The 56,231-nt window shown below is 72.4% G+C and carries 55 protein-coding genes and 1 pseudogene (1 of these 56 running past the window's edge); 39 read left to right on the top strand and 17 right to left on the bottom strand.

Going from position 1 to position 56,231, the window contains the following annotated elements; all coding sequences use genetic code 11:
• Positions 1-224, top strand: a pseudogene (locus E5083_RS14245) (ATP-binding protein); it begins 2,456 nt to the left of the window's first position.
• Positions 225-231: 7 nt separating this feature from the next.
• On the opposite strand, the gene E5083_RS14240 reads toward E5083_RS14245, so the two are convergent.
• Entirely contained in the window at positions 232-1,308 is a 1,077-nt protein-coding gene (locus E5083_RS14240) for an ATP-dependent DNA ligase (RefSeq protein WP_135786053.1), read from the bottom strand.
• A gap of 73 nt (positions 1,309-1,381) precedes the next feature.
• Here E5083_RS14240 and ligD point away from each other — a divergent pair, with 73 nt between their 5' ends.
• Together ligD and E5083_RS14230 are read left to right on the top strand one after the other, a co-directional pair.
• Entirely contained in the window at positions 1,382-2,404 is a 1,023-nt protein-coding gene (ligD, locus tag E5083_RS14235; protein ID WP_135786052.1) for a non-homologous end-joining DNA ligase, read from the top strand.
• Between the two features lie 61 nt (positions 2,405-2,465).
• Positions 2,466-3,473, top strand: coding sequence for a LacI family DNA-binding transcriptional regulator (locus E5083_RS14230; RefSeq protein WP_135786051.1), 1,008 nt, complete (start codon positions 2,466-2,468; stop codon positions 3,471-3,473).
• Here the strand turns inward: E5083_RS14230 and E5083_RS14225 are convergent.
• Complete coding sequence (locus E5083_RS14225; protein WP_135786050.1) at positions 3,470-4,258, bottom strand: VOC family protein; 789 nt, start codon at positions 4,256-4,258, stop codon at positions 3,470-3,472. The genes E5083_RS14230 and E5083_RS14225 overlap by 4 nt on opposite strands.
• A 184-nt stretch (positions 4,259-4,442) precedes the next feature.
• Between E5083_RS14225 and E5083_RS14220 the strand changes: the two genes are divergently transcribed.
• A complete protein-coding gene (locus tag E5083_RS14220) occupies positions 4,443-4,688 on the top strand; it encodes a WhiB family transcriptional regulator (protein WP_031183589.1) in 246 nt (81 codons plus the stop codon).
• 24 nt (positions 4,689-4,712) lie between these two features.
• Here E5083_RS14220 and E5083_RS14215 read toward each other — a convergent pair whose 3' ends face one another.
• The 3 genes from E5083_RS14215 to ssgD all read right to left on the bottom strand — a co-directional run bounded on the left by E5083_RS14215 (position 4,713) and on the right by ssgD (position 8,183).
• Positions 4,713-5,687, bottom strand: coding sequence for an acyl-ACP desaturase (locus E5083_RS14215; RefSeq protein ID WP_135786049.1), 975 nt, complete (start codon positions 5,685-5,687; stop codon positions 4,713-4,715).
• 147 nt (positions 5,688-5,834) lie between these two features.
• Positions 5,835-7,460 carry an ABC-F family ATP-binding cassette domain-containing protein gene (locus tag E5083_RS14210; protein ID WP_135786048.1) on the bottom strand — a complete coding sequence of 542 codons (1,626 nt, stop codon included), beginning with the start codon at positions 7,458-7,460 and terminating at the stop codon, positions 5,835-5,837.
• Between the two features lie 306 nt (positions 7,461-7,766).
• On the bottom strand, positions 7,767-8,183 hold the full coding sequence (gene ssgD / locus E5083_RS14205) for a spore wall synthesis regulator SsgD (protein ID WP_130329034.1): 417 nt from the start codon (positions 8,181-8,183) through the stop codon (positions 7,767-7,769).
• 207 nt (positions 8,184-8,390) lie between these two features.
• Between ssgD and E5083_RS14200 the strand changes: the two genes are divergently transcribed.
• Entirely contained in the window at positions 8,391-8,717 is a 327-nt protein-coding gene (locus E5083_RS14200; protein WP_135786047.1) for a plasmid stabilization protein, read from the top strand.
• A gap of 9 nt (positions 8,718-8,726) precedes the next feature.
• On the opposite strand, the gene E5083_RS14195 is transcribed toward E5083_RS14200, so the two are convergent.
• Positions 8,727-9,023 carry a YciI family protein gene (locus E5083_RS14195; RefSeq protein WP_135786046.1) on the bottom strand — a complete coding sequence of 99 codons (297 nt, stop codon included), beginning with the start codon at positions 9,021-9,023 and terminating at the stop codon, positions 8,727-8,729.
• 33 nt (positions 9,024-9,056) lie between these two features.
• On the opposite strand from E5083_RS14195, the gene E5083_RS14190 reads away from it, so the two are divergent.
• The gene (locus tag E5083_RS14190; protein WP_135786045.1) at positions 9,057-9,755 is read left to right on the top strand and encodes an endonuclease V; all 699 of its coding nucleotides are present in this window, start codon (positions 9,057-9,059) and stop codon (positions 9,753-9,755) included.
• Here the strand turns inward: E5083_RS14190 and E5083_RS14185 are convergent.
• Both E5083_RS14185 and E5083_RS14180 read right to left on the bottom strand, forming a co-directional pair.
• On the bottom strand, positions 9,739-10,686 hold the full coding sequence (locus tag E5083_RS14185; protein WP_135786044.1) for a GNAT family N-acetyltransferase: 948 nt from the start codon (positions 10,684-10,686) through the stop codon (positions 9,739-9,741). The genes E5083_RS14190 and E5083_RS14185 overlap by 17 nt on opposite strands.
• A 49-nt stretch (positions 10,687-10,735) precedes the next feature.
• Positions 10,736-11,938 carry a saccharopine dehydrogenase family protein gene (locus E5083_RS14180; protein WP_135786043.1) on the bottom strand — a complete coding sequence of 401 codons (1,203 nt, stop codon included), beginning with the start codon at positions 11,936-11,938 and terminating at the stop codon, positions 10,736-10,738.
• Positions 11,939-12,160: 222 nt separating this feature from the next.
• Here E5083_RS14180 and E5083_RS14175 point away from each other — a divergent pair, with 222 nt between their 5' ends.
• From E5083_RS14175 to E5083_RS14165, 3 genes are read left to right on the top strand one after another with little or no spacing between them, the layout of a single operon-like run.
• Positions 12,161-13,288, top strand: a complete 1,128-nt coding sequence (locus tag E5083_RS14175; protein ID WP_135786042.1) for a CaiB/BaiF CoA transferase family protein — start codon at positions 12,161-12,163, stop codon at positions 13,286-13,288.
• A 22-nt stretch (positions 13,289-13,310) separates the two neighbouring features.
• Positions 13,311-14,525, top strand: coding sequence for an acetyl-CoA C-acetyltransferase (locus E5083_RS14170; protein ID WP_135786041.1), 1,215 nt, complete (start codon positions 13,311-13,313; stop codon positions 14,523-14,525).
• A gap of 41 nt (positions 14,526-14,566) precedes the next feature.
• Positions 14,567-16,741, top strand: a complete 2,175-nt coding sequence (locus E5083_RS14165; protein WP_135786040.1) for a 3-hydroxyacyl-CoA dehydrogenase NAD-binding domain-containing protein — start codon at positions 14,567-14,569, stop codon at positions 16,739-16,741.
• A 59-nt stretch (positions 16,742-16,800) separates the two neighbouring features.
• Here E5083_RS14165 and E5083_RS14160 read toward each other — a convergent pair whose 3' ends face one another.
• Positions 16,801-17,739 (bottom strand): GlxA family transcriptional regulator, encoded by a 939-nt coding sequence (locus E5083_RS14160; protein WP_135786039.1) that lies wholly within the window; start codon positions 17,737-17,739, stop codon positions 16,801-16,803.
• 192 nt (positions 17,740-17,931) lie between these two features.
• On the opposite strand from E5083_RS14160, the gene E5083_RS14155 reads away from it, so the two are divergent.
• The 3 genes from E5083_RS14155 to E5083_RS14145 are packed head-to-tail and all read left to right on the top strand — an operon-like array spanning position 17,932 to position 19,426.
• Positions 17,932-18,621, top strand: a complete 690-nt coding sequence (locus E5083_RS14155) for a DJ-1/PfpI family protein (RefSeq protein ID WP_135786038.1) — start codon at positions 17,932-17,934, stop codon at positions 18,619-18,621.
• 44 nt (positions 18,622-18,665) lie between these two features.
• Positions 18,666-18,983, top strand: a complete 318-nt coding sequence (locus E5083_RS14150) for a hypothetical protein (RefSeq protein ID WP_135786037.1) — start codon at positions 18,666-18,668, stop codon at positions 18,981-18,983.
• On the top strand, positions 18,980-19,426 hold the full coding sequence (locus E5083_RS14145) for a hypothetical protein (protein WP_135786036.1): 447 nt from the start codon (positions 18,980-18,982) through the stop codon (positions 19,424-19,426). The genes E5083_RS14150 and E5083_RS14145 overlap by 4 nt, the downstream gene beginning before the upstream one ends.
• A 13-nt stretch (positions 19,427-19,439) precedes the next feature.
• Here E5083_RS14145 and E5083_RS14140 read toward each other — a convergent pair whose 3' ends face one another.
• Positions 19,440-20,156, bottom strand: a complete 717-nt coding sequence (locus E5083_RS14140; RefSeq protein ID WP_167513543.1) for a MerR family transcriptional regulator — start codon at positions 20,154-20,156, stop codon at positions 19,440-19,442.
• Positions 20,157-20,363: 207 nt separating this feature from the next.
• Here E5083_RS14140 and E5083_RS14135 point away from each other — a divergent pair, with 207 nt between their 5' ends.
• From E5083_RS14135 to E5083_RS14125, 3 genes are read left to right on the top strand one after another with little or no spacing between them, the layout of a single operon-like run.
• A complete protein-coding gene (locus E5083_RS14135; RefSeq protein ID WP_135786035.1) occupies positions 20,364-21,830 on the top strand; it encodes an amino acid permease in 1,467 nt (488 codons plus the stop codon).
• 42 nt (positions 21,831-21,872) lie between these two features.
• Positions 21,873-22,220, top strand: a complete 348-nt coding sequence (locus tag E5083_RS14130) for a macro domain-containing protein (protein ID WP_135786034.1) — start codon at positions 21,873-21,875, stop codon at positions 22,218-22,220.
• The gene (locus E5083_RS14125; RefSeq protein ID WP_135786033.1) at positions 22,217-23,113 is read left to right on the top strand and encodes a PfkB family carbohydrate kinase; all 897 of its coding nucleotides are present in this window, start codon (positions 22,217-22,219) and stop codon (positions 23,111-23,113) included. Before E5083_RS14130 ends, E5083_RS14125 begins: the two co-directional genes overlap by 4 nt.
• Positions 23,114-23,127: 14 nt before the next feature.
• Here E5083_RS14125 and E5083_RS14120 read toward each other — a convergent pair whose 3' ends face one another.
• Positions 23,128-24,621 carry a M1 family metallopeptidase gene (locus E5083_RS14120; protein ID WP_135786032.1) on the bottom strand — a complete coding sequence of 498 codons (1,494 nt, stop codon included), beginning with the start codon at positions 24,619-24,621 and terminating at the stop codon, positions 23,128-23,130.
• 173 nt (positions 24,622-24,794) lie between these two features.
• Between E5083_RS14120 and E5083_RS14115 the strand changes: the two genes are divergently transcribed.
• The 4 genes from E5083_RS14115 (at position 24,795) to E5083_RS14100 (ending at position 30,438) form a co-directional block, all read left to right on the top strand.
• Positions 24,795-26,738, top strand: coding sequence for a Xaa-Pro dipeptidyl-peptidase (locus E5083_RS14115; protein ID WP_135786031.1), 1,944 nt, complete (start codon positions 24,795-24,797; stop codon positions 26,736-26,738).
• A gap of 66 nt (positions 26,739-26,804) precedes the next feature.
• Entirely contained in the window at positions 26,805-27,632 is an 828-nt protein-coding gene (locus E5083_RS14110; protein WP_135786030.1) for an MOSC domain-containing protein, read from the top strand.
• Positions 27,633-27,764: 132 nt separating this feature from the next.
• The gene (locus E5083_RS14105; protein ID WP_135786029.1) at positions 27,765-28,784 is read left to right on the top strand and encodes an oxidoreductase; all 1,020 of its coding nucleotides are present in this window, start codon (positions 27,765-27,767) and stop codon (positions 28,782-28,784) included.
• A 13-nt stretch (positions 28,785-28,797) separates the two neighbouring features.
• Positions 28,798-30,438 carry an ABC-F family ATP-binding cassette domain-containing protein gene (locus E5083_RS14100; RefSeq protein ID WP_135786028.1) on the top strand — a complete coding sequence of 547 codons (1,641 nt, stop codon included), beginning with the start codon at positions 28,798-28,800 and terminating at the stop codon, positions 30,436-30,438.
• A gap of 49 nt (positions 30,439-30,487) precedes the next feature.
• On the opposite strand, the gene E5083_RS14095 is transcribed toward E5083_RS14100, so the two are convergent.
• Together E5083_RS14095 and E5083_RS32010 are read right to left on the bottom strand one after the other, a co-directional pair.
• Positions 30,488-32,908, bottom strand: a complete 2,421-nt coding sequence (locus E5083_RS14095) for a Tex family protein (RefSeq protein WP_135786027.1) — start codon at positions 32,906-32,908, stop codon at positions 30,488-30,490.
• Between the two features lie 93 nt (positions 32,909-33,001).
• On the bottom strand, positions 33,002-33,121 hold the full coding sequence (locus E5083_RS32010; protein WP_254641675.1) for an LPFR motif small protein: 120 nt from the start codon (positions 33,119-33,121) through the stop codon (positions 33,002-33,004).
• A gap of 165 nt (positions 33,122-33,286) precedes the next feature.
• Here E5083_RS32010 and E5083_RS14090 point away from each other — a divergent pair, with 165 nt between their 5' ends.
• Together E5083_RS14090 and E5083_RS14085 are read left to right on the top strand one after the other, a co-directional pair.
• Entirely contained in the window at positions 33,287-34,252 is a 966-nt protein-coding gene (locus E5083_RS14090) for a GlxA family transcriptional regulator (protein WP_135786026.1), read from the top strand.
• Between the two features lie 28 nt (positions 34,253-34,280).
• Positions 34,281-34,916, top strand: a complete 636-nt coding sequence (locus tag E5083_RS14085; protein WP_135786025.1) for a DJ-1/PfpI family protein — start codon at positions 34,281-34,283, stop codon at positions 34,914-34,916.
• Here the strand turns inward: E5083_RS14085 and E5083_RS14080 are convergent.
• Positions 34,903-35,658, bottom strand: a complete 756-nt coding sequence (locus tag E5083_RS14080; protein ID WP_135786024.1) for an enoyl-CoA hydratase/isomerase family protein — start codon at positions 35,656-35,658, stop codon at positions 34,903-34,905. The two genes, E5083_RS14085 and E5083_RS14080, sit on opposite strands and share 14 nt — an antisense overlap.
• 110 nt (positions 35,659-35,768) lie before the next feature.
• On the opposite strand from E5083_RS14080, the gene E5083_RS14075 reads away from it, so the two are divergent.
• Both E5083_RS14075 and E5083_RS14070 read left to right on the top strand, forming a co-directional pair.
• Positions 35,769-36,353, top strand: a complete 585-nt coding sequence (locus E5083_RS14075; RefSeq protein ID WP_135786023.1) for an HdeD family acid-resistance protein — start codon at positions 35,769-35,771, stop codon at positions 36,351-36,353.
• Positions 36,354-36,575: 222 nt separating this feature from the next.
• Positions 36,576-37,070: an ATP-binding protein gene (locus E5083_RS14070; protein ID WP_135786514.1), complete on the top strand. Its 495-nt coding sequence runs from the start codon at positions 36,576-36,578 to the stop codon at positions 37,068-37,070.
• A gap of 13 nt (positions 37,071-37,083) precedes the next feature.
• On the opposite strand, the gene idi is transcribed toward E5083_RS14070, so the two are convergent.
• The 3 genes from idi to galE form a co-directional block, all read right to left on the bottom strand.
• Positions 37,084-37,677 (bottom strand): isopentenyl-diphosphate Delta-isomerase, encoded by a 594-nt coding sequence (gene idi / locus E5083_RS14065; RefSeq protein WP_135786022.1) that lies wholly within the window; start codon positions 37,675-37,677, stop codon positions 37,084-37,086.
• Between the two features lie 103 nt (positions 37,678-37,780).
• Positions 37,781-38,722, bottom strand: a complete 942-nt coding sequence (locus E5083_RS14060; protein WP_135786021.1) for a cation diffusion facilitator family transporter — start codon at positions 38,720-38,722, stop codon at positions 37,781-37,783.
• Between the two features lie 160 nt (positions 38,723-38,882).
• A complete protein-coding gene (gene galE, locus E5083_RS14055) occupies positions 38,883-39,854 on the bottom strand; it encodes a UDP-glucose 4-epimerase GalE (RefSeq protein WP_135786020.1) in 972 nt (323 codons plus the stop codon).
• A gap of 281 nt (positions 39,855-40,135) precedes the next feature.
• On the opposite strand from galE, the gene E5083_RS14050 reads away from it, so the two are divergent.
• The 16 genes from E5083_RS14050 to E5083_RS13980 all read left to right on the top strand — a co-directional run.
• A complete protein-coding gene (locus tag E5083_RS14050) occupies positions 40,136-41,947 on the top strand; it encodes a DUF5941 domain-containing protein (RefSeq protein WP_135786019.1) in 1,812 nt (603 codons plus the stop codon).
• Positions 41,944-42,696 (top strand): phosphocholine cytidylyltransferase family protein, encoded by a 753-nt coding sequence (locus tag E5083_RS14045; protein WP_135786018.1) that lies wholly within the window; start codon positions 41,944-41,946, stop codon positions 42,694-42,696. The genes E5083_RS14050 and E5083_RS14045 overlap by 4 nt, the downstream gene beginning before the upstream one ends.
• Complete coding sequence (locus E5083_RS14040; protein ID WP_135786017.1) at positions 42,684-43,745, top strand: iron-containing alcohol dehydrogenase family protein; 1,062 nt, start codon at positions 42,684-42,686, stop codon at positions 43,743-43,745. The genes E5083_RS14045 and E5083_RS14040 overlap by 13 nt, the downstream gene beginning before the upstream one ends.
• Positions 43,723-44,502 carry a CDP-alcohol phosphatidyltransferase family protein gene (locus E5083_RS14035; protein WP_135786016.1) on the top strand — a complete coding sequence of 260 codons (780 nt, stop codon included), beginning with the start codon at positions 43,723-43,725 and terminating at the stop codon, positions 44,500-44,502. Before E5083_RS14040 ends, E5083_RS14035 begins: the two co-directional genes overlap by 23 nt.
• A gap of 5 nt (positions 44,503-44,507) precedes the next feature.
• Positions 44,508-45,380, top strand: coding sequence for a glycosyltransferase family 2 protein (locus E5083_RS14030; RefSeq protein WP_135786015.1), 873 nt, complete (start codon positions 44,508-44,510; stop codon positions 45,378-45,380).
• A 76-nt stretch (positions 45,381-45,456) separates the two neighbouring features.
• Positions 45,457-46,386: an ABC transporter permease gene (locus E5083_RS14025; protein WP_135786014.1), complete on the top strand. Its 930-nt coding sequence runs from the start codon at positions 45,457-45,459 to the stop codon at positions 46,384-46,386.
• Positions 46,379-47,158 (top strand): ABC transporter ATP-binding protein, encoded by a 780-nt coding sequence (locus E5083_RS14020; RefSeq protein WP_135786013.1) that lies wholly within the window; start codon positions 46,379-46,381, stop codon positions 47,156-47,158. Before E5083_RS14025 ends, E5083_RS14020 begins: the two co-directional genes overlap by 8 nt.
• A 360-nt stretch (positions 47,159-47,518) precedes the next feature.
• Entirely contained in the window at positions 47,519-48,415 is an 897-nt protein-coding gene (gene hpnC, locus E5083_RS14015) for a squalene synthase HpnC (protein ID WP_135786012.1), read from the top strand.
• A complete protein-coding gene (gene hpnD, locus E5083_RS14010; RefSeq protein WP_167513541.1) occupies positions 48,412-49,362 on the top strand; it encodes a presqualene diphosphate synthase HpnD in 951 nt (316 codons plus the stop codon). Before hpnC ends, hpnD begins: the two co-directional genes overlap by 4 nt.
• Positions 49,362-49,505, top strand: a complete 144-nt coding sequence (locus E5083_RS32250) for a DUF6380 family protein (RefSeq protein WP_425276724.1) — start codon at positions 49,362-49,364, stop codon at positions 49,503-49,505. Before hpnD ends, E5083_RS32250 begins: the two co-directional genes overlap by 1 nt.
• Complete coding sequence (hpnE, locus tag E5083_RS14005; protein ID WP_135786010.1) at positions 49,502-50,920, top strand: hydroxysqualene dehydroxylase HpnE; 1,419 nt, start codon at positions 49,502-49,504, stop codon at positions 50,918-50,920. The genes E5083_RS32250 and hpnE overlap by 4 nt, the downstream gene beginning before the upstream one ends.
• Entirely contained in the window at positions 50,920-52,053 is a 1,134-nt protein-coding gene (locus E5083_RS14000; protein WP_135786009.1) for a polyprenyl synthetase family protein, read from the top strand. The genes hpnE and E5083_RS14000 overlap by 1 nt, the downstream gene beginning before the upstream one ends.
• Positions 52,054-52,171: 118 nt before the next feature.
• Positions 52,172-54,211 (top strand): squalene--hopene cyclase, encoded by a 2,040-nt coding sequence (gene shc / locus E5083_RS13995; protein ID WP_135786008.1) that lies wholly within the window; start codon positions 52,172-52,174, stop codon positions 54,209-54,211.
• Positions 54,212-54,853: a phosphorylase family protein gene (locus E5083_RS13990; protein ID WP_135786007.1), complete on the top strand. Its 642-nt coding sequence runs from the start codon at positions 54,212-54,214 to the stop codon at positions 54,851-54,853.
• 5 nt (positions 54,854-54,858) lie between these two features.
• Complete coding sequence (gene hpnH / locus E5083_RS13985; RefSeq protein ID WP_130329116.1) at positions 54,859-55,881, top strand: adenosyl-hopene transferase HpnH; 1,023 nt, start codon at positions 54,859-54,861, stop codon at positions 55,879-55,881.
• A gap of 4 nt (positions 55,882-55,885) precedes the next feature.
• Positions 55,886-56,231 (top strand): flavodoxin-dependent (E)-4-hydroxy-3-methylbut-2-enyl-diphosphate synthase (locus tag E5083_RS13980; RefSeq protein WP_167513540.1); only part of this gene is annotated, 346 nt, incomplete at its 3' end.

The raw sequence follows: 56,231 nt of genomic DNA, 5'->3' as shown, positions 1-56,231 counted from the left end.
CCGCCCTGGAGACCGGCCCGCGCGCCGAACGCCTCGCCGCCAAGGCCGTCGCCTACCTGGAGGCGTCACCCTGCCAGTACGAGCACGCCGCCGCCCGCGTCGAGCACGGCATCCTCGCCCGCTCCCGCGCCGAACTCACCCGCGGCCTCGACCTGGCCCAGGCGTGCGGCGCCGACGGACTCGTGGCCCGCGCGAGCGGAGCGCTGGAGCACCTCGGCGGCTGAAACCCACTCACGCCCCGGGCGCACCGCCCAGGATCTCCGCCAGGTCGTAGCGCACCGGCTCCTCCAACTGGGCGAACGTACAGCTCTCCGGGGTGCGGTCCGGGCGCCAGCGGCGGAAGCGGGCGGTGTGCCGGAAGCGGCGGCCGTTCTCCATGTGGTCGTACGCCACCTCCGCGACCCGATCCGGACGCAGCGGCACCCAGGACAGGTCCTTCTTGCCCGACCAGCGGCTCGGCGCCCCCGGCAGCCGTGCCGTCTCGTGCGCCGCCTCCTCCGCCCAGCGCGCCCACGGATGCCCGCTCACGTCGTCCATCCTGAGCGGCGCCAGCTCCTCCACCAGCTCCGCGCGCCGCTTCATCGTGAACGCGGCGGCCACGCCCACGTGCTGGAGCGCGCCCTCGTCGTCGTACAGCCCGAGCAGCAGCGAGCCCACCACCGGGCCGCTCTTGTGCAGGCGGTACCCGGCGGCCACCACGTCCGCCGTCCGCTCGTGCTTGACCTTGAACATGGCCCGCTCGTCCTGGAGGTAGGGCACCGTCAGCGGCTTGGCCACCACCCCGTCAAGACCGGCGCCCTCGTACTGCTCGAACCAGCGGCGCGCCTCCGCCACGTCCGTCGTCGCGGGCGCCAGGTGCACCGGTGGGGTCACCCCGGCCAGCGCCCGGTCCAGCAGTGCCCGCCGGTCGGTCAGGGGGACGTCCAGCAGGGCGTGGTCGTCCAGCGCCAGCAGGTCGAAGGCGACGAAGGACGCCGGGGTGCGCTCGGCCAGCGTCCGCACCCGCGAGTCCGCCGGATGGATGCGCTCGGTCAGCGCGTCGAAGTCCAGATGCCCCTCCCGCGCGATCACGATCTCCCCGTCCACCACGCAGCGCGCCGGCAGCCGCTCCTTCAGCGCCGCCACCAGCTCGGGAAAGTACCTGGTCAGCGGCTTGCCGGTCCGGCTGCCCAGCTCGACCTCGTCGCCGTCGCGGAACACGATCGCCCGGAAGCCGTCCCACTTCGCCTCGTAGTGCATGCCGGGCGGGATCTTCGCCACCGCCTTGGCGAGCATCGGCTTCACGGGCGGCATCACCGGCAGGTCCATACGCCGATTCTGCGCGCCCCCACCCGCCACCGCCCGGTGTGCGGGCCGCGCGGGGTACGCCTACGGTGGCCGCATGGGCGATGCGGTGGAACTTCAGGTGGGCGGCCGGACCGTACGGCTGACCCACCCGGAGCGGGTGTTCTTCCCCGCGCACGGCTACACCAAGCTCGACATCGCCCAGTACTACGCGGCGGTCGGCCCCGGCGTGCTGCGCGCCCTGCGGGACCGCCCCACCACCCTCCAGCGCTACCCGGAGGGCCTGGAGGGGGAGTGGTTCTACCAGAAGCGCGCGCCGAAGAACATGCCGTCCTGGATTCCCACCGCCCACATCACCTTCCCCAGCGGGCGCAGCGCCGACGAGATGTGCCCCACCGAGGAGGCGGCCGCGGTGTGGGCCGCCCAGTACGGCACGCTCACCTTCCATCCCTGGCCGGTGCGCCGCGACGACGTCGACCACCCCGACGAACTCCGCCTCGACCTCGACCCGCAGCCCGGCACCGGCTACGAGGACGCGGTCCGCGCCGCCTTCGAACTCCGGGCGATTCTGGAGGAGTTCGGCGGCCTGCGGGGCTGGCCCAAGACCTCCGGCGGGCGTGGCCTGCACGTCTTCGTGCCCATCGAGCCGCGCTGGACCTTCACCCAGGTGCGGCGCGCGGCCATCGCCGTCGGCCGGGAGCTGGCCCGCCGGATGCCGGAGCACGTGACGGTGAAGTGGTGGAAGGAGGAGCGGGGCGAGCGCATCTTCCTGGACTACAACCAGACCGCGCGCGACCGCACCATCGCCTCCGCCTACTCCGTCCGCCCGCTGCCCGACGCCACCGTCTCCGCGCCGCTGCGCTGGGACGAGGTCGCCGACGCCCGGCCGCGCGACTTCGACATCGTCACCATGCCACGCCGCTTCGCCGAACTGGGCGATGTGCACGCCGACATGGACGACCACCGCTACTCCCTCGAAGCCCTGCTGGACCTGGCCCGCCGCGACGAGGCCGAGCACGGGCTCGGTGACCTGCCGTACCCGCCGGAGTACCCGAAGATGCCCGGCGAGCCCAAGCGGGTGCAGCCGAGCCGGGCGCGCAAGGACCAGGCGCCCTCCTGAGCCCGGAACGGCGCCGGGCCCCGCGGCTATCCTGATCACAGCCGCCGATGAGGAGCACCGAGTGACCGAGGCAGTGTCGCGTCCCACGCTGGAGGCAGTGGCCGCGCGGGCCGGGGTGTCCCGCGCCACCGTCTCGCGGGTCGTCAACGGCGGCGACGGCGTACGCGACTCGCTCGTCACCCGCGTCCGCCAGGCGGTCGACGAACTCGGCTACGTCCCCAACCAGGCCGCCCGCAGCCTGGTCACCAAACGGCACGACGCCGTCGCGGTCGTCATCGCCGAACCCGGCACCCGCGTCTTCGCGGACCCCTTCTTCGCCGCCCAGTTGCGCGGCATCAGCAAGGAACTCACCGCCCACGACAACCAGTTGGTCCTGCTGCTCACCGAGGGCCGCGACGACCACGCCCGCGTCGCCCGCTACCTCGCCGGCGGCCATGTCGACGGCGCCCTGGTCTTCTCCCTCCACCTGGACGACCCGCTGCCCGGCCTGATCCGCGACGCGGGCGTCCGCACGGTCTTCGGCGGCCGCCCCGACTGGGACGACGGGGACACCGGCGGCGCGGTGTACGTCGACAGCGACAACCGGGGCGGCGCCCGCGACGCGGTACGGCACCTCGTCGGCCTCGGCCGGACCCGGATCGCGCACATCACCGGCGCCCTGGACCAGACCTCCGCCGTGGACCGGCTGGACGGCTACCGGGACGTGATGGGCGACGCCGACCCCGGGCTGATCGTGGAGAGCGACTTCACCCCGGGCGGCGGCGAACACGCGATGCGCGAACTCCTCGCCCGGCGCCCCGACGTCGACGCCGTCTTCGCCGCCAACGACCTCACCGCCCTCGGCGCGCTCCGCGTCCTGCGCGCACACGGGCGCCGGGTCCCCGAGGACGTCGCGGTGATCGGCTTCGACGACATGGCCCCGGTGGCCGAACAGACCGACCCCCCGCTCACCACGGTCCGCCAGGACATAGAGGAGATGGGCCGCATCATGGCCCGCCTCCTCCTGGGCGGCGGACAGGCCGGGGGCGTCATCCTGCCGACCACGATCGTCCGCCGGGCGTCCGCCTAGGCGGTTTGCGCCGGGTCGCCCTTGATCACCGCGAACTCGTACCCGTGCGGGTCGGCGAGGCGGGCCAGGCGGCCCACGCCGGGGACGCTGGTGGCGGGGAGGCGTACCGAGCCGCCGAGTTCCGCCGCGCGGGCCACCGTGGCGTCGGTGTCGTCCGTGCCGAAGTACGGGAGCCAGGCGGGGGCAGTGCCGGCGGGGTCCTCGAAGGTGGGGACGATGCCGCCGAACATGGCGTCCTCGTCGGCGCCGCCGGGGTACAGCGAGGTGTAGACCCCGCCGGGGAACTCGACGCCGGAGGTCTCCACGCCGAGCACCCGGTGGTAGAAGGCCGCGGCCGCCGCCACGTCCGGGGTGTGCAGCTCGACCCAGCAGAGGGCGCCCGGCTCGGTCGCCGCGTCCAGGCCCTCCACCGGGTCCGGCTGCCAGACGCGGAACGCGGCCCCGGCCCGGTCCTTCAGGCCCGCCACCCGGCCGAGTCCCAGCAGCTCCGTCGGCCAGAACACCACCGCGCCGTGCGCCACCCCGGCGGCCTCGGCGGTGCCGAGCGCGTCCGCGCAGCGGAAGTACACCGTCCAGCCCGCCCGGCCGCGCTCCGGGTCCAGAGCCATCGCGCCGGCGGCCGTCCTGCCGCCGAGCTGGAGAAGGACATAGCCGCCCGTCTCCGGGCCGGCGGGCGCGGGCTGCCAGCCGAAGAGGCCGCCGTAGAAGGCGAGGCTCGACTCGAGATCGGGGGAGCCGAGGTCGATCCAGTTCGGAGCGCCGTCGGGGAAACGGGTGGTGAGCATGCGCGCCCTCCTCGGGGACCGGACCGTCCTTGGCACCGACGAGTCTGGCACCGGCCGGGGAGGATCGCCCCGCGCGCCGCCGTGCGCGGGCGTGTCCGCCCGGAGGATCATCGGGACGGCCCACTCAGCGCTTGTTGACACGGCGTTGATCAAACGTTTTTCGGCGCCCGGCACGATCCTGGCCATGCACATCGAGACGATCACACCGGCCGACCCCGCCTGGCAGGGCCAGGCCCTGTGCGCGCAGACCGGGGCGGACTTCTTCTTCCCCGAGCCCGGCAGTTCGGTGCGCGAGGCCAAACGGATCTGCGCCCTGTGCGAGATCCGCCCCGCCTGCCTCGACTACGCCCTGGCCCACGACGAACGCTTCGGCGTCTGGGGCGGCCTCTCCGAACGCGAACGGCTCGCCCTGCGCCGTACGGCCCGCTGAAGCACGGGCCCGTACGGCCTGACCTCAGCCGGCCGCCCGCGCCGCCATGCGCGCCTTGCGGGCCGCGAGGCGCTCGTCGAACTTGGCCGCCTCCGAGTCCAGTCCGCCCATGTACACGCCCAGCTCCTCCTGGGCCTTCAGGCCCTCCGGGCCGAGGCCGTCGATCTCCATGATCTTCAGGAAGCGCAGCACCGGCTGGAGCACGTCGTCGTGGTGGATGCGGAGGTTGTAGACCTCGCCTATGGCCATCTGCGCGGCCGCGCGCTCGAAGCCGGGGATGCCGTGGCCCGGCATGCGGAAGTCGACCACGACGTCACGGACCGCCTGCATGGTCAGGTCGGGCGCGATCTCGAACGCGGCCTTCAGCAGGTTCCGGTAGAAGACCATGTGCAGGTTCTCGTCGGTGGCGATGCGGGCCAGCATGCGGTCGCAGACCGGGTCGCCCGACTGGTGGCCGGTGTTGCGGTGCGAGATGCGGGTGGCCAGCTCCTGGAAGGCGACGTAGGCGACCGAGTGCAGCATCGAGTGCCGGTTGTCGGACTCGAAGCCCTCGCTCATGTGCGACATCCGGAACCGCTCCAGCGCGTCCGGGTCGACCGCGCGGGAGGCGAGCAGGTAGTCGCGCATCACGATGCCGTGCCGGCCCTCCTCGGCGGTCCAGCGGTGCACCCAGGTGCCCCAGGCGCCGTCCCGGCCGAACAGCGAGGCGATCTCGTGGTGGTAGCTCGGCAGGTTGTCCTCGGTCAGCAGGTTGACGACCAGCGCGACCCGGCCGATCTCGGTGACCTTGGACTGCTCCTTGCCCCACGCCTCGCCGTCCTCGAAGAGACCGGGGAAGTTGCGCCCGTCGCTCCACGGCACGTACTCGTGCGGCATCCAGTCCTTGGCGACCTTCAGGTGCCGGTTCAGCTCGGTCTCGACCACTTCTTCCAGTGCGAACAGCAGCCGCGCGTCGGTCCAGGCGGACGGGCTGCCGAGGTGAGGGGAGGTGATCGTCACGGGGGTACTCCAAAAAACGGCCGAGCAGAAAAGGGAGATTCGTCGACATGTCCACCCAGGAGGGCGGCATCGTGAACCTACGGCTTCGTAGCCTACGTGTCCGTAGGTTACGAAGCCGTAGGTTAAGGCGGGCGTAAGGACCCCCCGCTAGCCGATCTCCTCCCGTGTCGCGTCCCGCACCTCCCCGTCGGCCACCAGCAGCCAGCGGGTGATGCCGAGGGAGTCCAGGAACGGCAGATCGTGCCCGGCGACGATCAGCGCGCCCTCGTACGACGCCAGCGCCGAGGTCAGTTGGCGCACGCTCGCCATGTCCAGGTTGTTGGTCGGCTCGTCCAACAGCAGCAGTTGCGGGGCGGGTTCGGCCAGTAGCAGCGCGGCCAGCGCGGCCCGGAAGCGTTCGCCGCCGGAGAGGGTGCCGGCCAACTGGTCGGCCCGCTTGCCCCGGAACAGGAAGCGGGCCAGCCGGGCGCGGACCCGGTTGGGCGTGGCACCCGGCGCGAACCGGGCCACGTTCTCCGCGACCGTCGCCCCGTCGTCCAGCACATCCAGCCGCTGGGGCAGGAAACGCAGCGGCACATGGGCCTCGGCAAGACCGGCGAGCGGGGGCAGCTCCCCGGCGATCGTCCGCAACAGGGTCGTCTTCCCGGCCCCGTTGCGGCCGACCAGCGCGATCCGCTCCGGGCCCCGCAGGTCCAACAGGCCGGGCACGCGCGGCCCGTGGACCGTTTCCAGCTTCTCCAGCGTGAGCACCTGCCGGCCCGGCGGCACGGCGGTGTAGGGCAGTTCGACGCGGATCTCGTCGTCGTCCCGGACCGCCTCCACCGCCTCGTCCAGCCGCTCCCGGGCCTCCGCGAGGCGCTCCTCGTGCATGATGCGGTGCTTGCCCGCGGACTCCTGGGCGGCGCGTTTGCGGGCGCCCATCACGATCTTCGGCTCGCGCTTGGAGTCGTACATCTTCTGCCCGTACCGCTTGCGGCGGGCCAGCTTCATATGGGCGTCGGTGAGTTCGCGGCGCTGTTTGCGGACGTCGGCCTCCGCCGCGCGCACCGTCCGTTCGGCGGCCTCCTGTTCGACGGCGAGGGCTTCCTCGTAGGCGGAGTAGTTGCCGCCGTACCAGGCGACCTCGCCGGCGCGGAGGTCGGCGATCTGGTCGACCAGGTCCAGCAGTTCGCGGTCGTGGCTGACCACGACGAGGACGCCGGGCCAGGAGGCCACGGCCGCGTACAGCCGGCGGCGGGCGTACAGGTCGAGGTTGTTGGTGGGCTCGTCCAGCAGCAGGACGTCGGGGCGGCGCAGCAGCAGCGCGGCCAGCCGGAGCAGTACCGACTCGCCGCCGGAGACCTCGCCGACCGTGCGGTCCAGGCCGATGTGGCCGAGGCCGAGTTCGCCGAGGGTGACCAGGGCGCGTTCCTCCACGTCCCAGTCCTCGTCGAGGGTCTCGAAGTGCTCCTCGGCCGCGTCGCCCGCCTCGATGGCGTGCAGCGCGGCCCGCTTGGCGGCGATGCCGAGGGCCTGGTCGACGCGGAGGGCGGTGTCCAGGGTGACGTTCTGCGGGAGCAGGCCGATCTCGCCGGACACCCTGATCGTGCCGTCGGTGGGGACGAGGGCGCCGGAGAGCAGTTTCAGCAGGGTGGACTTGCCCGAGCCGTTGGCGCCGACCAGCCCGGTGCGGCCGGGGCCGAAAGAGATGTCGAGGCCGTCCAGGACGGGGGTGCCGTCCGGCCAGGCGAAGGTCAGGGAGGTGGCGGAGAGGGAAGACGCGGGTGATGACATACGGGCCTCACGGGTGCCGGGTGCGGTCTGGTCGGGGGAGCTGACGAGACACCGCGGGGCGGAAACCGGAAGCCTGGAGGCACGGGGGCCGGGAGAACTTGGCCCGAGGGGGACCAAGAAAAAGGGGCCTGTGCCTGAGGGACGGCTCGTACGCCGAGGTCGAACGCCACGCACACCTCTACCGGTGTGAACGCGATGTCTCCTGACCTCAGACGAGCAACGTCCTTCTCCTATCGACGGCAACAGAACCGCTGTACACGCTACGAACGGCTGTGAAGCCTGTCAACGCGATTAACGCGGGACCGGTCAGCCGGAGTCCCGCATCAGCTCGGCCAGCCCCTGGTCGAGGTCGAGCTGCAGGTGCTCCAGGCCCACCGGCACCAGTTCGCCGGCCGCCCGCAGAAAGCGCCGGATCTCCCCGGAGCGCACATGCACCACAGCGGTGCCCTCCGGCGCGTGGAACTCCAGCACGGTGCGGTCGTAGCCGTAGGGCCGGACTCGTACGTCCCCCTGGCCCTGCGGTTCGTGCAGCCCGGCGGACAGCAGCTCGCGGGAGAAGGTCCAGCAGACCTCCACGCCCGCCAGGGTGGCCGGGGCGGGGAAGGTCATCCGGACGGCGTAGGGGTCGCGCCGGTCGTAGTGCAGGGCGGCGGGAATGCTCGGCATGCGGGGCGCGGCGGCGACCAGACGCGCCTCCACGATTGCCTCGATCACGGTGGACAAAGCCTGTGCTCCCTCGGACGGCTGGACACTGCTCCTCGGCGGGTCGCGGCCCGACACCGGGAGAGACGTCGGAAGCCTCCGTTCCGTGCACACCCGGCCCGAGTGACCTCGGTCACGATTCCGGGGTGCGAAACGGGCCCGAATCCGGGTACTCGCTTCCCTACCGGACAGCCTGCGCAGGCCCGCAGGGCAACGAAGGGAGCGACCATGCCAGCCGGTTCCAGCCCCAAGCGTGAGCGGCAGTACGAGCACATCAAGGAGAGCGAGCTGGACCAGGGGGCGAGCGAGGACCGCGCCGAGGAGATCGCCGCCCGCACGGTCAACAAGGAGCGCGCCCGCACCGGTGAGTCCAGGACCGCCAGCCGTACCTCGACCGAGGACATGTCCTCCGGGGAGCGCGGCGGCAAGCGCTCCGGCAAGGGCTCGCAGGGCCCGACGTACGACCAGCTCTACAACGAGGCCAAGCAGCGCAACATCCACGGCCGCTCCGACATGAACAAGGAGCAGCTCCAGCGCGCGCTGGACAAGAAGTGAGCGGCTGAGTCAGCTCGCGCTCTGCCGGTACCGCGTCAGCTCGGGCGCCGTCTTCGTGGCGGTGAACTCGGTGACGCGGTACTCGCACACCCCGGCCGTGACGAACGGGTCCGCCGCGACGACCGCCTCGATCTCCGCCCGGCTGTCCGCGACGGCCAGGATCACCCCGCCGTCGCGTGGGTTCTTCCGGCCGGAGGCGAGGAACAGCCCCTTCTCGTACTGCTCGTCCAGCCAGGCCACATGAGCGCTCAGGGCGGCGTCGACGGCGTCGAGCGGGGCGGTGTACGTCAGCTCCAGTACGAACATGATCGCGAGCCTACCCGTATCGTCGGGGCCACCATGATCACCGCACAGGTTCCCGCCGACTGGCCCACCACCGAGGGGGAGGCCCGCGCCGTCCAGGACGCGCTGCGCGGCCGTGTCGTCCGCGACGAGTCCGGCCCGCCGCCCGGCACCGGCCATGTCACCGGCGTGGACGTGGCCTACGACGACGATCGCGACCTGGTCGCGGCGGCGGCCGTGGTCCTGGACGCGGCCACCCTCACCGTCGTCGCCGAGGCGACCGCCGTCGGCCGGGTCGCCTTCCCCTACGTCCCCGGCCTGCTCGCCTTCCGCGAGCTGCCGGCCGTACGCGCGGCCCTTGACGCACTGCCCTGCCCGCCCGGCCTCGTCATCTGCGACGGCTACGGCCTCGCCCACCCCCGCCGCTTCGGCCTCGCCGGCCACCTCGGCGTCCTGACCGGCCTGCCCACGATGGGGGTGGCGAAGAACCCCTTCACCTTCACCCACCCCACCCTCGCCCCGGCGCGGGGGAGCACCGCCCCGCTGCTCGCCGAGGACGCCGAGGAGGTGGGCGCCGCCCTGCGCACCCGCAGCGAGGTCAAGCCGGTGTACGTCTCGGTGGGGCACCGGGTGTCGCTGGAGAACGCCATCGCCCACACCCTTGCCCTCACCCCGCAGTACCGCCTCCCGGAGACGACCCGCAGGGCGGACTCGCTGTGCCGGAGGGCGCTGCGGACTCTCAGCCCGCCGGCTTGATCAGCGGCGCATCGCGGGACAGCTCGCGGAACCCCAGCCCGTAGTACAGCCCGCGTGCCTTGGGGTGGCTCGGGGCGCCCAGGCAGACGACCGTCGCGTGGGTGGCTCCGGCCGCGCGGGCCAGATGCATGCCGTGGAGCATCATTGCGTGGGCCAGGCCGAGGCGGCGGTAGGCGGGATGGCTGCCCACCGGTTCGAACTCGACGGTCTTGTTCATGTGGTCGAGCCACATGATGGCGGAGGAGGCCATGGTGCCGTCCGGGGCCTCCACCAGGACGTGCAGGTCGGCGCGGTAGGCCGCTGTCCGCCGGACGCCCTCGTAGCTCTGGGCCGTGTACGGCGAGGGGGACCAGGCGTCCAGGTGGGCCTGGACCGCGGCCTGGGGGCCTGCCTCCTCGGCGGTGCGGAAGCGGAAGCCGGGCGGCAGGACCGGCTGCTCCAGGTCGGTGAGGTCCCGTTGGTTGAGCTGGGTCCAGTCGCCGGTGTCGGCGAGCGCCTGTCGGTCCGGCTGGTAGCCGTGTGCCGCCCAGCGGGTCAGGGCGAACTCGTCGGCGGTCGTCGGCAGGGCGGTGCGCTCCAGCCCCGCCGCCACCGCGTCGTACCAGTCGATCACCTCGTCGACCAGCCCCGCGTGGTCGGGATGGACCTGGTGGCTCAGCGAGGCGCCGGTGATGTCGCTGACCGACCCGTCGTCGCGCCGGACCCGGCGAGGGAGGAAGGCCCAGCCCCACGCCACCAACTCGTCACCGGCGAACCACAGTTGGCGCCGCCAGGTGTGGCCCTGCGTGGCGTGGCCCTTGCCGTAGATCCAGGCCAGCTCGCCGTACGAGGCGCCCGCGCTGATCAGGTCGGGGCGGAGGGCGGTGACGCGCTGCGCCAGGCCCTGCATGACCGGGATGTCCGAGGCTGCCAGGAGTGCGGAGTCCGTCATGGGGCGCCACTGTGCCAGGCTCAGTGGCGCCGCCGAACCGAATTTCTCCTCAGACGCTCCGCTCGGCCACCACCCGGAACCCGATCCCCGCCGCCCGCAGCCGTTCCAGCAGGGCGTCGCCCATCGCGGTCGCCGGGGTGAGCTGGCCGGAGCGGTCGGGGAGGTCGTCCGTCGCCAGGGACAGGGCCGCCTCGGCGAACATTTTCGCCGTCTCGCCGTAGCCGGGGTCGCCGCCCGTGACCTCGGTGAAGACGCGCCGTCCGCCGCCCTCGCCGACGAAGCGGACGCGGAACCAGCTCCGGGCGCGCTTCTCGGCGTCCGGGCCGTCGCCGGGCTGGAGCCGGCCGGAGAGCCAGGAGCGGACGGGGGCGAGCTGGGCGGCCACCGCGAGGACGCCCACGCCCGCGAGCCCCGCCGCCGCGACCGGGAGGTGCTCGACCGCCGCGTAGTGCCGGTAGCGGAAGTCGGGGCCGTAGCGGTCCAGGGACTTGGCGGAGCGGCGCACGATCTGCGGGTCGATGGTGGGCAGCGGCAGCGCCCAGGCGCCGACCTCCCCGGCGAACCGGGGCGCGCCCGTGGGGGCCGAGACCCGGCGGCCCATCAGGCGCGGCTCGTGCCGGGCCCGGTCGCGGGCCGCCGCCCACATGCTCCCGGCCCGCGCGAACTGGTTCAGCGCCGAGGCGAGCGTGCCCCCGGAGAAGGTGGCGTTCGCGGTGACGAACCCGTCCACCCGCAGCGGCACCCCCTCGGGAAGCTGCCGCACCGTGAAGTACGCGCCCAGGTCGTGCGGTACGGAGTCGAAGCCGCAGGCGTGCACCAGCCGGGCGCCGGTCTCGCGGGCGCGGGCGTCGTGGCGGATGAACATCAGGTCCACGAACTCGGGCTCGCCGGTGAGGTCGAGGTAGTCCGTGCCGCTGTCCGCGCAGGCGGCGACCAGTTCCTCGCCGTAGGTGACGTACGGGCCGACGGTCGAGGCCACCACGCGGGCCTGCTCCGCGAGCGCCCGCAGGGTGGCGGGCTCGCTCACGTCGGCACGGAGCACTCCGATGGCCGAGCCGCCGGGCAGCCGCTCGCGCAGCGCCTCCAGCCTGTCGGTGTTCCGGCCCGCGACGGCCCAGCGCAGGTCCTTCGGCGCGTGCGCGGCGAGATACTCCGCCGTCAGCGTGCCGACGAAGCCGGTGGCGCCGAAGAGCACGATGTCGTAGGGGCGGTCCGTGCCGGAGGGACGGTCTGTCGATTTCAGCCTGCTCATGACACTCCTTGCCGTGCAGCCCGCGCGACTGTCGGGGGCCGAGGCTAGCGTGAGCGGTACGGGGCCCGGCGGGCGCCCCGTGCGGTGTGCCCGGGGAATCGGGGCGCACCGGGGCACTTCGCTAAGCGCCCGCTCGTTCAGGTCTTGTGCCGGGTCGACGGTGTTCCTAGCATCACCGGTGTTACATCGTTTGTGTCATACGCGCTTTGGGGGCATGACGGCATGACGACGGCAACGACACCGGGGCAGGGCCCGCTCAGCGGGGTGCGGGTGGTCGAGCTGGCCGGGATCGGCCCCGGCCCCTTCGCCGCGATGCTCCTCGCCGACCTGGGCGCCGATGTGGTCCGGGTGGACCGCCCCGACGGCCCCGGCCTCGGCATCGACCCCGCGCGCGACGTCACCAACCGCAACAAGCGCTCCGTCGTCGTCGACCTCAAGGCCCCGGACGGCGCCGCCCGCGTGCTCGACCTCGCCGAGCGCGCCGACGTGCTGATCGAGGGCTACCGCCCCGGCGTCGCCGAGCGCCTCGGCGTCGGCCCCGCCGACTGCCACGCCCGCAACCCCCGCCTGGTGTACGGCCGGATGACCGGCTGGGGCCAGGACGGGCCGCTCGCCGACCGCGCCGGCCACGACGCCTCCTACATCGCCGTCACCGGCACCCTCGGCATGATCGGCCGCCCCGGCGAACCCCCGGCCCTGCCCGCCAACCTCCTCGGGGACTACGCGGGCGGCTCCCTCTACCTCGTCGTCGGCGTCCTCGCCGCCCTGCACCACGCCCGCGCCACCGGCACCGGCCAGGTGGTGGACGCCGCGATCGTGGACGGCACCGCCCACCTCTCCGCCATGATCCACGGCATGCTCGCCGCCGGCGCCTGGCAGGACCGCCGCGCCGCCAACCTCCTGGACGGCGGCTGTCCCTACTACGGCACCTACGAGACCGCCGACGGCACGTACATGGCGGTCGGCGCCCTGGAACCCCGGTTCTACGCCGAGTTCCTCCGCCTCCTCGACCTCGACGGCCTGGCCGACGCCCACCACGACCCGGCCCGCTGGCCCGAGCTGCGCGAGCGGGTGGCCGCCCGCTTCAAGTCCGGTACGCGCGCGGAGTGGACGTCCCGCTTCGAGGGCACCGACGCCTGCGTGGCCCCCGTACTGAGCCTGCGCGAGGCCCCGCACCATCCCCACCTGGCCGCCCGCGCCACCTTCACCGAGCACGACGGGCTGGTGCAGCCCGCCCCCGCCCCGCGCTTCTCCGCCACCCCCACCCGCGTCCGCACCGGCCCCGCCCTGCCCGGCACCGGCGCCGAGGACGTGGCCCGCGACTGGGACCTCCCGCAAGCCACCGCCTGACACCCTCCCGAAAGGCATACCAGTGACCACCGAAGCGTTTGTGTACGACGCGATCCGCACCCCGCGCGGCCGAGGCAAGGCCAACGGCGCGCTGCACGGCACCAAGCCGATCGACCTGGTCGTCGGCCTGATCCACGAGATCCGCGCCCGCTTCCCCGGTCTGGACCCGGCCGCCATCGACGACATCGTGCTCGGCGTCGTCGGCCCCGTGGGCGACCAGGGCTCCGACATCGCCCGCATCGCCGCCGTCGCCGCCGGGCTGCCGGACACCGTGGCGGGCGTACAGGAGAACCGCTTCTGCGCCTCGGGTCTGGAGGCCGTCAACACCGCCGCCGCCAAGGTCCGTTCCGGCTGGGAGGACCTGGTGCTGGCGGGCGGTGTCGAGTCGATGTCCCGGGTGCCGATGGCCTCGGACGGCGGCGCCTGGTTCAACGACCCGATGACCAACCTCGCCACCAACTTCGTCCCGCAGGGCATCGGCGCCGACCTCATCGCCACCATCGAGGGCTTCAGCCGCCGCGACGTCGACGAGTACGCGGCCCTGTCCCAGGAGCGCGCCGTCACCGCGATCAAGGAGGGCCGCTTCGAACGCTCCCTCGTCCCGGTCAAGGACCGCGCGGGCCTGACCGTCCTCGACCACGACGAGCACCCCCGCCCCGGCACCACCGCCGACTCCCTCGCCGGTCTCAAGCCGTCCTTCGCCGACATCGGCGAGCTGGGCGGGTTCGACGCGGTCGCGCTGCAGAAGTACCACTGGGTGGAGAAGATCGACCACGTCCACCACGCGGGCAACTCCTCCGGCATCGTGGACGGCGCCTCCCTGGTCGCCATCGGCTCCCGCGAGGTGGGGGAGCGGTACGGCCTCACCCCGCGCGCCCGGATCGTCTCCGCCGCCGTCTCGGGCTCCGAGCCCACCATCATGCTCACCGGCCCTGCCCCCGCCACCCGCAAGGCGCTCGCCAAGGCCGGGCTGACCATCGACGACATCGACCTGGTCGAGATCAACGAGGCGTTCGCCGCCGTCGTCCTGCGCTTCGTCAAGGACATGGGCCTGTCCCTGGACAAGGTCAACGTCAACGGCGGCGCCATCGCGCTCGGCCACCCCCTCGGTGCCACTGGCGCGATGATCCTCGGCACCCTGGTGGACGAACTGGAGCGCCAGGACAAGCGGTACGGCCTGGCCACCCTGTGCGTCGGCGGCGGCATGGGCATCGCCACGATCATCGAACGCGTCTGAACTGCCGGCGGAACCAAGCGACTTCTACGGAGACGACTGTCATGACCGAGAGCACCACCATCCGCTGGGAGCAGGACGACACCGGTGTCGTCACCCTCGTCCTCGACGACCCCGGCCAGTCCGCGAACACCATGAACCAGGCGTTCCGCGAGTCCCTCGCCGTGATCACCGACCGGCTGGAGGCCGAGAAGGACTCGATCCGGGGCATCATCCTCACCTCGGCGAAGAAGACCTTCTTCGCGGGCGGCGACCTGCGCGACCTGATCCGGGTCACCCCCGACACCGCCCAGGACCTCTTCGACGGCGGCCTCGCCATCAAGCGGAACCTGCGCCGCATCGAGACTCTCGGCGTGCCCGTGGTCGCCGCGATCAACGGCGCGGCCCTCGGCGGCGGCTTCGAGATCGCCCTCGCCTGCCACCACCGGATCGCCCTCGACGCCCCCGGCTCCAAGATCGGCTGCCCCGAGGTCACCCTCGGCCTGCTCCCCGGCGGTGGCGGCGTCGCCCGTACCGTCCGGCTGCTCGGCATCACCGACGCGCTGCTGAAGGTGCTGCTCCAGGGCACCCAGTACAACCCGCGCCGCGCGCTGGACAACGGGCTCGTGAACGAGGTGGTGGACACGCCGGAGGAACTGACCGCGCGGGCCCGCGCGTTCATCGACGCCCACCCCGAGTCGCAGCAGCCCTGGGACAAGCCCGGCTACAAGATCCCCGGCGGCACCCCGGCCAACCCGAAGTTCGCCGCCAACCTGCCCGCCTTCCCGGCCTCGCTGCGCAAGCAGACCAATGGCGCGCCCTACCCGGCGCCGCGCAACATCCTCGCCGCCGCCGTCGAGGGCGCCCAGGTCGACTTCGAGACCGCGCAGGTCATCGAGGCGCGGTACTTCGTGGAGCTGGCCGCCGGGCAGACCGCGAAGAACATGATCCAGGCGTTCTTCTTCGACCTCCAGGCCGTCAACTCCGGCGTCAGCCGCCCGAAGGGCATCGAGCCGCGCAAGGTTCGCAAGGTGGCCGTGCTCGGCGCGGGCATGATGGGCGCCGGGATCGCCTACTCCTGTGCCCGCGCGGGTATCGAGGTCGTCCTCAAGGACGTCTCGCTAGAGGCGGCCGCCAAGGGCAAGGGCTACTCCGAGAAGCTGTGCGCCAAGGCCGTCGCCAAGGGCCGCACCAGCCAGGAGAAGGCCGACGCCCTGCTGGCCCGGATCACCCCGGCCGCCGACGCGGCCGACCTCGCGGGCTGTGACGCGGTGATCGAGGCGGTCTTCGAGGACACGTCGCTCAAGCACAAGGTGTTCCAGGAGATCCAGTCCGTCGTGGAGCCCGACGCGCTGCTCTGCTCCAACACCTCCACGCTGCCCATCACCGCGCTGGCCGAGGGCGTCGAGCGCCAGGCCGACTTCATCGGGCTGCACTTCTTCTCGCCGGTCGACAAGATGCCGCTGGTCGAGATCATCAAGGGTGAGCGCACCGGGGACGAGGCGCTGGCCCGCGCCTTCGACCTGGTCCGGCAGATCAACAAGACGCCGATCGTGGTCAACGACTCGCGCGGCTTCTTCACTTCGCGGGTGATCGGCCACTTCATCAACGAGGGCGTCGCCATGGTCGGCGAGGGGCTGGAGCCCGCGTCGGTGGAGCAGGCGGCGGCCCAGGCGGGCTACCCGGCCAAGGTCCTCTCGCTGATGGACGAGCTGACCCTCACCCTCCCGCGCAAGATCCGCGCGGAGACCCGCCGTGCCGTGGAGGAGGCGGGCGGCACCTGGACCCCGCACCCCGCCGACGAGGTCGTGGACCGCCTGGTCGACGAGTTCGACCGCCCCGGCCGCAGCGGCGGCGCCGGCTTCTACGACTACGAGGACGGCAAGCGCGCCGCCCTCTGGCCGGGCCTCCGCGAACACTTCACCAAGCCGGGCCACGAGATCCCCTTCCGGGACATGCAGGAACGCATGCTCTTCTCGGAGGCCCTCGACACCGTCCGCCTCCTCGAAGAGGGCGTCCTCACCTCCGTAGCCGACGCCAACATCGGCTCCATCCTCGGCATCGGCTTCCCCGGCTGGACCGGCGGAGTCCTCCAGTACATCAACGGCTACGAGGGCGGCCTGCCGGGCTTCGTAGCCCGCTCGCGCGAGCTGGCCGAGCGGTACGGGGAGCGCTTCACGCCCCCGGCGCTGCTGGTGGAGAAGGCGGAGCGGGGGGAGACCTTCACGGACGCCCGCTGACGCCTGTCACGAGGGGCGCTTTCCGGGGACCTGGTCCTCCGGAGGGCGCCCCTCGTCGTTCACGCGAACGTGCGCCGGTAGGTCTGCGGGCTGACGCCGGTGGTGCGCTTGAACCGGTCGCGGAAGGTGGTGGGGGAGGCGAAGCCGACCTGATGGCCGATGCGTTCGACGGAGTGGGCCGTGGTCTCCAGCAGATGCTGGGCCTGTCGGACGCGGGCGCGGTGCAGCCATTGCAGCGGGGTGGTGCCGGTCTGATCGCGGAAGCGGCGGATCAGGGTGCGGGTGCTGGTTCCCGAGCGCTCCGCGATGTCGGCGAGGGTGAGGTCGTGGGCCAGGTTCTCCCGCAGCCAGGCCAGCAGCGTCTCCCACTCGGAGCCCTGCGGGGTGGGCGTGTGGTCGTGGACGATGAACTGGGCCTGGCCGCCCGCGCGTTCCAGGGGCATCACCGACAGACGGGCCGCGTCGGCGGCGACGGCCGAGCCGTAGTCACGGCGGATCATGTGCAGGCACAGGTCCAGACCGGCGGCCGCGCCCGCCGAGGTGAGGAACTGACCGTTGTCGACGTACAGGACGTCGGGGTCGACGTCGACGGCCGGATAGGTGGCGGCCAGGAGAGCGGCCGCACGCCAGTGGGTCGTGGCGCGCAGGCCGTCCAGCAGGCCGGTGGCGGCCAGGGGGAAGGTGCCCACGCAGACGGAGGCGATCCGCGTGCCGTCGGCGGCGGCCGCCCGCAGCGCGTCCCGCACGGCGGGGGAGAGCGGTGCGGTGGGTTCCGCGACACCCGGCACGATGATCGTGTCCGCCCCGTCGAGACCCGCCAGCCCCCAGGGGGCGCGCACGGCGAAGGCCCCGGCGTCGATCTCGTCGCGCTCGGCGCACACCCGCACCTGATAGCCGGGCCGCCCGTCCGGCAGGCGGGTACGGGAGAACACCTCGATCGGGGTCGACAGGTCGAACGGGATCACCCGGTCCAGGGCGAGGACGGCGACGGTGTGCATGGCGAGAACGTACCTCTCCGCAGCCTGGACGGTGCCGCTGCCTCTTCGGACAACCCATGTTCAGCGAGTCATGAGTCCTCCGGAAGCCCTTGGCGTTTTCCCGTCGCACCTTGTCATTAGTGCCACTGGGCGATCACGGCGACGACCGGTTGACTTCGGGTGTCCGAAGGAGATCGACCCGAGGGAACCCGCATGCATGCCCAGATCGTCCTGTTCGACGGCTTCGATCCGCTCGACGTCATCGCCCCCTACGAGGTGCTGTACGCCGGCGGCACGGCGTCGGACGGCGCGGTGACCGTCGAGCTGGTCTCCGCCGAAGGCCCGCGTGAGGTGACCAGCGGCACCGGAGGGCTGACCCTGCGCGCCACCGGAGCCGTCGACCTCGAACGCGCTGACCTGCTTCTGGTGCCCGGCGCCTCCGGGCGCGTGGGCGAACCCGGCGAGGTGTCGGACGAGGAGACGGGCGCCGGCGATCCGGAGCGGGACGAGCTGAGCGCGGTACTGCTGGCCCGCGCGCTGACCACCGGGCTCCCCGCCCTCCTCGGGCGGGCCATGGACGATCCCGGCATCACGGTCGCCACCGTCTGCGGCGGCTCGCTCGTCCTGGCCATGGCGGGCCTGCTGGAGGGGCGGCACGCGACCACCCACCACCTGGGCCTCGACCTGCTGGACGCCACCGGCGCCCACATGGTCCGCGCCCGCGTCGTGGACGACGGCGACCTGGTCACCGGCGCCGGCGTCACCTCCGGGCTGGACCTGGGCCTGTACCTGCTGGAGCGCGAGGTGGGCCCCCGGATCGCGCACGCCGTCGAAGAACTCTTCGCCCACGAGCGGCGCGGCACCGTCTGGCGTGCCCAGGGGCCGGCGCCCGCCGCGCTCTGAGCACCTCCGCCGATCCCCCTCGCACCATCAGAAGGAACATCCGCATGCCCGTAACAGGCACCTGGCACCTGTCCGTCTCCACGCCCGTCGGCCGGATCGAGGCAGTGGTGGAACTCCACGAGCGGGACGGACTCCTCACCGGCGTCGCCCGCGGAGCCGGCGAGGAGGTGCCGCTCAGCGACGTCACCCTCGACGGCGACCGGCTCACCTGGAAGCAGGCCGTCACCCGGCCCCTGCGGCTGAACCTGGCGTTCGACGTCACGGTCGACGGCGACACCCTCCGGGGCACCTCCCGCGCCGGCCGGCTCCCCTCCTCGAAGGTCACCGGCGAGCGCCGGCCGGACGGGGAGCAATCGGCATGACCAAGGTGCTCCTCTCCCTGCACGTCCTGGCCGCCCTCCTCGCCGTGGGACCGGTCGCCGTCGCCGCGAGCATGTTCCCCGCGACGCTGCGCCGCGCCGCCGCCGACGGCGAGGGCACCGCCCGGACGACCCTGCGGACCCTGCACCGCGTCTGCCGCGTCTACGCGGGCGTCGGCGTCGCCGTACCGCTCTTCGGCCTCGCCACGGCCGGCAGCCTCGGCGTCCTCGGCGACGGCTGGCTGATCACCTCGATCGTGCTGACCGCGGCGGCCGCCGCGCTCCTGGCCCTGCTGATCCTGCCCGCCCAGGACCGGGCGCTGGCCACGGCCCCGAGCCCCGTGGCACCGGGCCGGCTCGCCATGCTCACCGGCGTCTTCAACCTGCTGTGGGCCGCGGTCACCGTCCTGATGATCGTCCGCCCCGGTTCCACCACGGGCGCATGAGCCGAAACCGCACCTACTCCTCGGAGGCGCCCTCCGCGTCGTCCCCCAGCCACTCCCTGACCTCCTGCCGCAGCGACCGCTGGAATGTGGTCAGGAGGGCCTGGACGACCAGGGGCTGCATGTGGGCGGAGAGGGTGCGGACGTCGCTCGGGGTGTGTTCGGGGACCGCGTCGCGCAGGAGGGACGAGAGTTCGCGGGCGGCGGCGCGGGAGTGGTCGAGGAGGGTGGTGCGGGCGGCGAGGATGACCTCCTGGGAGAAGGGGAGGTCCAGGAGCTGTACGGCGAGGCGCAGCAGGCCGGTGTCCACACGCCAGTCGTCCCCCTCGGGGGCCAGGACGTCCATGGCCGTCAGCCGCCGTACGTCCTCCTCGGTCAGGCGGCGCCCCGCCCGGCGGTCCAGCTCGGCGCGGCCGACCGTCTCCACCGCCTCCGGGGCCCAGGAGGAGACGACCGCCCGGTGCACCGCGAGATCCTGGGCGGTGAGGTCGGCCGGGAGCCGGCTGATGTACCGCTCGATCGCCGCCAGCGTCATCCCCTGCAGCCGCAGCTCCTCGATCAGCGCGAGGCGGGCCAGGTGCTCACGGCCGTACCGGCCGACCCGGCGGGGGCCTATCTCGGGCGGCGGGAGCAGCCCGCGGGTGCCGTAGAAACGCACCGTGCGCACGGTGACGCCGGACCGCGCGGCCAGCTCGTCGATGGTGAGGGTGGGGTCCTCGGCCTCGGTCGTCATCGCAGCAGTATCGCTGTCGCAGCAGGAGTGTGAAACCCGCGAAGGTCATGTGAGAAGTGCCGCTCTGTGACGTGGACCACCGCATATCGGGTGATCTCTCTGGGAAGCTGCTGCCTTGGTCTGTACCGCGACACCATCGTGCGGGCGGGCCGCCCTGTAAGGAACCGGCCCCTCGTGGTCCGGGAGTACCAGAGAGTGGAACGACCCGTGAGCAAGGACGCCGTTGACTCGGCCCCGGCCGCTGCCCCCGCGCAGCAGGCCCAGACGCCCGCGGACGCGGGCGACGCCGGTTACAGCAAGGACCTCAAGGCCCGCCACGTCAACATGATCGCCATCGGCGGCGCCATCGGCACCGGCCTGTTCCTCGGAGCGGGCGGCCGCCTGCACAACGCGGGCCCCGCGCTCGCCCTGGCCTACCTGGTCTGCGGAGTCTTCGCCTTCTTCGTGGTCCGGGCGCTGGGCGAGCTGGTCCTGTACCGCCCGTCCTCCGGGTCCTTCGTGTCGTACGCGCGCGAGTTCCTCGGTGAGAAGGGCGCCTATGTCGCCGGCTGGATGTACTTCCTGAACTGGTCGACCACCGGCATCGCCGACATCACCGCGATCGCGCTCTACACGCACTACTGGAGCATGTTCACGTCCATACCGCAGTGGGTGCTCGCACTCGTCGCGCTGGCCGTGGTGCTCGCCGTGAACCTGATCTCGGTGAAGATCTTCGGCGAGATGGAGTTCTGGTTCGCGATCATCAAGGTCGCCACCCTGGTGGGCTTCATGCTCATCGGCATCTTCCTGCTGGCCACCCAGCACGACGTGGGCGGCCACCAGCCCGGCGTCAGCCTCATCACCGACCACGGCGGGATCTTCCCGCACGGCATGATGCCCGTCGTCCTGGTGATGCAGGGCGTGATCTTCGCGTACGCCGCGCTCGAGCTGGTCGGCGTCGCCGCCGGTGAGACCGCCGAGCCCGAGAAGGTCGTCCCGCGCGCGGTGAACTCGATCATGTGGCGTGTCGGCGTGTTCTACGTCGGCTCCGTCGTGCTGCTCGCCCTGCTGTTGCCCGGCTCGGTGTACTCCGCCGACCAGAGCCCGTTCGTGACCGTCCTGTCCAAGGTCGGCATCCCGGCGGCCGGCGACGTGATGAACCTCGTGGTGCTCACCGCCGCCATGTCCTCGCTGAACTCCGGCCTGTACTCCACCGGCCGCATCCTGCGCTCCATGGCGACGGCCGGTTCCGCGCCGAAGTTCACCGCCAGGATGAACCGCAGCCAGGTCCCCTACGGCGGCATCCTGCTGACCTGCGCGGTCTGCGTGCTCGGCGTCGGCCTGAACTACCTCGTGCCCAGCCAGGCGTTCGAGATCGTGCTGAACGTGGCCTCGCTCGGCATCATCAGCACCTGGGTGATCATCATGGTCTGCCACATGATCTTCGTCCGCCGCGCCCGCGAGGGCCTGGTCACCCGGCCGCGCTTCCAGCTCAAGTTCAGCCCGGTCACCGAGATCGTCACCATCGCCTTCCTGCTGGTCTGTCTCGGCATGATGTGGAACGACCCCGAGGTGGGCCGCCGCACCCTGTACCTGATCCCGCTGATCGCGGTCCTGCTGGTCGCCGGCTGGTTCGGCGTGCGCCGCCGCGTCACCGCGAACGCCGAGCGGGAGCTGACCGACCTCACGAAGTAGCAGGTCACGGCCACTGTCAGTGGCAGCGCTTACGGTGGCGTCATGTCGGAGGAGATCGTTTACATCCGGGGTGACGCCACCGCGCCATGTGCGGAGGGCGCCCGCGTGATCGCCCATGTCTGCAACGACATCGGCGGCTGGGGGAGGGGCTTCGTCTCCGCGCTGTCCAAGCGCTGGCCGGAGCCGGAGGCGGCCCGGTACGAGGCGATCGACGCCGCGCTCGGCCGGCTCGCCGGCCAGGTGATCGAACTCGGTGCCTCCGTGCACATGCCCCGCATAGGCTGCGGCCTGGCGGGCGGTGAGTGGCCGCTCGTGGAGCCGCTCGTCACCGAACGGCTGACGGGGCGGGGCATCCCCGTCACCGTGTACGACCACGGGGAGGGCGCATGACGGACGTACTGGTGCTGGGCGGTGCCGGGGTGGACACCATCGTCCGCGTGCCCGAGCTGCCGCTGCCCTTCGCCGACAGCTATCCCGTGGACACCGGGGTGCACACCCGCGCCGGACAGACCGGCGACTTCGTCGCGCTGGGCCTGGCCGCGCTGGGCCTCGACGTCCACCACCTCGACCTGATCGGCGACGACCCCGAGGGCGACCTCGTCCGCGCCCTGCACCGGGACCACGGCATCGCGCTGACCGCGCTGCCCCAGCCCGCCGGCACCAAGCGCGCCGTCAATCTGGTCGGCCCCGACGGCCGCCGCCTCTCCCTGTACGACACCAGCCGCGCCCGCCCCGGCGACCGCTTCCCCGATGAGGTGCTGCGCCCCCTCGCGGCGGCCGCCCGGCACGTCCACGTGACCATCACCCAGCCCTGCGCCGAGGCCCTGCCCCTGCTCAGGGAGACCGGCGTGCCCCTCTCCACCGACCTGCACGACTGGGACGGCGAGAACCCGTACCACGAGCCGTACGCCCTGGCGGCGGACGTCGTCTTCCTCTCCGCCGCCGCCCTCACCGACCCCGAGCGCACCATGCGCCGGATATCCGAGCGCGGCCGTGCCCGGATCGTCGTCGCCACGGCGGGTGCCGAGGGCGCCCATCTGCTGGCCGACGGCGAGCTGACCCACGTCCCGCCCGCGACCCCGCCCGCCCCGGTGGTCGACTCCAACGGCGCGGGCGACGCCTTCGCCGCCGCCTTCCTCTACGGCCGCCTCGCCGGAGCGGACCCCGAGCGCTGCGCCCGCTACGGCGCGGCAGCGGGCGCCTACGCCTGTACCGTCCCCGCCACCCGCACGGACGCGATAGGCCGCGACGGCCTCCTCGGTGAGGGAGCCGTCACGGCCTAGGACGAAGCCGGGACTCAGTGCGCGTGCACGTCGTTCGTCGCCTCGATCTTCTTCCACGACTTCGGCTGTGCCGCCTTTGCCGCAGACCGGGCAAGGGCAGCCGCGCCCGCATCCCGCGCCTCCGGCTTCGACGGCTGGAACAGCCAGGTGTCGAAGAGCGCAGCCAGCGGCTTGCCGGACACCTGCTCGGCGTACTTCTGGAAGTCGGCCACCGAGGCGTTGCCGTAGGCGTGCTTCTTCGGCCAGCCCTTCAGCACGGCGAAGAACGCGTCGTCGCCGATCTCCTCGCGGAGCGCCTGCACGGCGAGTGCGCCCCGGTCATAGACCGCGAGGTCGAACTGGGCGTCCGGGCCGGGGTCACCGGGCTTGACGGTCCAGAACGGGTCGTCGGCCGGGTGCGAGGCGTACACGTAGTCCGCCAGCTCGCGCGTGGTGCCCTCGCCCTCGTGCTCGGACCAGAGCCACTGCGCGTACCGGGCGAAGCCCTCGTTGATCCAGATGTCCTTCCAGCCCTTGAGTGACACGTCGTCGCCGTACCACTGGTGGGCCAGCTCGTGCACGACCACCGAGGTGTTGGAGCCGGCCGCGAACTGCTTGGGGCTGTAGAAGACGCGGGTCTGCGTCTCCAGCGCGTACCCGGTGGTGGTGTTGGGGACGTAACCGCCGGCGGAGGAGAAGGGATACGGCCCGAAATAGCCGCTCAGCCAGTCCACCAGCTCACCGGTGCGCTCCACGCTCGCCCGCGCCGCCCCGTCGTTGGCGCCGAGGTCCTTGCTGTACGCGTTGACCACCGGCACCCCGCCCTCGGAGGTGGAGGTGGTGATGTCGAACCGGCCGAGCGCGAGGGTGGCCAGATAGGTCGCCTGCGGCTTGTCCTGGCGCCAGTTGTAACGGGTCCAGCCCAGCTTCGAACTGGTCGACGCCAGCGTGCCGTTGGAGATCGCCTGGGTGCCGTCCGGCACCGCCACCGACACGTCGTAGGTGGCCTTGTCGCTGGGGTGGTCGTTGCTCGGGAACCACCACCAGGCCGCCTCGGGCTCGTCCGCCGCGACGGCGCCGTCCGGCGTGCGGTGCCAGGTGGAGAAGCCGTAGGCGCTCTTCGTGGAGGGCACCCCGCTGTACCGGACGACCACGGTGACCTGCGTGCCCTTGGCCAGCGGGGTCTTCGGGGTGACGACCAGCTCGTGCTCGCCGGACGTGCTGAAGGCGGCCTTGACGCCGTTGACCCGCACCTCGCTGACGTCCAGCAGGAAGTCCAGGTCGAAGCTGGACAGGTCCTGCGTGGTCTTCGCCAGGATGGTCGCGGTGCCCTGCAGCTCGTCCGTCTTCGGCTGGTACTGGAGCCTCAGGTCGTAGTGCGAGACGTCGTAGCCGCCGTTGCCGTACTGCGGGTAGTAGGGGTCGCCGATGCCCGGCGCGCCGGGGGCGGACGAGGCGGCCGATGCCGGGATCGCCAGCAGGAGGGAGGCCGCCGCCAGGGCGCTCGGCGCGAGGATTCTGCGGTGCACGTCAGCTCCAAGTCTTCTGGACAGGAAGTCTGTTCGGAGCCTATGCAGTCCCGGCCGCTTCTGGCGTGTCCACGACCCCTGCTGTCACACGATCGCCATTCAGCCGTCACGCGTCCCGGTGACCGCCGAAAGGCCCTCTTCTGTACGGGAGTTGCCGGAGGTAGCGTCCGCCCATGCCGATTCGCTCGCTCTGGAGAACCCTCGCGGTCCTGGCCGTCGGTGCGCTGACGGCCGTCCTCCTCGCCCCGACCGCCGCCCAGGCGGCACCGCGCGAGAGCAGGCCCGTCTACTCGTACGCCGACGCCGTCCGCGAGTCCGTCTGGGTGGACACCGGCCTGGACGAGGACGGCGACGGCCGCACCGACCGCGTCGCCGCCGACATCGTCCGCCCCGCCGAACCCGCCCGGCAGGGCCGCAAGGTGCCCGTCATCATGGACGCCAGCCCCTACTATTCCTGCTGCGGCCGCGGCAACGAGAGTCAGCTCAAGACGTACGACGCGCAGGGGCACGTCGTGCAGATGCCGCTCTTCTACGACAACTACTTCGTGCCGCGCGGCTACGCGTTCGTCGGCGTCGACCTCGCCGGCACCAACCGCAGCGACGGCTGTGTGGACGTCGGCGGCCGCTCCGACATCGGCTCCGCCAAGGCGGTCGTGGACTGGCTCGGCGGCCGGGCCCGCGCCTACACCAGCCGCACCGGCGGTACGCCGGTCAAGGCGAGCTGGACCAACGGCGCCACCGGCATGATCGGCAAGAGCTGGGACGCCACCATCGCCAACGGCGTCGCCGCGACGGGCGTGAAGAACCTCAAGACCATCGTCCCGATCAGCGGCATCTCCTCCTGGTACGACTACTACTTCGCCCAGGGCGCCCAGCTCTACGACGGCGGCCCCGACGAACTCGCCGGGTATGTGGAGAGCGAGGAGGTCCACTGCGCGGCCGTACGGCAGAAGCTCGCCGACGGCAGCCCCGACTCCGGCGACTGGACCCGGCTGTGGACCGAGCGGGACTACGTGAAGGACGCGGGGAAGGTCCGTGCCAGCGTGTTCCTGGTGCACGGCATGCAAGACCTCAACGTCCGTACCAAGCACGTCGGCCAGTGGTGGGACGCGCTGGCGAAGCATGGCGTCGAGCGCAAGATCTGGCTCTCCCAGACCGGCCACGTCGACCCCTTCGACTACCGGCGCGGCGCCTGGGTGGACACTCTGCACCGCTGGTTCGACCACGAACTCCTCGGCTACGACAACGGCATCGACCGCGAACCCATGGCCGACATCGAGCGCCACCCCGACCAGTGGACCACCTCCGCCGTCTGGCCCCCGCGCGACACCCGGACCACCACCCTCTACCCGGCCCGCGGCACCACGCCCGGCGTCGGCACCCTGGGCCTGCGCCGCGCCACCGGCACCGAGACGTTCACCGACGACCCGAGCCGGAGCGAGACCGACTGGGCGGCCGACCTCACCGAGCCGACGCCCGACAAGGCCGCCTTCATCACCCCGGCCCTCACCGGCCCGCTGCGGATCTCCGGTTCCTCCCGCGTGACCGTCACCGCCACACCGAGCACCAACAGTGCCCACCTGTCCGCCGTCCTGGTCGACCTAGGCCCGGACACCATCCGCGACTACGCCGACGGCGGCGAGGGCATCACCACCCTCACCGACCGCACCTGCTTCGGCGCCAGCACGGCCGGGGACAGCGCCTGCTTCAAGGCGACCGCCGCGAAGACGGCCGACGTGGGCGCCACCGTCGTCAGCCGGGGCTGGGCCGACCTCGGGCATCACGCCTCGCTCGCCAAGGGCGTCCCGCTCACCCCCGGCCGCGCCTACACGATGACCCTCGACCTCGCCGCCACCGACCACGTCGTACCCAAGGGCCACCGGCTGGCCCTCGTCGTCGCGGGCACCGACAAGGACCTCATCGAACCGCCCGCCACCCGCCCCACCCTCACCCTCGACCTCACCCGCACCACGGCCCGGCTCCCGCTCACCGGCGGCCCGGCCGCCCTGGACCGCGCCACCACCGCACCGCCCGCCGGGCGCACCCTCACCGTCGTCGGCACCCCGCGCTGCCTCACCGGCCACGGCGACGGCTGCACCGCCGACGCGGACCGGTAGACACCGGCCCGGGCGAGGGTGCGACGATTGCACCCTCGCCCAGGTCATCGGTCGGTCGGAGTGCTCATGCCTGTCGTCACCGCGCTGACGTACTACCCCGTCAAGGGCTGCGCCGGCGTGCCCGTCGACCAGGCGCGGCTGACGCCCGCCGGACTCGCGCACGACCGCAGCTTCATGGTCGTCAGCGAGGAGGGCGTGTTCCGTACCCAGCGGCGCGACCCCCGGCTGACCCTCATTCGGCCGGGCGTCACCCACGACGGCACTCGACTCACCCTCCAGGCGGACGACTTCGAGCCGCTGGCCCTCGACGTCGACACGTCCGGACCCGCCCGGCCCGTCGAGCTGTTCGGCAACGCCTACCGGGGCATCGACCAGGGCGACACCGTGGCCGAGTGGCTGTCCTCGGTGCTCGGCGCGCCCAGCCGGCTGGTCCGCGTACCGCCCGACCACGAGCGGGTGACCGACGGCAGGACACCGGGCACCTCCGGGTACGCCGACAGCTCCGCCGTGCACCTCCTCTCCCGCGCCACCCTCGACCTGCTGAACGAGAAGCTCCGGGAACGCGGCGCGGACCCGTTGCCGATGAACCGCTTCCGCCCCAACATCGTCGTCGACGGCTGGCCCGAGCCGCACACCGAGGACCGCGCTCACCACCTCACCCTCGGCTCGGCCGAACTCGGCTACACCAAGCTCGCCGTCCGCTGCGCCGTCACCATGGTCGACCAGGCAACCGCCGCCCGCTCGGGCCCCGAGCCCCTGCGCACCCTCGCCGGCTACCGCCGCGCGGCCCAGGGCGGGGTCGTCTTCGGGACGAAGTACGCCGTGCTGCGCCCCGGCAAGGTGTCCGTGGGGGACGAGGTGGTCGTCGGGGAGTGGGGCGAGCCGGAGCGGTAAGCCGCCGTACGGGCCGTACGCCCTCGACCACGCGTACGCCCGCCGCCGGTCAGGGCCGCTCCGCAGGCCGGGGCGGGGAAGCGCGCGCCTGTGCGGACCGCTGTTTGGGCCGGACGTGGGAATACTCATCTCATGTCACCCGTCTACGCCACCTTCGGACTGGAACCGGCGACCCGCGTCGGCGCCGTGCTCGCCGACGGCGGCTACCAGGTCCACCGCGACTTCGTGGACTTCGTCGTCGACGGCAGCCCGCTGCTGTTCCGGCTCGCCGACCTCGACGCCGTGTCACCGCTCGCCTCCGACCTCCCGCCCGCCGTCCTCGACGCCCAGGTGCGCGCCCTGCTGCTGGAGGACGAACCCCCGCTGCCCGGTGGCCGGTTCGTGCTCTACGGGTGCCCGGAGTGCGCCGACCTCGGCTGCGGCGCCGTCACCGTCGTCATCGAACGGGACGGCGACGACTACCGCTGGCGGGACTTCGCCTGGCAGACCGGCGAGCATGTCGACCTCGACCGCGACGGCTACCACGGCACCGGGCCCTTCCACTTCCACGGTCCCGCCTACCGGGCCGCCCTCACCGCGCTGTTGGACGGCACTGCAGCCCCCTCTCGCCGGGTTCTGCTCATCGGCCCCCGCGTCGGCCTCCTCGCCAAGCTCGCGGCCGCCCTGCGCGGGATCGGGATCGGCGCGGACATCACCCCGGACGCCACCGATGTCCCTGCCGAGGAACTCAGCGCGTATGGTGCGACGTTGACCGTCTCGGCTACCCAACGGACCGCCCTGCGCGAGACGTTCGCCCGCACCGGCACCGTCCTCGTGGACGCGCCCGCCCCGGTCGTCCCTGTCCTCGTCGCCCAGCTCCAGCAGGCCCTCGACCGCGCCCCGGAGGACCGCCGCCGCCTCACCGCGCTGACCGCGACCCCGTACGCCGCCGAGATCGACGTGAGCGCGCCGGGCCGCGTCCAGCTCACCGCGTACCGCGTCGACCGCCTCCGCCGCACCCAGGTCCGTACGGTCCTGGACGCCGTACTCGGCCCCGGACACCACCGCCTGCCGCTGGACCCGAGGACGGTCAGGGGCGAGGCGTACCTGGTGGCCCGTACCTCCGGCGGGGTGCTGGCGGCAGCGGTCCGGGGGGCTTCGGCCCGCGACTAAAATCGGCGTCCTGATGACTGCCACCCTCGTCGCCAAGAACCTCGCCGCCGGCCACGGCGACCGCTCCCTCTTCACCGGGCTCGACCTCGTCGTCGCGCCCGGAGACGTGATCGGGCTGGTCGGCGCCAACGGCGCGGGCAAGTCCACGCTGCTCAAGATCCTCGCCGGGCTCACCGCGCCCGAGGAGGGCGAGCTGCGGCTCTCCCCGCCGACCGCGACCGTCGGCCACCTCCCGCAGGAGCCGGAGCGCAGGGAGGGCGAGACCGTGGGCGGGTTCCTGGCCCGCCGCACCGGAGTCGCCGAGGCCCAGCGCACCATGGACGAGGCCACCCAGGCGCTGGTCGACGGCTTGCCCGGCGCCGACGACGCGTACGCCACCGCGCTGGACCGCTGGCTGAACCTGGGCGGCGCCGACCTGGACGAACGCGCCCAGGACGTGACCGGCACCCTGGGCCTCGCCGTCGGCCTCGACCGGCCCATGACCTCCCTGTCCGGCGGCCAGGCCGCCCGCGCCGGACTCGCCTCCCTGCTGCTCTCCCGCTACGACGTCTTCCTGCTGGACGAGCCCACCAACGACCTCGACCTCGACGGCCTGGAGCGGCTGGAACGCTTCGTCAGCGGCCTGCGCGCGGGCACCGTCGTCGTCAGCCACGACCGCGAGTTCCTCACCCGCACCGTCACCAAGGTCCTCGAACTCGACCTCGCCCAGGGGCAGATCAACCTCTACGGCGGCGGCTACGCGGCCTATCTGGAGGAGCGGGACGTGGCCCGCAGGCACGCCCGCGACGACTACGAGGAGTACGCCGACAAGCGCGCCGCCCTCCAGGACCGGGCGCAGACGCAGCGCTCCTGGATGGACAAGGGCGTGAAGAACGCCCGGCGCAAGGCGGGCGGTGACAACGACAAGATCGGCCGCAAGTTCCGCAGCGAGGCCAGCGAGAAGCAGGCCGCCAAGGCCCGGCAGACCCAGCGGATGATCGAGCGCCTGGACGTGGTGGAGGAGCCGCGCAAGGAGTGGGAGCTGCGCATGGAGATCGCCGCCGCCCCGCGCTCCGGTGCCGTGGTGGCCACGCTCCGGGACGCCGAGGTCCGGCGCGGTGACTTCACCTTCGGGCCGGTCTCGCTGCAGATCGACTGGGCCGACCGGATCGCGGTCACCGGGGCCAACGGCGCGGGCAAGTCCACCCTGCTGGGCGCGCTCCTCGGCCGGGTCCCGCTGGACTCCGGCGACGCCACGCTGGGCTCCGGGGTGCTGGTCGGCGAGGTCGACCAGGCCCGCAAGCTGTTTCACGGCTCCGAGTCGCTGCTCGACGCCTTCCAGGCGGCCGTCCCGGACACCGAGCCGGTCGAAGTGCGCACGCTGCTGGCCAAGTTCGGCCTCAAGTCCGACCACGTACTGCGCCCGGCCGCGTCCCTCTCGCCCGGCGAGCGCACCCGCGCCGCCCTCGCCCTGCTGCAGGGCCGGGGCGTCAACCTGCTGGTCCTGGACGAGCCGACCAACCACCTCGACCTGCCCGCCATCGAGCAGTTGGAGTCGGCGCTCGACGCCTACGAGGGCACGCTCCTGCTGGTCACCCACGACCGGCGCATGCTGGACGCGATCAAGGTGACCCGCCGTCTGGAGGTCGCGGACGGCAGGGTGACCGAACGCTGAACCCCGCCCCCGGCCCGGTGTCGAGGCCGGGCCGGGGGCGGGGCGGGGGTCAGCGGCGGCCCTTGTTCGGGTCGACCAGACCGGCGCGGCGCAGGGCGTCCGCCATGGCGCTGTTGGCCGGCGCGGGGGCGGGACGGCCGCCCCGGTCCTTGCCGCCGCCGTTCCCACGGCCCTGACCACCCTGACCACCTTGGCCACCGCCCTGGCGCCGGCCCTGACCGCCCTGGCCGCCGCCGCCCTGGCCCTGACGCTGCTTGGGCGGACGCGCGCCGCCGCGCTCCTGCGGGGCCGCCTCGTCGTCCAGCCGCAGCGTCAGCGCGATCCGCTTGCGCGGGATGTCCACGTCCAGGACCTTCACCTTGACGATGTCACCCGGCTTGGCGACGTCCCGAGGGTCCTTGACGAACGTCTTCGACATCGCGGACACATGGACCAGACCGTCCTGGTGGACGCCGATGTCCACGAACGCGCCGAAGGCGGCCACGTTCGTCACCACGCCCTCCAGCACCATCCCGGCGGACAGGTCGGAGATCTTCTCCACGCCCTCCTTGAAGGTGGCCGTCTTGAACGCCGGACGCGGGTCGCGCCCCGGCTTCTCCAGCTCCTTCAGGATGTCGGACACGGTCGGCAGACCGAAGGTGTCGTCCACGAAGTCGGCGGCCCGCAGCGAGCGCAGCACACCGGTGTTGCCGACCAGTGAGGCCACCTCCTGCCCCGTCGTCTTCACCATCCGCCGCACCACCGGGTATGCCTCCGGGTGCACGCTGGAGGAGTCCAGCGGGTCGCTGCCGCCCCGGATGCGCAGGAAGCCCGCGCACTGCTCGTACGCCTTCGGGCCCAGCCGGGACACCTTCTTGAGCTGTGCGCGCGAGGTGAACGGGCCGTTCTCGTCGCGGTGCGTCACGATGTTCTCGGCCAGCGTGGCGGAGATGCCGGAGACCCGTGAAAGCAGCGGTACGGACGCGGTGTTGACGTCCACACCGACGCCGTTCACACAGTCCTCGACCACCGCGTCCAGCGAGCGGGACAGCTTCACCTCGGAGAGGTCGTGCTGGTACTGGCCGACGCCGATCGACTTCGGGTCGATCTTCACCAGCTCGGCCAGCGGGTCCTGCAGACGCCGGGCGATGGAGACCGCGCCGCGCAACGACACGTCCATGCCGGGCAGTTCACGGGAGGCGTACTCCGACGCCGAGTACACCGAAGCGCCGGCCTCGGACACCATCACCTTGGTGAGGTTCAACTCCGGGTGCCTGGCGATGAGTTCGGTCGCCAGCTTGTCCGTCTCGCGGGAGGCGGTGCCGTTGCCGATGGCGACCAGGTCGACCGAGTGCTCCTTGGCCAGCCGGGCCAGCTTGGCGATCGCCTCGTCCCACTTGTTGGCGGGCACGTGCGGGTAGATCACATCGGTGGCGACGGCCTTGCCGGTCGCGTCGACCACGGCCACCTTCACCCCGGTACGGAAACCGGGGTCCAGGCCCAGCGTGGCGCGGGTGCCGGCCGGGGCGGCCAGCAGCAGGTCGCGCAGGTTGGCGGCGAACACGTCCACCGCCTCGTCCTCGGCGGCGGTACGCAGCCGCAGCCGGAGGTCGATGCCGAGGTGCACCAGCACGCGGGTGCGCCAGGCCCAACGGACCGTGTCGCCGAGCCACTTGTCACCGGGACGGCCCCGGTCCGCGATCCCGAACCGGCTGGCGATGATGCCCTCGTACGAGGACCTGCCTTCCGTCGGCTCCTCGGGCTCCAGGACGAGGTCGAGAACCTCCTCCTTCTCGCCGCGCAGCATCGCCAGAATCCGGTGCGAGGGGAGCGCGGTGAACGGCTCGGTGAAGTCGAAGTAGTCGGCGAACTTGGCGCCCGCCTCCTCCTTGCCGTCCCGCACCTTGGCGGCCAGCCGGCCGCGCGTCCACATCCGCTCGCGCAGCTCACCGATCAGGTCGGCGTCCTCGGAGAACCGCTCCGTCAGGATCGCCCGCGCGCCGTCCAGCGCGGCCTGCGCGTCCGCGACACCCTTGCCGGCGTCCACGAACGCGGCCGCGGCGGCCGCCGGTTCCACCGACGGGTCGCTCAACAGCCCCTCGGCCAGCGGCTCGAGACCGGCCTCCCGCGCGATCTGCGCCTTGGTGCGCCGCTTCGGCTTGTACGGGAGGTAGATGTCCTCCAGACGCGCCTTGGTCTCGGCGCCCCGGATGCGCTGCTCCAGCTCGTCGGTGAGCTTGCCCTGCTCGCGCACCGACTCCAGGATCGCGCTCCGGCGCTCCTCCAGCTCGCGCAGATACCGCAGCCGCTCCTCGATGGTGCGCAACTGCGCGTCGTCCAGGAGTTCGGTCGCCTCCTTGCGGTAGCGGGCGATGAAGGGCACCGTCGAACCGCCGTCCAGCAGCTCGACGGCGGCCTTCACCTGCCGCTCCCGTACGCCGAGTTCCCCGGCGATCCTGCTTTCGATGGACCCTGTGAGGGGTGTCGTCACGATCCCGTACCGCCTTCTGATGCTTACCGTTGCGCGGCAATTGTGGCAGGTGGCACGGGGATGCGTACGACAGGGCGCACCGCGCGCCCCGCGTCAGGCCCGGCCGCTGGAGGCCCCGCCGAACAGCCGGGCGAGCGCCCGGAACGGCAGGGTCACGACAGTGGCGATGGCCCCGCCTATCTGACGCAGCACATCGGCGATGGCACGGAACATGAGAGAACTCCAATCCACCCGGCGGGGTTGCCCGGTCCGCACCGGGTACCCCGCAGCCGTTCCCGCACGCCGGATGCGTCCGGCCGATCTTCCGGTGCCCGATGGCAGGAAAGGTGGGTCATCCGTCATTGCGGCCACCGCGCGGGCGACCGAAGAATTGGCGGTATGCCGCAGCCCCCGCGCACCGTGCTCCTCGTCCTTTTCGACCACGTGCAGAGCCTCGACGTCACCGGCCCGCTGGAGGTCTTCACCGGCGCCGAGCGGCTCGCGCCGGGCAGCTACCGGATGCGCACCGCCTCCCTGGACGGGCGTCCGGTGCGCACCTCCAGCGGCCTGACCCTCGTACCCGATCTGGCGCTCGGTGCCGCACCCGACCCGCACACCCTGCTGGTCCCCGGCGGTGAGGGCACCCGCCGCCCGGACCCGGCGCTCGTGGAGTGGCTGCGTGCCCGCGGGCCCGGGGTGGCGCGCCTGGTCTCCGTATGCACCGGCGCCCTCCTGCTCGCCGCCGCCGGACTGCTCGACGGCCGCCGCGCCACCACGCACTGGGCGTACTGCGACCGGCTGGCCCGCGAGCACCCGGCCGTCACGGTGGAGCCCGAGCCGATCTATGTGCGCGACGCACATGTGGCCACCTCCGCGGGCGTCACCTCCGGCATCGACCTGGCGCTGGCCCTGGTGGAGGAGGACCTGGACCGGGAGACCGCGCTCACGGTCGCGCGCCACCTCGTGGTCTTTCTGCGCCGACCCGGCAACCAGGCGCAGTTCAGCGCCCAGCTCGCCGCGCAGACCGCCTCCCGCGAGCCGCTGCGGGAGGTGCAGCGCTGGATCACCGAGCACCCGGACGCCGACCTCTCCGTCGACGCCCTCGCCGTCCGCGCCCGGCTCTCCCCGCGCCACTTCGCCCGCGCCTTCACCGCCGAGACCGGCACCACACCGGGCCGCTATGTCGACAGGGTCCGGCTGGAGCACGCCCGCAGAGTGCTGGAGGACACCTCCGCCTCGGTCGAGGAGGTCGCCCGCGCGAGCGGCTACGGCACCCCCGAGGCCATGCGCCGCGCCTTCCTCAAGGCGCTCGGTACCGCACCGGCGGAGTACCGCCGCCGCTTCCACCCCGTACTCCCGCGCTGACCTTCCGCCCACCGCCGAAAGGACCGCCATGCAGATCGCCATCGTCCTCTACGACCGTTTCACCGCCCTGGACGCGGTCGGACCGTACGAGATGCTGGCCCGCACACCGGAGGCGGAGACCGTCTTCGTCGCCGAGCAGACCGGGCCCGTACGCACCGACACCGGCAGGCTCGCCCTGGTCGCCGACCGGTCGCTGGCCGAGGTGAGCAGCCCCGATGTGCTGGTGGTGCCGGGCGGGCCCGGTCAGAGCGCGCTGATGGAGCACGGCCCGCTGCTCGACTGGCTGCGCGAGGCCGACGCGACCACCACCTGGACCACCTCCGTGTGCACCGGCTCGCTGCTGCTGGGCGTCGCCGGACTGCTGGACGGCCGCCGCGCCACCTCGCACTGGCTGGCCGTCGACCAACTGAAGCGGTTCGGCGCCGAACCCGTGAAAGAGCGCGTGGTGACCGACGGCAAGTACGTCACGGCCGCCGGGGTCTCCGCCGGGATCGACATGGGCCTCACCCTGCTCGGCCGGCTCGCGGGCGACGAGTACGCCCAGGCCATCCAGCTCGGCCACGAGTACGACCCGAGGCCGCCCTACGACGCCGGTTCGCCGGACAAGGCACCCGCCCATCTGGTCGACGCCCTGCGCGAGCGCAGCCGGTTCATCCTGACGTAGGCACGCTCCAGGTGAAGCGGGGTTCGCGGCGTTCCAGGAAGGCGGTCACGCCTTCCTCGGTGTCGGGGGAGGCGAGGGTCTGGGTGGTCCAGTGGGTGTCGCGGTCGGTGCGGCCGTCGGCGTAGTCCTTGGCGGCGGCCTGGGTGAGGAGGGAGCGGGTGGCGAGGGTGGCGGTGAGGGCGGCGATGCGCTTGTCCAGCTCGCCCGCCGGGAGCACCTCGTCCACCAGGCCGGTGCGCAGGGCGCGGTCGGTGCCGATCAGCTCGGCCGAGAAGAGGAGGTACTTGGCGGTGGCCGGGCCGACCAGGGAGACCAGGCGGCGGGTGGAGGAGGCGGGGTAGACGATGCCGAGCCGCGCCGGGGTCACGCCGAACAGCGCGCCCTCCTCCGCCAGCCGGAGGTCGCAGGCGGCCGCGAGCTGGGCCCCGCCGCCCACGCAGTGGCCCTTGACCGCGGCGAGCGTCGGCTTGGGGAACGCGGCCAGCGCCTCCTCGGCGGCCACCGCGAGACCCTGCGCCTCGGCGGGCGAACCCCGCAGCGTGGAGATGTCCGCGCCCGCGCAGAAGGTCCCGCCCTCCCCGGTGAGCACCAGCGCGCGCACCTCCGGATCGGCGGCCAGCTCCGCCAGCAGCGGGGGCAGCGCCCGCCACATCGCGGCCGTCATGGCGTTGCGCTTGGCCGGGTTGCGGATGACGACGGTGGCGACGCGGTCGGCGACGGCGTGCGACAGCTCGGGCTCCATGCGGCGGATGCTATCCGCGGACGCCCGCCACGGCCGGGTGAGTTAGCTCGCACCACCCGAGGGACAAAAGGAGAGAAGAACAGCAAACAGGGGCGATCAAGGAGGCGGCGATGGCCAGATCCGGCAAAACCGGTACCAAGGGCGCGAAGGGTCTGAGCCGGAGCTTTAGCTGGCTCGCGGTGCTCGGGGTGATCCTGGTGATCGCCGGGATCGTCGGCCTCATCTACACCGCGGCGGCCACCCTGACCTCGATGATCCTCTTCGGCTGGCTGCTGCTGATCGGCGGCATCGTCGGCCTGCTGCACGCGGTGCAGGCGCGCGGCACCAACTTCTTCTGGCTCGGCGTCATCGTGGCCGCGCTGAACATCGCCGCCGGGATCGTCGTCATCCGGATGCCGCACGCGGCCGCCGACGCCCTGACCATGTTCGCCGCGCTGCTGTTCCTCGCGGCGGGCCTGTTCCGGCTGGCCGGCAGCCTGATCGTGCGCGGCCCGCAGTTCGGCTGGACCCTGCTGCTCGGCGCCTTCGACCTGCTGCTCGGCATCCTGGTGCTGGTGAGCTGGCCGGGCAGCAGCCAGTACGTCATCGGCTGCTTCTTCTCGCTCTCCCTGCTCTTCGACGGCCTCGGCCTGATCGCCGCCGGATACGGGGGGCGCCGGGTGGTCGGCATGATGGGTGACGGCAGCACCGTCTGAGGCTCCGGAGCCCCGTACAGACCTCACGAACCCGTACAACCTGAATAGTTCTCGAACCGGACGCCGGGGCGACAGATATGGTCACCGGCGCGACCGCACCGTACGGATGTGGTCGGAACCGTTCGATACCCGCTGACTTGTGTTCAGTCCTCCGGTGCGGACCCCGGCGTTACCAACACTCGACGTGTGGTGACAATCGAGCGCGAGGGTGGCGACCGGACGATGGACAACCACGGGCGCGGGGGTGTGCCGCGCCCCGCGGAGGGCGCCGAGCGCCCGCCCGAACCCCTGCCGTACGAAGGAGTGTGGCGGTTCACCGCCCCCGCCGTGGACGCCTCGGTCCCGCAGGCGCGGCACGCCGTACGGGATCTGCTGCTGCGCCAGGGCGTACCGGTCGCGGACGAAGTGGTGGACGGGCTGCTGCTGATCGTCTCCGAGCTGGTCACGAACGCGGTCAAGCACGCCGCGCTGCTCTCCCCGATGCTCGGGGTCGAGGTGGCCGTCGGCGCCGAGTGGGTCCGGGTCTCGGTGGAGGACAACCACCCCTACCGCCCGACCGCGCTGGAGGCCGACCACGGCCAGACCGGCGGCCGGGGCCTGCTGCTGGTGCGCGAGGTGGCGCGCGAGGCGGGCGGCGCGGTCGACGTGGAACACACGGCGAGCGGCGGCAAGGTGATCTGGGCCGCCCTGCCGCTCAAACCCGCGCTGTCCAGATGAGGGTCCCGCGGGCCTACCAGCCCGCGGCCGACCCCGTCAGCTCCTTGATCGCCGGACGCGCCGCGTCCAGCACCGTCATGAACCACGCGGAGAACGGCTCCCGCGCGTGCCGCTCCGCCAGCTCGGCCGCCGTCACGAAGGCGGTCCCGCCGACCTCCTCCGGGTCCGGCGCGAGCGTCTGCTGCACCAGCCCGACGAAGAGGTGGTTGTACTCCTGCTCCACCAGGCCCGACGCCGGGTCCGGGTGGTTGTAGCGCACGGTGCCCGCCTGGGCCAGCAGCGAGGGCGAGACCCCCAGCTCCTCGTGGGTACGCCGGGCCGCCGCCGCGAACGGCGCCTCACCGGGATAGGGGTGACCACAGCAGGTGTTGGACCAGACACCGGGGGAGTGGTACTTGCCGAGCGCCCGCTGCTGGAGCAGCATCCGCCCCCGTTCGTCGAAGAGGAACACCGAGAACGCCCGGTGGAGCTGCCCCGGCGGCTGATGGGCGGCCAGCTTCTCCGCGGTGCCGGTCGTCACGCCGTTCTCGTCCACGAGTTCCAGCAGGATCGGCTCCGCGGTGCCGTTCGGCGAGAGTTGCGTCTCGGTGGCTGGTGTGATCGGCATACCCATCCTTCGCGTCGGTCTTCGCACCCCAAGTCTGCCGTACGAAACCGGCACTCCCGGCACTTCCCGGCACGTCCGCATGTCCTGAACCCGTACGAGTACCTCAGTGACAGAGCCGCGCCTCGTGCTCCGCGTGCCCGCCCGGTTCCAACTGGAAGGTGCAGTGCTCCACGTCGAAGTGGTCGCCCAGACAGCCCTGCAGCTCGTGCAGCATCTTCTCGTGGCCGATGGCGTTCAGCACATCCGTACTCACCACCACATGTGCGGAGAGCACAGGCATGCCCGAGGTGATCGTCCAGGCGTGGAGGTCATGTACGTCCTCCACACCGTCCAGCGCCAGGATGTGTGCCCGCACCTCGGTCATGTCGACGTCCTTCGGCGCCGCCTCCAGCAGCACGTCCAGCGTCTCCCTCAGCAGCCGCAGCGTCCTCGGTACGATCATCAGCCCGATGAGCAGCGAGGCGATCGGGTCGGCGGCCTGCCAGCCGGTGGCCAGGATCACGGCGGCCGAGACGATCACCGCCACCGAGCCCAGCGCGTCCGCGGCGACCTCCAGGAAGGCGCCGCGCACATTGAGGCTCTCCTTCTGCCCGCGCATCAGCAGCAGGAGCGACACAGAGTTGGCCACCAGGCCGATCGCGCCGAACACCACCATCAGCCCGCCGTGCGTCTCGGCCGGCCGCAGGAACCGCTCCACCGCCTCCACCAGCACATAGCCGCCCACCCCGAGCAGCAGCACACAGTTGGCGAGCGCGGCCAGGATCTCGGCGCGGGCGAAGCCGAAGGTGCGGTGGGTGCTCGGCGGTCGGGCCGCGAAGTGGATCGCCAGCAGCGCCATGATCAGGCCCACCGCGTCGGTCGCCATGTGGGCCGCGTCCGCGATCAGCGCCAGGGAGTCCGCGACCAGACCGCCGACGATCTCGACCACCATGATGGTGAGCGTGATGCCCAGCGCCGCGCGCAGCCTGCCCCGGTACGCGGCCGCGGCCGTACCCGTGGGCGGCACATGGCTGTGCGCATGCCCGTGGTCGTGCCCTGCCCCCATGAGAGAACCGCCCTTCAGCGCCGCGCGCCGGCTCGCAAACGAACGCACCGGCTCACAGTGAACTACGGCTCGCGGCCCCCGGGCAACGCGGCACTGAACACCGTTGTCATATGCTCTGACCTGCGGAAACGATCCGCAGGTCAGAGCCGTACAGCAGCCCTCACAGGCCGCGGTGGTGCTGCCAGCCGGCCCACGCAGAGGCGACCATCTCCGGCACCCCGAGCCGGGCCCGCCAGCCCAGTTCGGCCGCCGCACGCTCGGCGGAGGCCACCGCGCGCGGCGCGTCCCCCGGCCGCCGGTCCTCGGTCACCGGTTCCCGCCGGTCCCCGGTGACCTCGCCGATCAGCGTAATCAGCTCGCGCACCGATACCCCCTCGCCCCGCCCGACGTTCAGCGTCAGATCACCGGCCGGCGCGTCCTCGGAGAGCCGCCGGGCCGCCGCGAGGTGGGCCTCGGCGAGGTCGGCGACATGGATGTAGTCGCGGACGCAGGTGCCGTCCGGCGTCGGGTAGTCGGCGCCGAAGATCCGGGGCGCCTCGTCACGGGTCAGCCGGTCGAAGACCATCGGGACGATGTTGAACACCCCGGTGTCGGCCAGCTCCGGCGCGGCCGCGCCCGCCACGTTGAAGTAGCGCAGGCACACCGTGGAGATGCCGTGCGCCTGTCCGGCCGCGCGGACCAGCCACTCACCGGCCAGCTTGGTCTCGCCGTAGGGGTTCACCGGGGCGCACGGGGTGTCCTCGGTGATCAGGTCCACGTCCGGGTTGCCGTACACGGCCGCCGAGGAGGAGAAGACCAGCCGCCGTACGCCCGCGTCCGCGATCGCGTCCAGCAGGGTCGCCAGACCGCCGATGTTCTCCCGGTAGTAGCGGACGGGCTCCGCCACCGACTCCCCGACCTGCTTGCGCGCCGCGAGATGCACCACACCGGTCACCCCGTGCTCGGCGAACACCCGCTTCAGCAGATCGCCGTCCAGCGTCGAGCCCTCGACCAGCGGGATGCCCTCGGGCAGCCGCCCGGGTACCGCCGCCGACAGGTCGTCCAGGACGACCACGTCCTCCCCGGCGCCGTGCGTGGCCCGCGCCACGTGGGCCCCGATGTATCCGGCTCCGCCGGTGATCAACCACGTCATGCCCGCAGACCCTACGCCGCGTCGCGCCGGACGTCCCCGATGCCCGGATTGCGTGCCGCCCGCCGGGACGCGGTTTGTGGGCGGGCCCCCCGATCCCCGATGATGATCGCGGCACAGGCGGGCGCGGCCCCGGTGGACCGGGCCTGAACGCCCGGTGAACGGGCGCACCGGCCCATCCGATAGCCTCTGCCGACATGCCGCCCCGGCGAGCCGCCGGCGAGGGGCGCCCCCATCACGCAGCAGACCGGCGCCGACGCGCCGGACCCAGGGAGTGAATTCGGTTGCCGACCGCCATCGTCACCGGTCAGCCGGTCCCCGGATCGTCCCTCGAAGGCGATCTGCGGTCCCTCGGCTTCGACGTGCGCATGGCCGCCGACACCGCCGAGGCCCGGAACCTGATCGCGGCCGCCCCCGCCGACGGGCGCGTGGCCCTGGTCGACGCCCGCTTCGTCGGCCACCCCCACGCCCTGCGCCTCGGCCTCACCGACCCCCGCTTCCCGCTCGCCGCCGTCCCCGGCGCCGTCACCGCCCAGGGCACCGCCCGGCAGACGCTGAGCAGGGCCCTCGAAGGGCAGGACCAGCCCCAGGACGAGACCGGCGGCGGCACCGCGGTCGCCGTGGACAGCCTGCCCGACCGCCTGGTCACCGCCCTCGACGCCGACGGCACCCCGGTGCACCGCCCCGAGCTGGGCAGCCTGGTCGCCGCCGTCCCCGCCGACCCCCAGGCCCGCAACGAGGCCCGGCAGGCCGTCCTCGCCGTCGACGAGGAGGACGTACGCCTGAAGTCGGCGGTGAAGTCCCGCGACGGTTTCTTCACCACCTTCTGCATCAGCCCGTACTCGCGCTACCTCGCGCGCTGGTGCGCCCGCCGGGGCCTCACCCCGAACCAGGTCACCACCGCCTCCCTGCTCACCGCGCTGATAGCGGCGGGCTGCGCGGCCACCGGCACCCGCCCCGGCTTCATCGCGGCCGGCGTGCTGCTGATCGCCTCCTTCGTGCTGGACTGCACCGACGGCCAGCTCGCCCGCTACTCCCTGCAGTACTCCACCCTCGGCGCCTGGCTGGACGCCACCTTCGACCGCGCCAAGGAGTACGCCTACTACGCGGGACTCGCGCTCGGCGCGGCCCGGGGCGGCGATGACGTCTGGGCCCTCGCACTCGGCGCGATGATCCTCCAGACCTGTCGGCACGTCGTGGACTTCTCCTTCAACGAGGCCAACCACGACGCCACCGCCAACACCAGCCCCACCGCCGCCCTCTCCGACAAGCTGGACAGCGTCGGCTGGACGGTCTGGGTCCGCCGGATGATCGTCCTGCCGATCGGCGAACGCTGGGCCATGATCGCGGTCCTCACCGCGGTCACCACCCCCCGCATCACCTTCTACGTGCTGCTGATCGGCTGCGCGCTCGCCGCGACGTACACCACGGCAGGCCGCGTACTGCGCTCGCTGACCCGCAAGGCCCGCCGCACCGACCGCGCCGCCCGCGCGCTCGCCGACCTCGCGGACACCGGCCCGCTCGCCGGCGCCCTGGCCCGTGTGCTCAAGCGGGGGCTGCCCGGCCTCGCCGTACCGGCCGTCGCCTTCCTCGGCGGCGCCGCGGTGGTCGCCTGCTCGGCGCTGACCGGCTTCGGAAGCCGGCTGCCGGTCGTGGGCGCGCTCGTCTACGTCCTCACCTCGGCGCTCGCCACCGCCCGCCCGCTCAAGGGCTCGCTGGACTGGCTCGTCCCGCCGTTCTTCCGCGCCGCCGAGTACGGCACGGTGCTCGCGCTGGCCGCCCGGGCCGACGTCCACGGCGCCCTTCCGGCGGCGTTCGGGCTGGTCGCGGCGGTCGCCTACCATCACTACGACACGGTGTACCGCATCCGCGGCGACGCCGGAGCGCCGCCGGCCTGGCTGGTGCGCGCCATCGGGGGGCAGGAGGGGCGCACGCTGCTCGTCACCGTGCTTGCCGCGCTGCTGACCGCCTCCCAGTTCACCGTCGCGCTCACGGTCATCGCCGTGTGCGTCGCTCTGCTGGTGCTCGTGGAGAGCATCCGCTTCTGGGTGTCCGCTGGGGCGCCCGCCGTCCACGACGAAGGAGAAACCGCATGATCGGCCTCGTGCTGGCGGCCGGCGCCGGACGGCGTCTGCGCCCCTACACCGACACCCTCCCCAAGGCGCTGGTGCCGGTGGGCCCGGAGGGCGACGAGGAGTCGCTCACCGTCCTCGACCTCACCCTCGGCAACTTCGCCGAGGTCGGCCTGACCGAGGTCGGTGTCATCGTCGGCTACCGCAAGGAAGCCGTGTACGAGCGCCAGGCGGCCCTCGAGGCGAAGTACGGCCTGAAGATCACGCTGATCGACAACGACAAGGCCGAGGAGTGGAACAACGCCTACTCTCTGTGGTGCGGCCGGGATGCGCTGAAGGACGGCGTGATCCTCGCCAACGGCGACACCGTGCACCCGGTCTCGGTCGAGAAGACCCTGCTGGCCGCCCGCGGTGACGGCAAGAAGATCATCCTCGCGCTGGACACGGTGAAGTCCCTGGCGGACGAGGAGATGAAGGTCGTCGTGGACCCCGACAAGGGCGTCCAGAGGATCACCAAGCTGATGGACCCGGCGGAGGCGACGGGTGAGTACATCGGCGTGACCCTCATCGAGGGCGACGCGGCCGCCGACCTCGCGGACGCGCTCAAGGCGACCTTCGAGCGCGATCCGCAGCTCTACTACGAGGACGGTTACCAGGAGCTGGTCAACCGCGGCTTCAAGATCGACGTCGAGCCGATCGGCGACGTCTCCTGGGTCGAGATCGACAACCACGACGACCTCGCCAAGGGACGGGAGATCGCGTGCCAGTACTGACGAGGCTCATCCCCTCGCCGGTCGTCGTCGACATCCGCCCGGGTGCCCTCGCCGACCTGGCCACCGTGCTCGCCGACGAGCGCATCTCGCACTCCGGCCGCCTCGCCGTCGCCGTCAGCGGCGGCTCGGGCGCCCGGCTGCGGGAGCGGGTCGCGCCCCAACTGCCGGGCGCGACGTGGTACGAGGTCGGCGGCGGCACACTGGACGACGCCGTACGCCTCGCGGACGACATCCGCGCCGGGCACTTCGACGCGCTGGTCGGCCTCGGCGGCGGCAAGATCATCGACTGCGCCAAGTACGCCGCGGCGCGGGTCGGCCTGCCCCTGGTCGCCGTGCCGACGAACCTCGCGCACGACGGCCTGTGCTCGCCGGTCGCCACCCTGGACAACGACGCGGGCCGGGGCTCCTACGGGGTGCCCAACCCGATCGCCGTCCTGATCGACCTGGACGTCATCCGGGCCGCCCCGACGCGGTTCGTGCGCTCCGGCATCGGCGACGCGGTGTCCAACGTGTCCGCCATCGCGGACTGGGAGCTGGCCAACCGGGTCAACGGCGAGAAGATCGACGGTCTCGCCGCCGCCATGGCCCGCCAGGCCGGCGAGGCGGTGCTCCGGCACCCCGGAGGGATCGAGGACAACGACTTCCTCCAGGTCCTCGCCGAGGCGCTGGTGCTGTCCGGCATCGCCATGTCGGTCTCCGGCGACTCGCGGCCGTCCTCGGGCGCCTGCCACGAGATCAACCATGCCTTCGACCTGCTCTTCCCGCAGCGCGCGGCGAGCCACGGCGAGCAGTGCGGCCTCGGCGCCGCCTTCGCCATGTACCTGCGCGGGGCGCACGAGGAGTCGGCGCACATGGCCGGCGTACTGCGCCGCCACGGACTGCCGGTACGGGCCGAGGACATCGGCTTCACCGTGGACGAATTCGTCCGCGTCGTGGAGTTCGCCCCGGAGACCCGGCCCGGCCGCTACACGATCCTCGAACACCTCGACCTCAAGACTGACCAGATCAAGGACACCTACGCCGACTATGTCAAGGCCATCGGTAGCTGAACTCCGCCCGGTCGTCCACCCCGCGGGGGTGAAGGACCGGCGCAGCGGTGAGCACTGGGCGGGACGCCTCTACATGCGCGAGGTGTCCCTGCGCATCGACCGCTACCTGGTGAACACCAGGATCACGCCCAACCAGCTCACGTACCTGATGACCGTCTGCGGTGTGCTCGCGGCCCCGGCCCTGCTGGTGCCGGGGATCACGGGCGCCGTGCTCGGCATCGTCGCCACCCAGCTCTATCTGCTGCTGGACTGCGTCGACGGCGAGATCGCCCGCTGGCGCAAGCAGTACTCGCTGGGCGGGGTCTACCTCGACCGGGTCGGCGCCTATCTGACCGACGCGGCCGTGCTGGTCGGCCTCGGGCTGCGCGCCGCCGACCTGTTCGGCAGCGGCCGTATCGACTGGCTGTGGGCGTTCCTCGGCACGCTGGCGGCGCTCGGCGCGATCCTCATCAAGGCGGAGACCGACCTGGTCGGGGTCGCCCGGCACCAGACCGGGCTGCCGCCGGTGAAGGAGTCGGCCGCCGAGCCGCGTTCCTCCGGGATGGCGCTGGCCCGGCGTGCCGCCGCGGCGCTCAAGTTCCACCGGCTGATCCTCGGTATCGAGGCGTCGCTGCTGATCCTGGTGCTGGCCATCGTGGACCAGGTGCGCGGCGACCTGTTCTTCACCCGGCTCGGCACCGCCGTGCTGGCGGGCATCGCGCTGCTCCAGACCCTGCTGCACCTGGTGTCCATTCTCGCGTCGAGCAGGCTGAGGTGAACGGCATGAAGGTCGGCGCGGTCATCATCACCATGGGCAACCGCCCCGAGGAGCTGCGGGCGCTCATCGACTCCGTCGCCAAGCAGGACGGCGACAAGGTCTCCGTGGTCGTCGTCGGCAACGGCTCGCCCGTGCCCGACGTGCCCGAGGGCGTGCGCACCGTCGAGCTGCCGGAGAACCTCGGCATCCCCGGCGGCCGCAACGTCGGCATCGAGGCGTTCGGCCCCGGTGGCAGCGACGTCGACATCCTGCTGTTCCTGGACGACGACGGTCTGCTCGCCCGCCAGGACACCGCCGAGCTGTGCCGGGCCGCCTTCGCCGCTGACCCGGAGCTGGGCATCATCAGCTTCCGCATCGCGGACCCGGAGACCGGCGAGACCCAACGCCGGCACGTGCCCCGGCTGCGCGCCTCGGACCCGATGCGCTCCTCCCGCGTGACCACCTTCCTCGGCGGCGCCAACGCCGTCCGGACCAAGGTGCTCGGCGAGGTCGGCGGGCTGCCGGACGAATTCTTCTACGCCCACGAGGAGACCGACCTCGCCTGGCGTGCGCTGGACGCCGGCTGGATGATCGACTACCGGTCGGACATGGTGCTGTACCACCCGACGACCGCCCCCTCGCGGCACGCGGTGTACCACCGCATGGTGGCCCGGAACCGGGTCTGGCTGGCCCGGCGCAACCTTCCTCTGCCGCTCGTCCCGGTCTACCTTGGCGTCTGGCTGCTGCTCACGCTGGCCCGCCGTCCCTCCGGACCGGCGCTGAAGGCGTGGTTCGGCGGCTTCAAGGAGGGCTGGGCCACCCCCTGCGGCCCCCGCCGCCCGATGCGCTGGCGTACGGTGTGGCGGCTGACCCGGCTGGGCCGTCCCCCGGTGATCTGAGAAGCTCGGGTGGGGCGGGCAAGAGGCCCCGCGCAGGTGAACCGGACGATGTACTCGAAGACGAAAGTTTCCCCCTGTGAGTGAGAGAACCCATGACGGCGGTGTCGCGGTGACCGCGGCCCCGTCGCCCGACGAGAGCCTGCCGGCGGCAGACCTCGCCGCCAAGTACGGGCTCGCGGTGAGCGGTGCCCGCCCCTCGCTCGTCGAGTACGTCCGGCAGCTCTGGAGCCGCCGCCACTTCATCCTCGCCTTCTCCCAGGCGAAGCTGACGGCCCAGTACAGCCAGGCCAAGCTGGGCCAGCTGTGGCAGGTGGCCACCCCGCTGCTGAACGCGGCCGTGTACTACGCGATCTTCGGCCTGATCCTCAAGGCCAGCCGGGGCATGTCGCACGACGTCTACGTGCCCTTCCTGGTCACCGGCGTGTTCGTGTTCACCTTCACGCAGAGCTCGCTGATGTCCGGCGTCCGCGCGATCTCCGGCAACCTCGGCCTGGTGCGCGCCCTGCACTTCCCGCGCGCCGCGCTGCCGATCTCGTTCTCCCTGCAGCAGCTCCAGCAGCTGCTGTTCTCGATGATCGTCGTGTTCGTGGTGGCGATCGGGTTCGGCAACTATCCGCGGCTGTCCTGGCTGCTGATCCTCCCGGCGCTGGTGCTGCAGTTCCTGTTCAACACCGGGCTCGCGATGATCGTGGCCCGCATGGGCGCCAAGACGCCGGACCTCGCCCAGCTGATGCCGTTCGTGCTGCGGACCTGGATGTACGCGTCCGGCGTGATGTTCTCCATCAACCACATGCTGGAGGGCAGGCCCGAGTGGATCGTCCGGGTGCTCCAGGCGAACCCCGCGGCCGTCTACATGGACCTGATGCGCTACGCCCTGATCGACGGCTACGGCGCCTCGAACCTGCCCCCGCACGTGTGGGCCCTGGCCCTCGGCTGGGCCGTGGTCGTCTTCTGCGGCGGCTTCGTGTACTTCTGGAAGGCTGAGGAGCGGTACGGCCGTGGCTGAGCAGAACACCGGCGATCGCCGGCCCACCGTCATCGCGGACGAGCTGCACATCGTCTACCGGGTCAACGGGGCCAAGACCGGCAAGGGCAGCGCCACCGCCGCCCTGAGCCGCATCATCAAGCGGGGCGAGCCGCGCGGGGTGCGCAAGGTGCACGCCGTGCGCGGGGTGTCCTTCACCGCCTACCGGGGCGAGGCCATCGGCCTCATCGGCTCCAACGGCTCCGGCAAGTCCACCCTGCTGCGGGCCATCGCCGGCCTGCTCCCGGCGGAGAAGGGCAAGGTCTACACCGACGGCCAGCCCTCGCTGCTTGGCGTCAACGCGGCGCTGATGAGCGACCTGACCGGCGAGCGGAACGTCATCCTGGGCGGTCTCGCCATGGGCATGTCCCGTGAGCAGATCAAGGAGCGCTACCAGCGGATCGTCGACTTCTCGGGCATCAACGACAAGGGCGACTTCATCACGCTGCCGATGCGCACGTACTCCTCCGGCATGGCGGCCCGGCTGCGGTTCTCCATCGCCGCCGCCAAGGACCACGACGTGCTCATGATCGACGAGGCGCTGGCCACCGGCGACCGCGCCTTCCAGAAGCGCTCCGAGGAACGCATCCGGGAACTGCGCAAGGAGGCCGGCACGGTCTTCCTGGTGAGCCACAACAACAAGTCCATCCGCGACACCTGCGACCGCGTCCTGTGGCTGGAACGCGGCGAACTCCGCATGGACGGGCCCACCGAAGAGGTCCTCAAGGAGTACGAGAAGTTCACGGGCAAGTAGCCCGCTTTTGCGTCAGGGCCCTGCCGGACATTCCCCGGCGGGGCCCGGCGTCTGCAAAGGATGCGTCAACTCCGGTGGTGCGTAGGAATCTTGGCGTCCATCGGTGTGTTGTTGTGATGCGCCGGACACCCCGGGGGACCCTGTCGCGTTGTACAACGTAAGCTGTACCGGTGCCGGAAACCGGCAATCGGGGCGATAATGCGCGACACCCTCCGCCGGGACGCCCCCCGGAGGGTCGGCGGCGTGTCCGAAATAGTGTGTATCGGGTCGGCAGTGTAGAACGGGAGATGTGACGGCAATGGCTACGGAAACTCCCCAGCTCAACGCGAGCCGCGCCGTCCTTGCACCGGGCAGCGCGCAGTGACGGGAACCGACACGGCGACGGCACTGGAACGCGCCACGCTGGACAAGGCCGCGCGCGAGAACTTCCCCGTGGCCCCGTTCTTCCTGCCCCGCGCCTGGCGCACCGACCTCATGGCCGTCTACGGCTTCGCCCGCCTGGTCGACGACATCGGCGACGGCGACCTGGCCCCCGGCGGCGCCGACGCCCGCGTCCTCGGCGTCCCCCCGGAGCGGGCCGACGACCGGCTCGCCGTGCTCGACGCCTTCGAGGCCGACCTCGGCCGGGTCTTCGACGGCACCCCGCGTCACCCCCTGCTGCGCCGCCTCCAGCCCACCGTGCGCCGCCGCGGCCTCACCCCCGAGCCCTTCCTCGGCCTGATCGCCGCCAACCGCCAGGACCAGCTCGTCACCCGCTACGAGACCTACGACGACCTGCGCGCCTACTGCGAACTCTCCGCCAACCCGGTCGGCCGCCTGGTGCTCGCCGTCACCGGCACCGCGACCCCCGAGCGCGTCCGGCGCTCCGACGCGGTGTGCACCGGGCTGCAGATCGTCGAGCACCTCCAGGACGTCGCCGAGGACCTCGGCCGCGACCGCATCTACCTGCCCGCCCAGGACATGAAGCGTTTCCATGTCCAGGAGAGCGACCTCGCCGCCCCGAGCGCCGGCGCGTCCGTACGCGCCCTGGTCGCGTTCGAAGCCCGACGCGCACACGATCTGCTGAATGAAGGCGCCCCTCTCGTGGGTAGCGTCCACGGCAGACTGAAGCTGCTGCTCGCGGGATTCGTGGCGGGAGGAAAGGCGGCGGTCCGCGCGATCGCCGCCGCCGATTTCGACGTACTTCCCGGCCCGCCCAAGCCCGGCAAGCTCCAGTTGCTGCGTGAGGCGGGCACGACCCTGCGAGGAGAGGGGTGATCCGGGCAGTGGAGGCTTCGCAAGCCGTGTCCGCACCGGTACTCGCCGCCTATCGCTACTGCGAGACGGTCACCGGCCAGCAGGCCCGCAACTTCGCCTACGGCATCCGGCTGCTGCCGACGGCCGAGCGCCGCGCGATGTCGGCGCTCTACGCCTTCTCACGGCGCGTCGACGACATCGGCGACGGCGAGCTGCCCGGCGCGGTGAAGGTGGAGCGCCTTGAGGACACCCGGGCGCTGCTCGGCCGGGTCCAGGCGGGCGCGGTCGAGGAAGACGACACCGACCCGGTGGCCGTCGCCCTCGCCCACGCCGCCGGGGTCTTCCCCATCCCGCTCGGCGGCCTGGACGAGCTGATCGACGGCGTCCAGATGGACGTGCGCGGCGCGACCTACGAGACCTGGGACGACCTCAAGGTCTACTGCCGCTGCGTGGCCGGTGCCATCGGACGCCTCTCGCTCGGCATCTTCGGCACCGAGCCCGGCGCACGCGGCGTCGAGCGCGCCCCCGAGTACGCCGACACGCTGGGGCTCGCCCTCCAGCTCACCAACATCCTGCGCGACGTCCGCGAGGACGCCGAGGGCGGCCGCACCTACCTGCCCGCCGACGACCTGGCCAAGTTCGGCTGCTCGGCCGGGTTCGCCGGACCCACCCCGCCCGAGGGCTCCGACTTCGCGGGCCTGGTGCACTTCGAGGTCCGCCGCGCCCGCGCCCTGTTCGCCGAGGGCTACCGGCTGCTGCCCATGCTGGACCGCCGCAGCGGCGCCTGCGTCGCCGCCATGGCCGGGATCTACCGCCGGCTGCTGGACCGTATCGAGCGCGACCCGGAGGCCGTGCTGCGCGGCCGCGTCTCGCTGCCCGGCCGCGAGAAGGCGTACGTCGCCGTGCGCGGTCTGTCCGGCTTCGACACCCGGCACGTCTCACGGCACACGCTCAGGGGGCGCGCCTGATGGCGGCCGAGGCCCAGGAGGCGGCTCCGGCGGCCCGGCCGCCGCGGGCAACCCTCGCCCGCGGCGTGGCGTCCCTGACTGCGACGGCCGGACGTGCACGGTTCCACCAGCACGCGCGGCACGCACGGAAGGACGCGGCATGAGCGAGGCCCCACGCCCGGCACGGGCGCACACCGGCGCCACCGGCCGGGACGCCGTCGTGGTCGGCGGCGGACTCGCCGGGGTCACCGCGGCCCTCGCGCTCGCCGACGCGGGCGTGCGCGTCACCCTGCTCGAAGGCAGGCCCCGGCTCGGCGGGCTCGCCTTCTCCTTCCAGCGCGGCGACCTGACCGTGGACAACGGCCAGCACGTCTACCTGCGCTGCTGCACCGCCTACCGCTGGTTCCTCGACCGGATCGAGGGCACCGCGCTGGCCCCCCTCCAGAACCGGCTCGACGTACCCGTGGTCGACGTCGACAAGCCCGAGGGGCGGCGGCTCGGCCGGCTGCGGCGCGACCCGCTGCCCGTACCGCTGCACCTGGGGCGGAGCCTGGCCGCGTACCCGCACCTCTCGCTCGCCGAGCGTGCCTCCGTGGGACGGGCCGCCCTCGCGCTCAAGGGGCTCGACCCCACCGACCCGGCGCTGGACGGCCAGGACTTCGGCACCTGGCTGGCCCGGCACGGCCAGTCGCCGCGTGCCATCGAGGCGCTGTGGGACCTGGTCGGGGTCGCCACTCTCAACGCGGTCGCGGGGGACGCCTCGCTCGGACTCGCCGCGATGGTGTTCAAGACCGGTCTGCTGTCCGAGCCCGGCGCGGCCGACATCGGCTGGGCGCACGTCCCGCTGGGCGACCTGCACGACCGGCTGGCCCGCAAGGCGCTCGACTCCGCGGGCGTCCGTACCGAGCTGCGCACCCGTGTCACCTCCCTCTCCCGATACGCGGACGGACGCTGGAGCGTTCAGACCCCCGGCGAGACGATCGACACCGACGCCGTCGTCCTCGCCGTACCCCAGCGCGAGACCCACGACCTGCTCCCCGCCGGCGCGCTCGACGACCCCGGCCGGCTGCTGCGCATCGGCACCGCGCCGATCCTCAACGTGCATGTGGTGTACGACCGTCCGGTGCTCGCCCGGCCCTTCCTCGCCGCGCTCGGCACGCCCGTGCAGTGGGTGTTCGACCGCACCGCCGCCTCCGGGCTGCGCGAGGGCCAGTACCTGGCGCTGTCCCAGTCGGCCGCGCAGGACGACATCGACGCCCCCGTCGCCGACCTGCGCGAGCGCTACCTGCCCGAGCTGGAACGGCTGATCCCCGGCGCCCGCACGGCGCGGGTACGGGACTTCTTCGTCACCCGCGAGCGCACCGCGACGTTCGCCCCCACCCCCGGCGTCGGGCGGCTGCGCCCCGGCGCCCGCACCAAGGCTCCCGGCCTCTACCTGGCCGGCGCGTGGACCGCCACCGGCTGGCCCGCGACCATGGAGAGCGCGGTCCGCAGCGGCGTGAGCGCGGCCGACGCCGCGCTGGGCGCCCTGGGCCGGCCCCGCCCCCGTCACCTCTTCCAGTTCGAGGAGGCGGCCTGATGCTCGATCAGCACAGCCCGGAGGGGCCCCGCACCCCCGGTACCGCAACAAGAGGAGAGACTGTGCCCACTGTGCCGCCCCCGGCCTCGACAGCCGCCGACGCCGTGGACGTGACCGCACTGCTGGAGCGCGGCCGGACCCTGGCCACCCCGGTGCTGCGCGCCGCCGTCGACCGGCTGGCGCCCCCGATGGACACCGTCGCCGCCTACCACTTCGGCTGGATCGACGCCGCCGGGAACCCGGCCGCCGGTGACGGCGGCAAGGCCGTGCGCCCCGCCCTCGCCGTGCTCTCCGCCGAGGTCACCGGCGCCGCCCCCGAGGTGGGCGTGCCCGGCGCGGTCGCCGTCGAGCTGGTGCACAACTTCTCGCTGCTGCACGACGACCTGATGGACGGCGACGAGCAGCGCCGCCACCGCGACACCGTCTGGAAGGTGCACGGCCCCGCCCAGGCCATCCTGGTCGGCGACGCCCTGTTCGCCCTCGGCAACGAGGTCCTGCTGGAGCTGGGCACCGTCGAGGCCGGCCGCGCCACCCGCCGGCTGACCGCCGCCACCCGCGCCCTGATCGACGGCCAGGCCCAGGACATCTCCTACGAGCACCGCGACCGCGTCAGCGTCGAGGAATGCCTGGAGATGGAGGGCAACAAGACCGGCGCCCTGCTGGCCTGCGCCTCCTCCATCGGCGCCGTCCTCGGCGGCGCCGACGACCGCACCGCCGACGCGCTGGAGCGCTACGGCTACCACCTCGGCCTGGCCTTCCAGGCCGTCGACGACCTCCTCGGCATCTGGGGCGACCCGGAGTCCACCGGCAAGCAGACCTGGAGCGACCTGCGCCAGCGCAAGAAGTCCCTGCCCGTGGTGGCGGCCCTGGCCGCCGGGGGCCCCGCCTCCGAGCGGCTCGGCGAGATCCTCGCCGCCGACGCCAAGAGCAGCGACTTCGCCGCTTTCTCCGAGGAGGAGTTCGCGGCCCGCGCCGCCCTCATCGAGGAGGCGGGCGGCCGCGAGTGGACGGCGGACGAGGCGCGGCGCCAGCACACCGTCGCCATCGAGGCCCTGCACGCCGTCGACATGCCCGACCGGGTGCGGGACGCCTTCACGGCGCTCGCCGACTTCGTCGTCGTCAGGAAGAGATGATCACTATCGGCCGAATAACCCTCGCGTAGTCGCCGGCCGGTGCGACGCGATCAGCGGCACACCGGCCGACGGCGGACCCACAGCAGCACGACTCGAACGACTGCACAAAGGGGAAGCCATGACAGCGACGACCGACGGAAGCACCGGGGCCACCATCCCGCCCCGCGCTGCCGCGGCCAGCGACACCGACAGCACCGACAGCACCGACCCCCTGGCGGCCGGGGTACCCGAGGCCGCCGAGCGCGCCGCAGCGCGCGCCACCGAGTTCCTGCTGGCCCGGCAGGACTCCGAAGGCTGGTGGAAGGGCGACCTGGAGACCAACGTCACCATGGACGCCGAGGACCTCCTGCTGCGCCAGTTCCTCGGTATCCGCGACGAGGCGACCACCCGCGCCGCCGCCCTGTTCATCCGGGGTGAGCAGCGCGAGGACGGCGCCTGGGCCACCTTCTACGGCGGCCCCGGCGACCTGTCCGCCACCGTCGAGGCGTACGTCGCCCTGCGGCTGGCCGGGGACGCGCCGGACGCCCCGCACATGGCGCGCGCCTCGGCCTGGGTGCGCGAGCGGGGTGGCATCGCCTCCGCCCGCGTCTTCACCCGGATCTGGCTCGCCCTGTTCGGCTGGTGGAAGTGGGAGGACCTGCCCGAACTCCCTCCGGAACTCATCTGGTTCCCCACCTGGCTGCCGCTCAACATCTATGACTTCGGCTGCTGGGCCCGGCAGACCATCGTGCCGCTGACCATCGTCTCGGCCAAGCGCCCGGTCCGCCCCGCGCCCTTCCCGCTCGACGAGCTGCACACCGACCCGGCCAACCCCAACCCGCCCAAGCCCTTTGCCCCGCTGGCCAGTTGGGACGGCGCCTTCGAGCGGCTCGACCAGGTGGTGCACCGGCTGCGGGGAGCCGTACCGCGCCGGGTGCGCCGGGCCGCGATGAACGCCGCCGCCCGCTGGATCGTCGAGCGCCAGGAGAACGACGGCTGCTGGGGCGGCATCCAGCCCCCGGCCGTGTACTCGGTCATCGCGCTGCACCTGATGGGCTACGACCTCCAGCACCCGGTGATGCGGGCCGGGTTGGAGTCGCTGGACCGGTTCGCCGTCTGGCGCGAGGACGGCTCCCGGATGATCGAGGCGTGCCAGTCCCCGGTGTGGGACACCTGCCTCGCCGTCATCGCGCTGGCCGACGCCGGAGTCCCCGCCGATCACCCGCAGTTGCTCAAGGCGGCCGACTGGATGCTGGCCGAGGAGATCCGCCGCCCCGGCGACTGGTCCGTCAAGCGCCCTGAACTCCCGCCGGGCGGCTGGGCGTTCGAGTTCCACAACGACAACTACCCCGACATCGACGACACCGCCGAGGTCGCCCTCGCCCTGCGCCGGGTCAGTCACCCCCAGCCCGACCGGGTGGACGGGGCGATCGCGCGGGCGGTGCGCTGGAACTTCGGGATGCAGTCGAAGAACGGCGCCTGGGGCGCCTTCGACGTCGACAACACCAGCCCGTTCCCCAACCGGCTGCCGTTCTGCGATTTCGGCGAGGTCATCGACCCGCCGTCCGCCGATGTCACCGCGCACGTAGTGGAGATGATGGCGGCCGAGGGGCTCGCCCACGATCCGCGCACCCGGCGCGGCATCACCTGGCTCCTCGCCGAACAGGAGGCGGACGGCTCCTGGTTCGGCCGCTGGGGCGTCAACTACGTATACGGCACAGGCTCGGTGGTGCCCGCGCTGACCGCGGCCGGACTGCCCGTGTCCCACCCGGCGATCCGCCGCGCGGTGCACTGGCTCCAGCAGGCGCAGAACGACGACGGCGGCTGGGGCGAGGACCTGCGCTCGTACAAGTACGCCCGGGAGTGGAGCGGCCGCGGTGCCTCTACCGCATCCCAGACCGCCTGGGCGCTGATGGCGCTGCTCGCGGCGGGGGAGCGGGACTCCGACGCCGTCGAGCGTGGAGTGAGCTGGCTGGCCGAGACCCAGCGGGCCGACGGCTCCTGGGACGAGCCGTACTTCACCGGCACCGGCTTCCCCTGGGACTTCTCCATCAACTACCACCTGTACCGGCAGGTGTTCCCGCTCACCGCGCTCGGCCGGTACCTGCACGGCGACCCCTTCGACAAGGCACCCCTGGCCGCCCGCAGGGGCGTCCGCGCCACGGCCGGAGGGAGCTGAATGAGATCCCGGCCCGCCCCGGCACCGCTGCTGATCGTCTGCGCGCTCGGCATCGAGCGGTTGGCCCTGCGCACCGGCGACCGGGGCGCGGCCGGGGGGCGGTTCACCGTCCTGCGTACCGGCATGGGCCCCAGGGCGGCGGAGCGGTCCGTCGCCGAAAGGCTCGCCGGTCCGGGGACGGCCGACACCGCCGTGCTGGCCACAGGCTTCTGCGCCGGCCTGGCACCGGGCATGCACCCCGGCGACCTGGTGGTCGCCGGGGAGACCCGTGACCCGCGGGGGACCGTCCCCTGCGTGGGCACCGACCTGCTGGTGAAGGAGCTGCGGCGCGCCCTCCCCGGCCGCACCGTCCACACCGGCCCCCTGACCGGCTCCGACCACGTGGTCCGGGGCCCGGAGCGTTCCGCTCTGCTGGCGACCGGCGCGATCGCGGTCGACATGGAATCGGCGGCCACCCTGCGCACCGCCGTCGGCACGGGCGACCGCCCGGTTGCGGCCGTACGGGTGGTCGTGGACGCTCCTGAACATGAACTTGTCCGGATCGGAACGGTACGCGGTGGAATATCGGCCTTCCGCGTTCTCCGTTCCGTCCTTCCCGCGTTCTTCGAATGGCACCGTTCCTTGCCGCTCCCCCGGAGGTGAGCCAGATGGCCATGCCGTTGCGTCAGTCCATCAAGGTCGCTACATACCTGGCCGAACAGAAGCTCCGCAAGCGGGACAAGTTCCCGCTGATCGTCGAGCTGGAACCGCTGTTCGCCTGCAATCTCAAGTGCGAGGGCTGCGGGAAGATCCAGCACCCGGCCGGCGTGCTCAAGCAGCGGATGCCGGTCGCCCAGGCGGTGGGCGCGGTGCTGGAGTCCGGTGCGCCGATGGTGTCCATCGCGGGCGGTGAGCCGCTGATGCACCCGCAGATCGACGAGATCGTGCGCCAGCTCGTCGCCAGGCGCAAGTACGTCTTCCTGTGCACCAACGCCATGCTGCTGCGCAAGAAGATGGACAAGTTCACCCCCTCCCCGTACTTCGCGTTCGCGGTGCACATCGACGGGCTGCGTGAGCGGCACGACGAGTCCGTGGCCAAGGAGGGTGTGTTCGACGAGGCGGTGGCGGCGATCAAGGAGGCCAAGCAGCGCGGCTTCCGGGTCACCACCAACTCGACCTTCTTCAACACCGACACCCCGCAGACCATCGTCGAGGTGCTGAACTTCCTCAACGACGACCTGGAGGTGGACGAGATGATGATCTCGCCCGCCTACGCCTACGAGAAGGCGCCCGACCAGGAGCACTTCCTCGGCGTCGAGCAGACCCGCGAGCTGTTCAAGAAGGCGTTCTCCGGCGGCAACCGCAGGCGGTGGCGGCTCAACCACTCCCCGCTGTTCCTGGACTTCCTCGAGGGCAAGGTCGACTTCCCCTGCACCGCCTGGGCCATCCCGAACTACTCCCTCTTCGGCTGGCAGCGCCCCTGCTACCTGATGAGCGACGGGTACGTGCCGACCTACCGCGAGCTGGTCGAGGACACCGACTGGGACAAGTACGGCCGGGGCAAGGACCCGCGCTGCGCCAACTGCATGGCGCACTGCGGCTACGAGCCGACCGCCGTCCTCGCCACCATGGGCTCCCTGAAGGAGTCGCTGCGGGCCATGCGCGAGACCGTCTCCGGAAACCGGGAGTGAGGCCATGAGCGCCGTCTCCCTGGGCGTCCCCGAGCTACCGGCCCGCCCTGTCGCCACCCGCCGGGTGTCGCGGCAGATCCAGGTGGGATCGGTGGCGGTCGGGGGCGGGGCGCCCGTGTCGGTGCAGTCGATGACGACGACGCGTACGTCGGACATCGGGTCGACGCTCCAGCAGATCGCGGAGCTGACGGCGTCGGGCTGCCAGATCGTGCGGGTGGCCTGCCCGACGCAGGACGACGCGGATGCGCTGGCGACGATCGCGCGGAAGTCGCAGCTTCCGGTGATCGCGGACATTCACTTCCAGCCGAAGTACGTGTTCGCCGCGATCGAGGCGGGCTGTGCGGCGGTGC

This window comes from Streptomyces bauhiniae, assembly GCF_004784475.1.
In the GTDB taxonomy this organism is placed as follows: Bacteria; Actinomycetota; Actinomycetes; order Streptomycetales; family Streptomycetaceae; genus Streptomyces; species Streptomyces seoulensis.
Note: the sequence above shows the minus strand (reverse complement) of the source record. Positions and strands in the feature narration are given on the sequence as shown.

Coding starts and splice junctions, on each gene's coding strand:
- E5083_RS14240 (WP_135786053.1), bottom strand. CDS start 1,308: ATGGACCTGCCGGTGATGCCGCCCGTGAAGCCGATGCTCGCCAAGGCG.
- ligD (WP_135786052.1), top strand. CDS start 1,382: ATGGGCGATGCGGTGGAACTTCAGGTGGGCGGCCGGACCGTACGGCTG.
- E5083_RS14225 (WP_135786050.1), bottom strand. CDS start 4,258: ATGCTCACCACCCGTTTCCCCGACGGCGCTCCGAACTGGATCGACCTC.
- E5083_RS14220 (WP_031183589.1), top strand. CDS start 4,443: ATGCACATCGAGACGATCACACCGGCCGACCCCGCCTGGCAGGGCCAG.
- E5083_RS14210 (WP_135786048.1), bottom strand. CDS start 7,460: ATGTCATCACCCGCGTCTTCCCTCTCCGCCACCTCCCTGACCTTCGCC.
- E5083_RS14200 (WP_135786047.1), top strand. CDS start 8,391: ATGCCAGCCGGTTCCAGCCCCAAGCGTGAGCGGCAGTACGAGCACATC.
- E5083_RS14195 (WP_135786046.1), bottom strand. CDS start 9,023: ATGTTCGTACTGGAGCTGACGTACACCGCCCCGCTCGACGCCGTCGAC.
- E5083_RS14190 (WP_135786045.1), top strand. CDS start 9,057: ATGATCACCGCACAGGTTCCCGCCGACTGGCCCACCACCGAGGGGGAG.
- E5083_RS14185 (WP_135786044.1), bottom strand. CDS start 10,686: ATGACGGACTCCGCACTCCTGGCAGCCTCGGACATCCCGGTCATGCAG.
- E5083_RS14180 (WP_135786043.1), bottom strand. CDS start 11,938: ATGAGCAGGCTGAAATCGACAGACCGTCCCTCCGGCACGGACCGCCCC.
- E5083_RS14175 (WP_135786042.1), top strand. CDS start 12,161: ATGACGACGGCAACGACACCGGGGCAGGGCCCGCTCAGCGGGGTGCGG.
- E5083_RS14165 (WP_135786040.1), top strand. CDS start 14,567: ATGACCGAGAGCACCACCATCCGCTGGGAGCAGGACGACACCGGTGTC.
- E5083_RS14160 (WP_135786039.1), bottom strand. CDS start 17,739: ATGCACACCGTCGCCGTCCTCGCCCTGGACCGGGTGATCCCGTTCGAC.
- E5083_RS14155 (WP_135786038.1), top strand. CDS start 17,932: ATGCATGCCCAGATCGTCCTGTTCGACGGCTTCGATCCGCTCGACGTC.
- E5083_RS14150 (WP_135786037.1), top strand. CDS start 18,666: ATGCCCGTAACAGGCACCTGGCACCTGTCCGTCTCCACGCCCGTCGGC.
- E5083_RS14145 (WP_135786036.1), top strand. CDS start 18,980: ATGACCAAGGTGCTCCTCTCCCTGCACGTCCTGGCCGCCCTCCTCGCC.
- E5083_RS14140 (WP_167513543.1), bottom strand. CDS start 20,156: ATGACGACCGAGGCCGAGGACCCCACCCTCACCATCGACGAGCTGGCC.
- E5083_RS14130 (WP_135786034.1), top strand. CDS start 21,873: ATGTCGGAGGAGATCGTTTACATCCGGGGTGACGCCACCGCGCCATGT.
- E5083_RS14125 (WP_135786033.1), top strand. CDS start 22,217: ATGACGGACGTACTGGTGCTGGGCGGTGCCGGGGTGGACACCATCGTC.
- E5083_RS14115 (WP_135786031.1), top strand. CDS start 24,795: ATGCCGATTCGCTCGCTCTGGAGAACCCTCGCGGTCCTGGCCGTCGGT.
- E5083_RS14110 (WP_135786030.1), top strand. CDS start 26,805: ATGCCTGTCGTCACCGCGCTGACGTACTACCCCGTCAAGGGCTGCGCC.
- E5083_RS14105 (WP_135786029.1), top strand. CDS start 27,765: ATGTCACCCGTCTACGCCACCTTCGGACTGGAACCGGCGACCCGCGTC.
- E5083_RS14100 (WP_135786028.1), top strand. CDS start 28,798: ATGACTGCCACCCTCGTCGCCAAGAACCTCGCCGCCGGCCACGGCGAC.
- E5083_RS32010 (WP_254641675.1), bottom strand. CDS start 33,121: ATGTTCCGTGCCATCGCCGATGTGCTGCGTCAGATAGGCGGGGCCATC.
- E5083_RS14090 (WP_135786026.1), top strand. CDS start 33,287: ATGCCGCAGCCCCCGCGCACCGTGCTCCTCGTCCTTTTCGACCACGTG.
- E5083_RS14085 (WP_135786025.1), top strand. CDS start 34,281: ATGCAGATCGCCATCGTCCTCTACGACCGTTTCACCGCCCTGGACGCG.
- E5083_RS14080 (WP_135786024.1), bottom strand. CDS start 35,658: ATGGAGCCCGAGCTGTCGCACGCCGTCGCCGACCGCGTCGCCACCGTC.
- E5083_RS14075 (WP_135786023.1), top strand. CDS start 35,769: ATGGCCAGATCCGGCAAAACCGGTACCAAGGGCGCGAAGGGTCTGAGC.
- E5083_RS14070 (WP_135786514.1), top strand. CDS start 36,576: ATGGACAACCACGGGCGCGGGGGTGTGCCGCGCCCCGCGGAGGGCGCC.
- idi (WP_135786022.1), bottom strand. CDS start 37,677: ATGCCGATCACACCAGCCACCGAGACGCAACTCTCGCCGAACGGCACC.
- E5083_RS14060 (WP_135786021.1), bottom strand. CDS start 38,722: ATGGGGGCAGGGCACGACCACGGGCATGCGCACAGCCATGTGCCGCCC.
- galE (WP_135786020.1), bottom strand. CDS start 39,854: ATGACGTGGTTGATCACCGGCGGAGCCGGATACATCGGGGCCCACGTG.
- E5083_RS14045 (WP_135786018.1), top strand. CDS start 41,944: ATGATCGGCCTCGTGCTGGCGGCCGGCGCCGGACGGCGTCTGCGCCCC.
- E5083_RS14035 (WP_135786016.1), top strand. CDS start 43,723: ATGTCAAGGCCATCGGTAGCTGAACTCCGCCCGGTCGTCCACCCCGCG.
- E5083_RS14030 (WP_135786015.1), top strand. CDS start 44,508: ATGAAGGTCGGCGCGGTCATCATCACCATGGGCAACCGCCCCGAGGAG.
- E5083_RS32250 (WP_425276724.1), top strand. CDS start 49,362: ATGGCGGCCGAGGCCCAGGAGGCGGCTCCGGCGGCCCGGCCGCCGCGG.
- hpnE (WP_135786010.1), top strand. CDS start 49,502: ATGAGCGAGGCCCCACGCCCGGCACGGGCGCACACCGGCGCCACCGGC.
- E5083_RS14000 (WP_135786009.1), top strand. CDS start 50,920: ATGCTCGATCAGCACAGCCCGGAGGGGCCCCGCACCCCCGGTACCGCA.
- shc (WP_135786008.1), top strand. CDS start 52,172: ATGACAGCGACGACCGACGGAAGCACCGGGGCCACCATCCCGCCCCGC.
- E5083_RS13990 (WP_135786007.1), top strand. CDS start 54,212: ATGAGATCCCGGCCCGCCCCGGCACCGCTGCTGATCGTCTGCGCGCTC.
- hpnH (WP_130329116.1), top strand. CDS start 54,859: ATGGCCATGCCGTTGCGTCAGTCCATCAAGGTCGCTACATACCTGGCC.